The 48,232-nt window shown below is 56.4% G+C and carries 44 protein-coding genes, 1 tRNA gene and 2 pseudogenes (1 of these 47 running past the window's edge); 17 read left to right on the forward strand and 30 right to left on the reverse strand.

The features are described 5' to 3' along the window. The 26 genes from JCM12296_RS00880 to JCM12296_RS00995 all read right to left on the reverse strand — a co-directional run. Positions 1-497: the 5' portion of an MSMEG_0567/Sll0786 family nitrogen starvation N-acetyltransferase gene (locus JCM12296_RS00880; RefSeq protein ID WP_054688898.1), read on the reverse strand. Its footprint begins 64 nt before the window's first position; the window shows 497 of its 561 coding nt (coding positions 1-497); it begins with the start codon at positions 495-497; the stop codon falls past the left edge of the window. A gap of 160 nt (positions 498-657) precedes the next feature. Beyond that, positions 658-1,467: an MSMEG_0568 family radical SAM protein gene (locus JCM12296_RS00885; protein WP_172683709.1), complete on the reverse strand. Its 810-nt coding sequence runs from the start codon at positions 1,465-1,467 to the stop codon at positions 658-660. After that, complete coding sequence (locus JCM12296_RS39565) at positions 1,392-1,730, reverse strand: hypothetical protein (RefSeq protein WP_054688902.1); 339 nt, start codon at positions 1,728-1,730, stop codon at positions 1,392-1,394. The genes JCM12296_RS00885 and JCM12296_RS39565 overlap by 76 nt, the downstream gene beginning before the upstream one ends. Before the next feature lie 2 nt (positions 1,731-1,732). Further along, on the reverse strand, positions 1,733-2,242 hold the full coding sequence (locus JCM12296_RS00895; RefSeq protein ID WP_054688904.1) for a universal stress protein: 510 nt from the start codon (positions 2,240-2,242) through the stop codon (positions 1,733-1,735). A gap of 254 nt (positions 2,243-2,496) precedes the next feature. Continuing rightward, entirely contained in the window at positions 2,497-3,072 is a 576-nt protein-coding gene (locus JCM12296_RS00900; RefSeq protein WP_218187910.1) for an ABC transporter ATP-binding protein, read from the reverse strand. Next, complete coding sequence (locus JCM12296_RS41120; protein ID WP_218187911.1) at positions 3,044-3,436, reverse strand: ABC transporter permease; 393 nt, start codon at positions 3,434-3,436, stop codon at positions 3,044-3,046. Before JCM12296_RS41120 ends, JCM12296_RS00900 begins: the two co-directional genes overlap by 29 nt. Then, the gene (locus JCM12296_RS41125) at positions 3,405-3,839 is read right to left on the reverse strand and encodes an ABC transporter permease (protein WP_218187912.1); all 435 of its coding nucleotides are present in this window, start codon (positions 3,837-3,839) and stop codon (positions 3,405-3,407) included. The genes JCM12296_RS41120 and JCM12296_RS41125 overlap by 32 nt, the downstream gene beginning before the upstream one ends. Before the next feature lies 1 nt (position 3,840). Continuing rightward, on the reverse strand, positions 3,841-4,815 hold the full coding sequence (locus JCM12296_RS00910) for an ABC transporter substrate-binding protein (RefSeq protein ID WP_054688906.1): 975 nt from the start codon (positions 4,813-4,815) through the stop codon (positions 3,841-3,843). A 155-nt stretch (positions 4,816-4,970) separates the two neighbouring features. Next, positions 4,971-5,684, reverse strand: a complete 714-nt coding sequence (locus tag JCM12296_RS00915; RefSeq protein WP_054688908.1) for a hypothetical protein — start codon at positions 5,682-5,684, stop codon at positions 4,971-4,973. Continuing rightward, the gene (locus JCM12296_RS00920; RefSeq protein ID WP_172683710.1) at positions 5,681-6,517 is read right to left on the reverse strand and encodes a (Fe-S)-binding protein; all 837 of its coding nucleotides are present in this window, start codon (positions 6,515-6,517) and stop codon (positions 5,681-5,683) included. The genes JCM12296_RS00915 and JCM12296_RS00920 overlap by 4 nt, the downstream gene beginning before the upstream one ends. Positions 6,518-6,548: 31 nt before the next feature. Further along, a complete protein-coding gene (locus JCM12296_RS00925; RefSeq protein WP_054688913.1) occupies positions 6,549-7,091 on the reverse strand; it encodes a 4Fe-4S dicluster domain-containing protein in 543 nt (180 codons plus the stop codon). Between the two features lie 36 nt (positions 7,092-7,127). Further along, complete coding sequence (locus JCM12296_RS00930) at positions 7,128-7,877, reverse strand: respiratory nitrate reductase subunit gamma (RefSeq protein ID WP_054688915.1); 750 nt, start codon at positions 7,875-7,877, stop codon at positions 7,128-7,130. 1 nt (position 7,878) lies between these two features. Further along, positions 7,879-9,153, reverse strand: a complete 1,275-nt coding sequence (locus tag JCM12296_RS00935) for a BPL-N domain-containing protein (protein WP_054688917.1) — start codon at positions 9,151-9,153, stop codon at positions 7,879-7,881. Positions 9,154-9,155: 2 nt separating this feature from the next. Next, positions 9,156-10,226, reverse strand: coding sequence for a histone deacetylase family protein (locus JCM12296_RS00940; RefSeq protein WP_054688918.1), 1,071 nt, complete (start codon positions 10,224-10,226; stop codon positions 9,156-9,158). Positions 10,227-10,414: 188 nt separating this feature from the next. Beyond that, the gene (locus JCM12296_RS00945; RefSeq protein WP_054688919.1) at positions 10,415-11,338 is read right to left on the reverse strand and encodes a histone deacetylase family protein; all 924 of its coding nucleotides are present in this window, start codon (positions 11,336-11,338) and stop codon (positions 10,415-10,417) included. 13 nt (positions 11,339-11,351) lie between these two features. Beyond that, a complete protein-coding gene (locus tag JCM12296_RS00950) occupies positions 11,352-12,038 on the reverse strand; it encodes a formylglycine-generating enzyme family protein (protein WP_054688922.1) in 687 nt (228 codons plus the stop codon). Positions 12,039-12,169: 131 nt separating this feature from the next. Further along, a complete protein-coding gene (locus tag JCM12296_RS00955) occupies positions 12,170-13,048 on the reverse strand; it encodes a VWA domain-containing protein (RefSeq protein ID WP_054688924.1) in 879 nt (292 codons plus the stop codon). Beyond that, positions 12,981-13,970, reverse strand: coding sequence for a magnesium chelatase ATPase subunit I (locus tag JCM12296_RS00960; RefSeq protein ID WP_246803885.1), 990 nt, complete (start codon positions 13,968-13,970; stop codon positions 12,981-12,983). Before JCM12296_RS00960 ends, JCM12296_RS00955 begins: the two co-directional genes overlap by 68 nt. A 179-nt stretch (positions 13,971-14,149) precedes the next feature. After that, entirely contained in the window at positions 14,150-15,262 is a 1,113-nt protein-coding gene (locus JCM12296_RS00965) for a hypothetical protein (RefSeq protein ID WP_157067273.1), read from the reverse strand. Positions 15,263-15,303: 41 nt separating this feature from the next. After that, positions 15,304-16,422, reverse strand: a complete 1,119-nt coding sequence (locus JCM12296_RS00970; RefSeq protein WP_054688927.1) for a (Fe-S)-binding protein — start codon at positions 16,420-16,422, stop codon at positions 15,304-15,306. Positions 16,423-16,686: 264 nt separating this feature from the next. After that, the gene (locus JCM12296_RS00975; RefSeq protein ID WP_054688929.1) at positions 16,687-18,243 is read right to left on the reverse strand and encodes an FAD-binding oxidoreductase; all 1,557 of its coding nucleotides are present in this window, start codon (positions 18,241-18,243) and stop codon (positions 16,687-16,689) included. 119 nt (positions 18,244-18,362) lie between these two features. Next, on the reverse strand, positions 18,363-19,553 hold the full coding sequence (locus JCM12296_RS46875) for an acetoacetate--CoA ligase (protein ID WP_281491891.1): 1,191 nt from the start codon (positions 19,551-19,553) through the stop codon (positions 18,363-18,365). After that, a complete protein-coding gene (locus JCM12296_RS46880; RefSeq protein ID WP_281491889.1) occupies positions 19,448-20,320 on the reverse strand; it encodes an AMP-binding protein in 873 nt (290 codons plus the stop codon). Before JCM12296_RS46880 ends, JCM12296_RS46875 begins: the two co-directional genes overlap by 106 nt. Before the next feature lie 89 nt (positions 20,321-20,409). Continuing rightward, positions 20,410-21,729 (reverse strand): aldehyde ferredoxin oxidoreductase N-terminal domain-containing protein, encoded by a 1,320-nt coding sequence (locus tag JCM12296_RS00985; RefSeq protein ID WP_054688931.1) that lies wholly within the window; start codon positions 21,727-21,729, stop codon positions 20,410-20,412. Between the two features lie 53 nt (positions 21,730-21,782). Beyond that, positions 21,783-22,097, reverse strand: a complete 315-nt coding sequence (locus JCM12296_RS37700; protein WP_157067274.1) for a 4Fe-4S dicluster domain-containing protein — start codon at positions 22,095-22,097, stop codon at positions 21,783-21,785. A 516-nt stretch (positions 22,098-22,613) separates the two neighbouring features. Then, complete coding sequence (locus tag JCM12296_RS00995; protein WP_054688935.1) at positions 22,614-23,537, reverse strand: transporter; 924 nt, start codon at positions 23,535-23,537, stop codon at positions 22,614-22,616. A 427-nt stretch (positions 23,538-23,964) separates the two neighbouring features. Between JCM12296_RS00995 and rarD the strand changes: the two genes are divergently transcribed. From rarD to JCM12296_RS46890, 10 genes and pseudogenes are all read left to right on the forward strand, one after another. Beyond that, entirely contained in the window at positions 23,965-24,879 is a 915-nt protein-coding gene (gene rarD, locus JCM12296_RS01000; RefSeq protein WP_054688937.1) for an EamA family transporter RarD, read from the forward strand. 332 nt (positions 24,880-25,211) lie between these two features. Further along, complete coding sequence (locus tag JCM12296_RS01005; protein ID WP_054688938.1) at positions 25,212-25,817, forward strand: hypothetical protein; 606 nt, start codon at positions 25,212-25,214, stop codon at positions 25,815-25,817. A gap of 71 nt (positions 25,818-25,888) precedes the next feature. Further along, positions 25,889-26,803, forward strand: coding sequence for a class I tRNA ligase family protein (locus JCM12296_RS48780; RefSeq protein ID WP_340147729.1), 915 nt, complete (start codon positions 25,889-25,891; stop codon positions 26,801-26,803). Positions 26,804-26,884: 81 nt separating this feature from the next. Beyond that, positions 26,885-28,537, forward strand: a complete 1,653-nt coding sequence (locus tag JCM12296_RS48785) for a valine--tRNA ligase (RefSeq protein WP_306303929.1) — start codon at positions 26,885-26,887, stop codon at positions 28,535-28,537. Positions 28,538-28,548: 11 nt separating this feature from the next. Then, positions 28,549-29,279, forward strand: a pseudogene (gene nadC, locus JCM12296_RS01015) (carboxylating nicotinate-nucleotide diphosphorylase). Then, positions 29,243-29,386: a hypothetical protein gene (locus tag JCM12296_RS46885; protein ID WP_281491890.1), complete on the forward strand. Its 144-nt coding sequence runs from the start codon at positions 29,243-29,245 to the stop codon at positions 29,384-29,386. The pseudogene nadC and the gene JCM12296_RS46885 overlap by 37 nt, the downstream one beginning before the upstream one ends. A 73-nt stretch (positions 29,387-29,459) precedes the next feature. Continuing rightward, positions 29,460-30,356 carry a rhomboid family intramembrane serine protease gene (locus tag JCM12296_RS01020; RefSeq protein ID WP_306303930.1) on the forward strand — a complete coding sequence of 299 codons (897 nt, stop codon included), beginning with the start codon at positions 29,460-29,462 and terminating at the stop codon, positions 30,354-30,356. Between the two features lie 457 nt (positions 30,357-30,813). Further along, positions 30,814-33,912 (forward strand): FAD-dependent oxidoreductase, encoded by a 3,099-nt coding sequence (locus JCM12296_RS01025; RefSeq protein ID WP_054688940.1) that lies wholly within the window; start codon positions 30,814-30,816, stop codon positions 33,910-33,912. 96 nt (positions 33,913-34,008) lie between these two features. Continuing rightward, positions 34,009-34,374 carry a hydrogenase iron-sulfur subunit gene (locus tag JCM12296_RS51265; RefSeq protein ID WP_479690844.1) on the forward strand — a complete coding sequence of 122 codons (366 nt, stop codon included), beginning with the start codon at positions 34,009-34,011 and terminating at the stop codon, positions 34,372-34,374. Continuing rightward, positions 34,266-34,772: a hydrogenase iron-sulfur subunit gene (locus JCM12296_RS46890; RefSeq protein WP_479690845.1), complete on the forward strand. Its 507-nt coding sequence runs from the start codon at positions 34,266-34,268 to the stop codon at positions 34,770-34,772. Before JCM12296_RS51265 ends, JCM12296_RS46890 begins: the two co-directional genes overlap by 109 nt. 79 nt (positions 34,773-34,851) lie before the next feature. Here the strand turns inward: JCM12296_RS46890 and JCM12296_RS35625 are convergent, their stop codons facing one another. The 4 genes from JCM12296_RS35625 to JCM12296_RS01045 form a co-directional block, all read right to left on the reverse strand. Then, positions 34,852-34,998 carry a DJ-1/PfpI family protein gene (locus tag JCM12296_RS35625; protein ID WP_083455682.1) on the reverse strand — a complete coding sequence of 49 codons (147 nt, stop codon included), beginning with the start codon at positions 34,996-34,998 and terminating at the stop codon, positions 34,852-34,854. Next, a complete protein-coding gene (locus JCM12296_RS01035) occupies positions 34,995-35,708 on the reverse strand; it encodes a DUF2156 domain-containing protein (protein WP_157067275.1) in 714 nt (237 codons plus the stop codon). The genes JCM12296_RS35625 and JCM12296_RS01035 overlap by 4 nt, the downstream gene beginning before the upstream one ends. A 202-nt stretch (positions 35,709-35,910) precedes the next feature. Next, positions 35,911-36,324 carry a GNAT family N-acetyltransferase gene (locus tag JCM12296_RS01040; RefSeq protein WP_054688944.1) on the reverse strand — a complete coding sequence of 138 codons (414 nt, stop codon included), beginning with the start codon at positions 36,322-36,324 and terminating at the stop codon, positions 35,911-35,913. Further along, positions 36,321-37,238, reverse strand: coding sequence for a GGDEF domain-containing response regulator (locus tag JCM12296_RS01045; protein WP_054688946.1), 918 nt, complete (start codon positions 37,236-37,238; stop codon positions 36,321-36,323). The genes JCM12296_RS01040 and JCM12296_RS01045 overlap by 4 nt, the downstream gene beginning before the upstream one ends. A gap of 158 nt (positions 37,239-37,396) precedes the next feature. Between JCM12296_RS01045 and lepA the strand changes: the two are divergent. The 7 genes and pseudogenes from lepA to JCM12296_RS01080 all read left to right on the forward strand — a co-directional run. Then, positions 37,397-39,192 (forward strand): annotated as a pseudogene (gene lepA, locus JCM12296_RS01050) (translation elongation factor 4). A gap of 60 nt (positions 39,193-39,252) precedes the next feature. Then, entirely contained in the window at positions 39,253-40,539 is a 1,287-nt protein-coding gene (locus tag JCM12296_RS01055; protein ID WP_054688949.1) for a 3-isopropylmalate dehydratase large subunit, read from the forward strand. 14 nt (positions 40,540-40,553) lie between these two features. Beyond that, entirely contained in the window at positions 40,554-41,078 is a 525-nt protein-coding gene (locus JCM12296_RS01060; protein ID WP_054688951.1) for a 3-isopropylmalate dehydratase small subunit, read from the forward strand. A gap of 74 nt (positions 41,079-41,152) precedes the next feature. Further along, on the forward strand, positions 41,153-42,946 hold the full coding sequence (locus JCM12296_RS01065; protein WP_054688953.1) for an SLC13 family permease: 1,794 nt from the start codon (positions 41,153-41,155) through the stop codon (positions 42,944-42,946). A gap of 184 nt (positions 42,947-43,130) precedes the next feature. Further along, a tRNA-Phe gene (locus tag JCM12296_RS01070) sits at positions 43,131-43,203 on the forward strand. A gap of 539 nt (positions 43,204-43,742) precedes the next feature. Continuing rightward, a complete protein-coding gene (locus JCM12296_RS01075) occupies positions 43,743-46,631 on the forward strand; it encodes an SNF2-related protein (RefSeq protein ID WP_054688955.1) in 2,889 nt (962 codons plus the stop codon). Positions 46,632-46,961: 330 nt separating this feature from the next. Continuing rightward, on the forward strand, positions 46,962-48,232 hold a 1,271-nt coding region (locus JCM12296_RS01080), incomplete at its 3' end, for a hypothetical protein (protein ID WP_218187913.1).

Raw genomic sequence — 48,232 nt, forward strand, 5'->3', positions numbered from 1 at the left:
CCGGTCAGGGACGGATCGGGCCGCCGCACCCGTGCCTGGGTTTTGTTCGTGGCCTCACCGGTTGACAGGTCCGCCTCCATCCAGATGTGTCGTTTACCGTGATAGATCAATATCTCGCCAAACGGCCGCCACCCGATCCGCTTGAAGAAGTTGATGTTCTCCTCCTGAATCATGGCCGTGAAGCTGCTGCACTTTTTTTCCTTCACCAGGCGCATGGCGCCCTTGACCAAAAGGTAGCCAACCCGGGTTCCCCGATATTTTTTTCTCACCGCGAGCCTGCCGCCGACCCACGCATGATCGCTGGTGGGAAAGACGCGCACGACACCGGTGATTTCTCCGTTCATGAGTGCAATCAGGTACAGGGACCTGAAATCGTCGCCGTCCCGGTCCGTATCGGCGAATAGGTTTTGTTCCACGACAAAGACTTCCCTGCGAATTTCAAAAACCTTCCTGATTTCGTCATCCGAACCTGCCGGTCTGATGGTGATCTTGCTCATTTTTCGTATCCATTCATTGGGTTGAAGTGGCCAATGGTTTGTAAAGCATCGCACGGTAAGCGTTTACAGGGTGCCGTAGATGCGAGGCTTCGGGCACGCAGACGTATTTGTCATACTTCAAGTGCCCGGTAACAAAGCAGATGCGGTACCCTGTGAACGCTTACCATTTTTCAAACTCCGCCAGCGCCGAACAGGCGCCGCAACGCACGCATCCCGCCCGGCTTTGGCGGGAAGACATGCCATTTTGTTGATTGATGTCACTCACCTTTTCATAGAGGAAAAGCATCGCATCCGGATCGGGCGGCGTTTTGTCCGCCATTGCGGTTCCGGGGATCGGCCGGAAGGGAACCAGAAAAGGATACACCCCCGCCTGCCCCAGAAACCTTGCCGCATCAACGATGGATTCCATGCGCTCCCCCAGGCCCGCGATCAGAAAAGTGCTCACCTGGTTGGGGCCGAACAGTTGCACGGCCTTTCTCCATGCGCTTTCATACCGTTTCAGGCCAAAGGCCGCCTTGGCGGGCGCGATCCTGGCAAGAATATCCATGTCAAAGCTTTCAATGTGCAGCCCGATGGTATCAAGCCCCGCGTCTTTGAACTCTTCTAGTTCCGCAGCGTCCTCGGGCGGCTCTATCTGCACGTGAACGGGAATGTTCACCTGTTTCTTGATCTGCCTCACGCAATCGGCGATGTACGCAATGCCGCGCCGGGACGGATTCACCGCACCGTTGGTCAGCACAAGATGCTTGATCTTGTTGGTTTCCCGGGCTTTCTTTGCGGTTTCGGCAAGCTGGCGGGGCGTTTTGAGAGCCAGGGTGGCGCCCGCCTGCAAGGACAGCTCAATCCCGCAAAATTTGCATCGGTTCTTGCTGTTCCAATAGACGCATTTTTGAATCACCGTGCTTGCCAGGCAGTCCTTGCCGTGCAGCAGGGCGATTTTTTCATCCGGATGTCGTCGCTCGTGCGGCAATCGTAAAATCCCGCCGCCGGCACAGGGCTGACGGCCGTGACCGCCTTTCCGTTTTTGAAAAGGGTTGGCCGGCCGCCCCGCTCCCGGATGGCGTAGGGCGAACGGTTGACATAGGCGGCGCTGCAGGGCACGTTCACGGCAACCCCCCCGATCAAGATGCAAGTTCCTTCGGCCGGCCCGGCGCCGCCTTTGCGGTTGTCGTTGCCGGGGTTCAGGCGCGCGCCCAGGCATTGCAACGCGTTGATGATCTGTCCGTTGTGCATGGTCACATCGCAATCGATACGAGGATGATGGTTTTGCCGATGGCGTTGGTAATCACGTTTTCGGCCACTGCCCCCAGCTTTGTGATCGGGAGCTTGACCTGTCTGCGTTTTGCGATCACGATGGAACCGTACTGATGGTTGTAAGCCTCTCGCAAAATGCAGGCGGCCACGTCCAGATCCCGGACGACGATTTTCTCCTTGATGCTGCTGCCGGAAAAACCGTTTTCCTTCAATATCTCCCTGGCGGAGGTGAACACGTCCTGGCAGCTGAAAATATCTTCCTCCTTCATCCCCTTGGCCTTGAAATGGTCGTCAAGGATTTTATCGATATTGATCTTGTCTTCGCTTGACAGTTCGATCTCCTCGGCACCGATATCCAGGTCGCTTGACCGGATGCAATGGAACAGGGTCAACTGCATGCCCGCGTTGGGGTTCATGGCTTTGCCCACATAAGTCGCGAGTTTTTTCGAATGCTCCAGATCGTCCAGACATACAAGAATCTTGCTTGGCATACGCGGTTCCTCCGTTTGTTGCGCGTCCATCCTTGAAAGCCATCCGGATGGACATGGGTTGTGTTTTGCATGTGGCTATCCCGGCGCTTTGGCCAAAAAGCGAAGTACTTCTTTTCTGATCCGATTACACGCCGGACTCGTCCGATCCCTGGGTCTGGGACACGGCACGTCAAAGATCCGTGCAATGGACGACGGCCGTTTGGAAAGCGCGATAATTCTGTCGCTCAAAAACACGGCTTCATCCACGTTATGGGTCACGAAGACGATGATTTCCTTTCTTTCGAGCCATATCTTGAGCAAGAATTCCTGCAGGTGGTTTCGGGTTTGGCTGTCCAGGGAACCAAAGGTTCGTCCATCAGGACGACCGCCGGTTCGCCGATCAGGGTTCGCGCAATGGCGACCCGCTGGCGCATGCCGCCGGACAACGCGCCGGGGTACTTGTTTTCAGCCCCCTTTAAACCGAACTTCTCCAGATAGGCCATGGCGGTGCGTTTGCGTTCGGCCTTGTCGACGCCCCGGATTTCCAGCGGGAATTCGATATTTTTACGGGCCGTACGCCAGGAAAAGAGCGCGTACTCCTGAAACACCAGCCCGATTTTTCCCTTGCGGTCAATCAGGTTCTCCCCGTTCAACAACACCTGGCCGTCCGACGCCTTTTCAAGGCCCGCAATGATCCGCAAAAGGGTTGTCTTGCCACAACCGCTTTTGCCGATAATGGAAACGAATTGGCCGTCCTCGATGTGGCAATCGATATGTTGCAACACCTCGGTGCGGTCAGCACCGCTATCGCCTGTATAGGTTTTACTCAAGCCGACCAGAGAAAGACTCATTTCGCTTACCTGTCCACCGGTTGCCACTGCATGAGTTTTTTTCGATGCGGTGAAAACCGCTGTCGATGACCAGCCCCATGAAACCGATCACCAGCATTCCCGCGATAATCTCATCCGGCCGTTGAATGTCCCGGGCCGTCATGATCATGTATCCCAGGCCGTATCCGGACTTGATGCCCGCAAACTCCGCGGCCACCAGGGTCATCCAGCCGATGCCGATGCCGATGCGGATGCCGACCAAAATCAGGGGCAAGGCCCCGGGAATCAGCACCTTGAGAAAAATATCCTTTTCCCCGGCGTTTAGGGTTTGTGCCGCCTCGATATAGATCGGGTCAATGGCGCGAACTCCTGAAATCGTGTTCATGAGGCTGGGAAAAAAAAATCCCTAAAAAGATGATGAACGCCGCGGATTTGAGGCCGATGCCGAACCACAGGATCGAAATGGGAATCCAGGCCAGGGGGGGAATGGGCCTCAGGATTTCGAGCAAGGGCCAGACCATTTTTTGCAACCGCCGGGACCAGCCCAATACCAGGCCCAGGGGGACGGCCAGAACGACTGCGGCAACAAATCCCGTGAACACGCGACACAAGCTCCAGGCCACATGGTTGTGCAGCAGGCGGCCGGGCGGCATGCCGATCACCGCCAGATCCCGCAGCCCCTTTGCGATGTCAATGGGCGGCGGCAGCTTGTAGACCGGCAGCCCCCCCCAAACGGAGAGTCCCTGCCATACTACGAGAATGCCAATCAGGGGAATAAGGTAAACCATGTCAGTCGGTTTTCTCCTCTGTCAGCACATCCGCAAGGATTGTCGTATCGATGAAGTCCTTGACAAAGGCCTTGGCATCGGGCACCCGGATGTATCCGATCTTGTTTAAAAACGCGACATATTCGATTTCTCCGTCAATACTCGGAACAACCGTGTAGGTAATGTTTTTCATCGCCAGGGCCACGGTTTCCCGGTCCATCCCCGAGTACTTCACCCCAATATCGATGGCCTGCTCCGGGTGTTGCCCGATGAAATGGGTTGCCCTGACGTGCGCCCGGACGATTTTGACCGCATCCTCGGGGCATTTTTCCAAAAAGCGGCGATGGGCCGCCAGCACGCAACACGGATGATCCGGCCAGATATCGTGGGAGCTGGCCAGGATTTTACCGGCCTTGAGGGTGACCGCCTTGGAGACAAAGGACTCCCACACAATAAAGCCGTCGATCTGCCCGGTTCTGAGCGCGCCGATCATCTCCGGCGGTTTGACAACGATCGTTTTCAGGTCCGTTTCGGTGAGATTGTATTTTGTCCGCTCCTTTTGCAGCAGAAAGTCCTGCACCGTGGAATGGCCGGGTATCGCGATGGTCTTTCCCCGCATATCCGCGAGGTTATTGGCGTCAAGAAGGCGGTTAACGACAATCGCCGACCCTTCGGTGTTGACCTGGGCCAACACCCTGACGGCTGTCTTGTTGTTGGCGACCGCCGTGGTGGCCGGCGCCTCGCCCACGTACCCCACGTCCAGATCCCCGGCGGCAAAGGCGATCATCTCCTCCGGCCCGGCCTTGAAGATCCCGCCGACGCGAACGTCCAGCCCCTGGTCGTTGAAGTACCCCTTTTCCAATGCCGTCCAGCAGGCCAACTGGTGCAGATCGCCCTGCAAATAGCCGATGCGGATAGGTTGCGCCGCCAGCCCAGGAAAACAGAAGCCGGCCCAGACGAAAAACACGATGATTGCGATCAGACTCCTTTTCTTCATGACAGTGACTCCCTCCTGGTTTGCCGATTCGACGGATTCGTAAAGCGCCCGAGATCAAGCTTGCGAATCCGTAAGGAATGAGGCGTACTTGGCGTACGCCGCAGTGACGACGGATACGCTTAAACGCCGATATCGGGCGCTTTACGAATCCGTCATCAATGACAGGTGACGACTTCGTAATACCGGTTGACCGCCATTCCGGCGAACAGCACCGCGCCCGGGCAGGGAACCACGTATTTGCGACTGAACTCGGCCCCGATGATGTTGAAAAACTCCAGGCAAGCGGAACAGATGTAGTTGGTCTTGGCAATGGAGTAAGGCACAATGGCATCGTTTTCAGTGATAAAATACTCCGGCTCGATGAAGTTGGCGTGGTTCAGACAGTGCACGGTGAAAAGGTCCTTGTAGGTGGTACCCATAATGCCCATGATCTTGAGCCATCGGTCCTGCGCTTCATTTGGCTCGTCATCCACCGCCTCCCACGCCGCGGGCTTGCGTTGGTGGTAGCGCGGTTTGTGGTCCAGGCTGGATCGGTCGAGCCGTCGGGGTTTGGGCAGGGTTTTGGGCCGAAACGCGCTCTGGGTGATGATCGTGTTCGGCGTCAGGCCATACTCACCCAGGTGCCGCGCGCTGATGACCAGATACTTCCCGGCATGCTCGGAGGCGCCGTACCAGGAAAGCTGCCGTCGGCACAGGTCATAGCGCTGCCAGGCATCGGGCGCCACGTATCCGACCTCCACGTGTTTGGAAAGCGGGAGACAAACCGCCTTTTGCGCATTTGCCGTCTTGATGTTCTTTTCCTCGAGCGCCTTGATGAGGGTATTGACTTCTGCCTTTGTCGCCCAATAGGTGTATTTCTGGTAATTCATGGTGTCCCGCCTATATTTAGCCCCATGGACAGCGCAATCAGCTCGGTAATATCCGTCATTTTAACCGGCGATTGAATCGCGTTGATCCCGATCTGAAGCCCCTGGTAGCAAAAGGGACAGCAGGAGACCAGGCGCTCGGCCCCTTTTTCCTGGGCGTCTTCCACCCGTTTTTGGGCCATCAGGTTCTGGATGTCGGAGAAGCCGGCCTTCAACCCGCCGCCCGCACCGCAACAGCGGGAGAACTCCCGGATGCGGTCCATTTCACGAAATTCCAGGCCGGGGATGGCCTCCAGGACCTTTCGGGGTGCGTCGTAGACGTTGCTGTGGCGACCCAGATGACAGGGATCGTGATAGGTCGCCGTAGCCGGCACCGCGTTTTTCAGGATCAGCTTTTTCTCATCGATCAAACGGCTCATCAGTTCCACCGTATGCAACACCTCCATGTTGAGTTTTCCGACCCTCACGTAATCTTCCTTGATGGTCTTGAAACAACCGGCGCAGGAGGTGACGAGCATCTTCACGTTCAATGAATTGAACATCTTGATGTTGTCTGCGGCCAGGCGCTCGAATTCATGGTCGCCGATTCTCAAGAGAACGCTGCCGCAGCATTTTTCAATTTTTCCCAGGATGCCGAACTTCAGACCCAGGGCGTTGAAGATATTGATGGTATTGATGCCGACTTCCTTGACGTTGATGTCATAGGAGGCGGTGCAGCCCACAAAGTAGAGAATGTCGACCGCCCCGGGCGCTTCGAGCGTCTTGCTTTGCTTGTTGGATGTTAACGTTTTCTTTGCCGCCGGCGTGCCGCCGGTATTGTCTTGATGTTGAAGCATGGTCTTGACCCTCATTTATTCATTTGGGGTTTCAGCATGATCGGGATCTCGTCGATCCGCCCGGCTTTTTTGCAGTTCTGGTCCATTTGGCGCGGTGGCTGCGGGGTTGCTGCCAGGGGTTGTCATAGGACTTGGTGCTCGTGACCAGGCCCAACTGGGTATCCAGGGGACCGTAGCCGGCGTTGATGATGGATCTTCGGATCGCCTCGTAAAGCTCCACCGTATCGATGTTGGACGGACATACGAAATGGCATTGGCGACAGGTGCTGCATTCATACAGGTCCCTGGCAAAATTGCGAATGTACGCATCGGACACGGGTTGCGGACAAAAAAGCTTGGCCAGAAAGGAGCCGGGTTTGAAAATCTTCAACAAGAGGCTGTTTTGGGCGTTGATGATTTTTCTCAGCTTCCTGAGCTTGCCCCTGGGCGTGATATCCTCTTTTTTATCGAAAACGTACACGGGGCACCACTTGACGCATTCGCCGCACCGGGTGCAGGCGTCCGCCTCCATCAGTTGCAAACGGCTGAGGTTGCTGAAATCGATTTTTTGGGTTTCCTTTTTCTCTTCACTCATTGAAGCGTCCTCTCGAAAGCAATGCCAAGACAGGCGTTAATACCGGGTATAATGCTGCTCCGTGGAAACGGATGCAAAGGTGATGGGAGACGTGAAGACGTGCTTGAACTTGCTGAAGGGAATGTAGGCGATAAACCCCAGGCAGAGCAGCGCGTGGAGATAGAAGAAAAGGCCCAGGCTCGCCTCGGTCGGATTCAGACGGGTCACGTAAGGCACCAGCCACAATACGGCAAAGGAGTATGGCGCATCGGCCGCTGGATGGACCACCAGGCGAAAGGCCTCGCAAATGAATCCCGTGACCGTGGCGGCGAACAAAAACCAGATCGCCACCACGTCTTCCCACACCGTGTGAAAGATGGCAGGTTTCAGAACGTAGCGCCGGAAAAGGGCCGCCACCACGCCGAGCAGCAGCACCAGGCCCCAGAAATCCCCCCACAGGGCCAGAAAGAAACTGCCCGTCCCATCTTTAAAAAAGTGGAAAACCGGGGAATCGTGGGGGACTATCCAGGTGAGCACGCCGTCGATGCTGGTGAGGAGAAAAAGGCAGAAAAATCCATAAAACATGCATAGATGAATGATCCAGGCAAGCACGCCTGACTTATAAATCTGCGTTTGCAGGAAAACGGACGTGATCAGGCTGCCGATCCATTTTGCCGGCGCCTTCTCCTGGTGACTTTTGCTTTTTCCAAGATTCCAGATATGCACCAGGCACCCGACACCGAACATGAAGATAAGAATCGCGATGAAGGCCAGTGTGTAAAAAAACGGTCCGGTTTGATAATGCATCTTACCCCCTTATGCGTTTGCTTTGTGTTCCGAAGTACATGTTCATAAATATGCGTGACACCCGGTTGAGCGCGCCAAAAAGCCAGGCGGCATCCGTGCTCGTGTCGTTGTCGGCATTGACCCCGGCCTTGATCTGCCTTACGCGCGCGGTGATCTTCTCAAGTGTGGAAACCATGGCCCGCGCATCGTCTGCGGCAATGATGGCCATTTTATTTTTTTCAAAATAGTTCAGCCGCTTCCACATGCTTTGGATGAACTCCCGGATCTTGCCGGGCTCGTACACCTTATTGCCGATCCGCCAGGTCACCGACGTCATTTCGAGGCTGACGGCCACGATGCGGGCATTGCTCAATTCCCTTTTGATTTTCCGTATGAAGTCCGGGGTCTCTGCTGGCCGTAGTGTTTGTTCGGCCGAAGGGTCAGGGCGCTTGCTATGGACCGGTGCGCAATCCTGATAAATACAATCCGCCACGATCTTGTTGGCCTGGGGCACATGGGGATGTTCCAGGTGGGGCCCGAAAAGATAGAGGCAGCCGTCCCCCATTTTTCTGCGAATAACGGCGGCCTTGTTGTGCAGGGTCTGGTCCGCGATGCGCCGGTCCACCATGAACACCGTCTCTTGGGTGTAACCGTCATACCAGGCCAGGATGTCCTTGGCGTCGGGTGTGTTCATTCCCGGACCGCCGTACAAGGGCGCGTCGACCCTGCCGTCGTGATGGATCAGGCCGTTTTTGCGGGTTCTCAGGCGAACGTTTCCCCGGACCGGATGGAAGATGAAGGAGCAGCCATAGGCGGTGCAGAATTTTTGCTCAAACGCCCTGGCGGTGGGCAAGTGTTTGGCCAGGTTCGTGACGGTGACGTCGACAAAGTTGAACCCGTCGAGCGGCTTTTTGGAGGAGTTCATGGGCAGGTACGCCCCCGCGCAGGAGCCCATGTACAGCCCGCCGTTTTCGATGAACCGCCTCATCTTGAGCGCACCGGGAAGGCCCAGGGCCGCTGCCACGGCAAAGGTGTCCCCGCCGGACATGATCAGCACGTCCAGGGTATCGAGGGCCTCTTGCTGGATTTCTCTCTCCTCCAAGATCCACACGTCGAAAAAGCCCATGCGGTCCAACAGATCCACGAACCACAGCCAGGAGTGGGAGGCCCCGCCGCCTGCGTAAATACCGATCTTCGGGTAGCATATTCCCTGGAGGGAATTTTCCGCGCCACCGAGAAGAATGGCTTTATTGCGCTGCCGGACCTGCCGGTATATTTCTGTGCCGCGTGGTTGCATTCTTATAAATAGTTCCAGTAGGTTTTGTGGATGCGCGTCACGTTTCGAACCGCCTCCTCGACGTCTTGTGTGATCTCCGGAAGATTCTTGGGCATGGCGTAGGGCTCGGGCAGGGGCACCTTGACGTCAAGCGCGCCCGCGACCGTCGCCAGAAAGCCCAGGGGCATCAGTTTCCTGTCCAAACTGAATCCGCCGATGTGCAAAAGCCTTCCCCCGCACAGGCTGTCCGCCAGGCCGGCAAACAAATGGACCGTGTCCCACACCGCCTGGAGGGTCAGCATGAACTGGTTGATGTCGACCGTGAAGTGGCCGCCGTTCAGGCCCGCCAGGATGATCAGCTCCGGCTTGTATTCCGTGACGATGGGAACCACGACTTCGTTGATCGCGAACATAAAATGCCGGTCCGTGGTGTAGGGCGGAAGACAGATGTTGACCGTGTGGCCCCGCCCCGCGCCCCTTCCCACCTGTTCGGGGAAGCCGGTGCCGGGGTAGAGTACCAGGGGATCCTGATGGATATCGATGCAAAGCACTTCCGGGCTTTTGTAGAAGATATTGATCGTGCCGTGGCCGGCGTTGACCGCGTAATCGAAAATCAACACCCGCTTCAGATTGTATTTTTTGCGCATGGCTTCGACCATGATGGCGATATCGTTGACCAGGCAAAATCCGCCGCCAAAGTCGATGCCGGCGTGATGGCCCATCATGCCCAAGACAAAGGCCTTGTCCACGGTATTTTCCATGAGCATTTCCGCGCCCAGGATATCCGCGCCCGCAAAGCGCCGCGCCACGTCGACCATCCCCTTGAAGACGGGCGTGTCCAGGGTGATGGTGCCGCCCCGTTCATTCAAGCCGTTGATGAAATCGACATATGCCGGGGCGTGCACGTCCAAGAGCAGCTCCTTGTCCACCGCCTCGGGTTCGAAAAAGGCCAGATCCGTCTTCTCGCCGAGCGCGTTGTTCTCCTTCACCAGCTTGAAGGCGAGCTTTTCATCCATGCAGTATCCCCTTAAGGGATGGTTGGGGCCGAAATCGTAGTGTTTAAACTGCTCGTGGTGGATGATTCCCGTTTTCATCCGATTCTCCTTAGGTTGGCGGACCGCAAATCATCAGGCAGGCGCGCAAAGACATGGCCAATACGGTCTTTGAATCCGCTTTACTTCCTGGACCATCTCGCCGACCTGTCTGCCGATTGCCGGATCGAATGCCGGCGGGGCCGTTGATGCCGTGACGTTGGATTTCGGACCGCCCAGCATCGCCGATATCATCGCCGTCCAGGCGCGGGCACCACTTTCGGGTTGTACCCTCCCCCCAGGATCAGGATCAGCCGGCTGTCGCAGACCTTTTGCGAAAGATCCGCGATCGAGCGCATCATCTGCTGAAAGCCGTTGATGCTCAGACGCAACTGACTCAGGGGATCGTCGACATGGGCATCCAGCCCGCCGTTGGCGACGATGAGATCGGGCGCGAAGTCCATGGCCACCGGCAGGATCACCTCTTGGAAGGCGCGCATGAAATCCTCGTCCGAGGCCCCCGGAGGCATGGGCAGGTTAATGGTATGGCCCTGGCCCGCATCGACACCGATCTGGTAGGCAAACCCCTTGCCCGGAAACAGGGTCATGGGATCCTGGTGAAGATCGACGCACAGGACGTCCGGGCAGTCGTAATAGATGTCCTGGGTGCCGTCACCGCAGTGGGCGTCGTAATCGATGGCCATGATTTTTTGAACCGGGTAGTACTTCCGGAGATATTCGATCATCACGGCGATGTCGTTGATCATGCAGAAACCGCCGCCGAAATCATAGCCCGCGTGATGCGCCCCCAGGCCCGGCACCACCACCCGGCGCACCATGTTTTCGGCGATCAGCCGGCCGGCGAGAATATTGGCCCCGGCAAAAAGTCGGGCGATATCGTACAGTCCCGGCGGAATCGGTGTATCAAGGGTGATCATGCCGCCGGTCTCATTGATGCCGCGGATGAAGCCAAGATATTGTTCGCCATGCACGGCCTCGATACACGCCTCGTCGGCCGGTTTGGGCCGCATGAAGGTAATCTCTGATTTTCTTGCCGATAGATCCTTGTGTCCGAAAACCTCGGGTAGATGTTTGTACCGCTCGCCGGTAAAGGGATGGTCGCTGCCGAGCGCGTATTTGCGAAAGTCATCGTGAAAAACAATGGCGGTTTTCATGCGGTCTTTCCCATTAAACGGATTTGGCACATCTGAAACCGATGTAATTGTCGCAATAGTCGGGGGCTTTATGAAAACGCATGGCGCAGCGCACGGAAAATTCGCCATGGATCCATGCCCCGCCCTTCAACACCCGGTGCTGGCCGGCATCGGGACCTGGCGGATTTTGCGTTTCCGAGACCTTGTAATACTGGTCGTCGTACCAGTCGGCGGTCCACTCCCAGACGTTGCCGGCCATGTGGAGGCACCCAAAAGGGCTTTTCCCCATGTCGAAGCATTCCACGGTCGTGGTTGCCCCCATGCCGCCGCAGGCGCATTTTTCCCTGTCCCAGGTATTTCCCCAGGGCCAGGTCCGGCCGTCGGTTCCCCGGGCCGCCTTTTCCCATTCCGCTTCGGTCGGCAGCCGTTTGCCCGCCCACTGGCAAAAGGCCAGGGCGTCCTCGAAGGTAACCAGAACCACCGGGTGATTTGCTTTTCCCTCGGGATAGGTGTTGTCGATCCAATCGTATTTTTGCGACCAGAGCTTGCCCACGTAGGGCGCGGCGTGTCCGGTTTCATCGATGAATTGTTTATACTCGGCGTTGGTGACCGGATGTTCGTCCATGAGATAGGTTTCCAGATACACTTCCCGTTGCGGGCTTTCGTCGTAGTTTCCATCTTCACTTCCCCGTAAGAACGGTCCGGCGGGTATTTCGATCATATCATTCTCCTGAGCAAAAACAGTGCATTAAGTCTATTAGAGGGCGGACATCAGCATTTGCTTCTCCCGGGCAACGATTTCCCGGATCACATCGCTGCTGAGATGCGCGATATGATAATAGGACATCCGTTTCATGAGAATCTCCTTGTAAATCTGTTGTTTTTGTTGGTTTGCACCGTTTTTTCCACGTCGATAAAAATCATGTGAAGCTTGTTGATCCACGCCTGGTTCGTGAGGTTGACGAGTTCCTTCTCGATGGTGCCCTCGGCCGTGAGCGGCACATTCGCGCGGCCATCGGAAAGCAGCACCAGCACCGGCAAGGACTCCCGGTTTCTTCTCTTTTCGATCAACAGCAGCTCGATTCCCTTCTGCAACCCGGCCGAAAGCGGTGTCGGCCCGCCGGTGCCCAGCGCCTTGAGGCATTTGATACCCCAGTCCAGGCTGTTGCAAATGGGAAGAATCACTTCGGCTTTGTGTTCCCGGAAGGCCACCAGCCCGACTTTGTCCCGTTTCTGGTATGAATCGATAAGCATGGAAAAGATCGCACCCTTGGCGCTCTCCATCCGCTCGTAGGTGAACATGGAACCACTCGCGTCGACGACAAAAACCGTGGGCGTCGACACCTTGCCGATCCTGATCTTTTCTCTTACATCCTGTTTTCGTATCGTTAGTCTGCATGTCGGATTCGTTTTCGGTTCACAATGGATGCAGGCGGACCGGATGGTCGCGTCCAAGGCGACATCCCTGATTTTATCAACGGGCTTGCGGGAGCGGACATATGTTCCGCGGATGGCGGAAAGGGTTCGGATCCGGCGACCCGACACCTTTTTGCGCTCCATTTTATCTTTTTCGACATACTTGATTCTTTTCGCGTCAATCCGGCTGCCGACCGCGACGACCTGCTCCTCCTCTGAAACGCTCTCGGATCGAATGAGATGCCCTTCATCGCTCTCCTTCGCATGGCTCGCCGGTCTCCTCAGTTTGCGGGAATTTCGATTTTTTTTTTCCAATCCTCGATTTTTTATCCAGTTTGTCCCGGTTCAGCACGGGCGGTTCAAAAGGCAGTCTTCGCATCCGATGGGGAAGCGTCAGGGCCATCGCCGCCTTCACGTCGGCGACGTGAACCGCTGTTCTTCCTTCCAACGCCGCAATGGTGATGCTCGTTCTCAGGGTTGCGATTTCGGCACGGTGGGTTTTGATTTCCAGATCCTGGCAAACGGATATGATCATCTCGATCAGGTTCTCATGGATCTCCACCTGGTTGAGCAGCGCCATGGCGTTCGTGATTTTTTGCGCCGTCTCCTTTTGCTGGTCTTCAAAGGCTTGCATGACGGCCAGGGGGTCCTTGTCGAAGTCATTGATGCGGTGGACAATGGCGATTCTTTCCTTGGCGTCATTCAGTTCGCCGACGGTGACCTGCAGGCCGAAGCGGTCCAACAGCTGGGGCCGCAGCTCGCCTTCTTCCGGATTCATCGTGCCGATCAGGGAGAAGTTGGCGGGATGCCGCACGGTAATGCCCTCCCGTTCAATGGTGTTCACCCCCAGGGCCGCGGAATCCAGAAGAAGGTCAGCGATATGATCGTCCAGCAGATTGACTTCGTCGACGTAGAGAATACCCCGGTTCGTGGCGGCCAGAAGCCCGGGTTCAAGGGCCTTGATGCCTTCCCGGATGGCCTTTTCGATATCAAGGGTGCCGACAACCCGGTCCTCGGTGGCGCCCAGGGGAAGATTGATCACCCGGACCTTTCTTTTGAGGATGTCAAATGGCTCCCGTTGTTCATATTTGGACAGACACGCGAAACACATGGTTTCCGGATTGCAGGGATCGCAACTGAAGGCGCAGTCCTCGACCACGTCGATTTCCGGCAGCAGCTCCGCCAGCCCACGCACCGCCGTGGATTTTGCGGTCCCCTTTTCGCCCCTGATCAGCACGCCGCCGATTTTGGGATTGATGACGTTCAGGATGAGGGCCTTTTTTCATTTCCGCCTGACCGATGATCGCGGTAAAGGGAAGAACCCGGCAGCTGCATGAGATCATGATGAAGGCTTTCCTGCTTTGGTTGGTGAATAGGAGCGGTTAGCCGCTAAGGGCTAACCGCTCACGTTCCGGATCAGTTGCTAAGATAGTCGGGAAGATTCGCCTCTTTGGAGATGTTTTCGGGCATCTTCCCATGAAACAGGGCCTCCTCGTCGACCTCGGTGTAGCCCAGGAGCTTCAGCCGCTCCCTGAACTCCTCTTCCTCGAACTCACCGAACCCGATCAGAACGCCGTCGTCATCCAAGCGGCCCTTTTCCTTCCACCATTCATCTTCATCCAGGTGTTTCGTCTCCCGCCAGAAACCCAAACTTCGTCTGAGGGTCCGCTGGTAGGGAATGGCCGCGCTGAAATCGGTTTTGACCCCGGGCTTGAGCAGTTCATCGTCGTGTTTGCCGTCGACCAGTTCCTCGAAATAGGTGTCGATATCGAACCCCATTTCCTCGGCCGCGGACTTCTGCAAGTCGTCCCAACCGCGTTCCTTGAAAAAATTGATCTCCTTGGGGGTGAACAGGTAGCGGCAGGTATGTTCCTTTTCATAATAGTATTTATGCTTATCCATGCTCTGCTCGCCGGGAATGACGGTTCCCAGAGCCCCGATATAGCCGCCAAGCCTGGCGTTGTTCTTGCGGTTCTGCCACAGCCCGTTATTGGCGATCAACGGAATGAACCAACCCCTTTCATTGGCGATCTCAATGGCCTTGAGTACGATCTCGCCCCTTGAAATATGGGCAAAGCAAAAGGGATGGTTGATATCACCGGACCAATTCATGAAGTTGTCCGGCCGCATCAGTTCTCTGGGAAGCTTGTCCTTCTGGGATGCGACCTCGGGATCACGGGAAACGATGCCGTCACCCATGCGCCAGTTCAGCCCCTGGTTGATGTTGGTTTTGAAAAAGACGACCGGGTTTCCCTGAAGCTGGATGGAAGAGCACCCCGGCGCGATCATCTGTTGCGCCATGGAGAGACCTTCCCCATAAAACCAGTCCAGCATGGCGGCGGCCTGTTTCCTTCTGACCCCCTTGGTGATGTCGATTCTCTTTTCAACCCCCAGGGCCGCCCGGTCTTCCATTTTGCCGAGCTGTTCCTTGGCATCCTCTGCCAGCGGTTCCGGCATCACGGTCTGAAAGCGGGGCAGCTCCACTGCTTTGTAGCGTTGTCTTTCACCGCCCAAATCTACCATTTCCATCGCCATTGGTTTCCTCCTTTACAGGTCACGATTTTTCTCGGTTAGCATGCTCCCTTGGGTCCCTTTTGCGTGCTGACGGCATCGCCGATGGGGACCAGGTCGTCCTCGCGGGCGCCACTGCTCACGGCCATGAGCTGGACGAGATCGACCACCTTCAGCTCGGAGGACGATCCCTTGATGGCGTCCCGGATGTTCTGCTCGCAGAAGGGGCAGGTGGTGACGATGTATTCCGCACCGATGCCTTCGGCTTCGTGGATACGCTCGATGCCGATGCTTTGGGCCAGGTCCGGATACCCGCTTTTCACCCCGCCACCGCAACCGCAGCAAAGGGAGTACTTTCGGTTACGCTCCATATCCTCGAAGGTTACCCCGGGAATACTCTGGAGCATCTCCCTGGGCGTTTCGTAAACATGGCAATGCCGGCCCAGATGGCAGGGGTCGTGGTAGGTGGCTTTGAATTTAAACCCATTGCCGAAAGAGAGTTTGCCTTCTTCAAGGAGCCGTTTCGCGTAGATGCTGGTGTGGATGATTTCAGCCTTGATCTTGGGCACATCGTCTTCGTACTCGGACAACTCGTCGTAGTCCTGAAACATGGTCTTGAAGCATCCCGCACAGGAGGTGACGATGGTTTTGAGGCCATAATTGTCGTAAAGATCGTTCAGCAGTTCCACGTTGCGTTTGGCAATGGACTTGAACACGCCTTGCTCGCCGGTTCGCATGGCGATGGAGCCACAGCAGATCTCTTTCTCTCCCAGATACCCCCAGTTGACCCCGACCTTATCCAGAAGCTGGGCCGTGGCCAGGACCACGTCCTGAAGCGTCTGGTCCAAGGGCGCCGTGCAACCGTGGAAGAGAAGCACATCGATGTTCTCCATTTTCTTGCCCAGGTTCTTCCCGGAAAGATTCTTTTTTCTGGCCCAGTTAGCCTTGGCGCGCCGTGGTTGGCCCCAGGGGTTGTCGTAGTTGGAGAGGCTGCCCAGCAACATGCGGTGCCCCTCCAAATGCGCGAAACCCATCTCCATGAGGTCGGCCCGCAGGTTTTCAAAGGTGTTGGCCCGGTCATTGACCCGGGTAATCGGCCAGCTTTGGGTTTCCGTATGGGTGGAGTGGCAGACTTCCGTGCATGCGTTGCAGGTGGTACACATGAAGACGCTGTCCACCAGTTCCTGGGAGGCTCGAGCCGGCCCTCCAGCAGCGCCCGGATCGCCTGCATGCGGCCGCGGGGCAGAAACACCTCGAACTTATTGCCGTGGTTGAAAACCGGACACGCGCCGAAGATGCCCGCCAGCATTCTGTTGTCGTTCAGACAGGAGCCGCACTGCATGCACCATTCATAGGATCGGGGATCCATCTCCTCCAGGTTATGAAATTGGGTGCGGTAGAGTTTTCTTTTTCCTTTCTCATGTTTTCCCACTCCTTATCGCTTAATCATTGAAATGAAACTTGCCGGGGCTCAAGATGCCGTTGGGATCCAGCGTGTCTTTGATGGATTTTAAGAACTTGAGGTAATTTGCTTCGTAGTAGCCGTTTTCCACCATGTACTGGCTGTAGAGGGGGCCCGTCCAGATGGGCATCCCGCCGGCGTCCATGATGCACCGGGCGTCTTCCATGCGCAGGTCATAGCGCGTTTTTTCCGCGTCCGGCAGTTCCGGAATTTCATCCCGGGTGGGGCACCCGCTGACCAGTTTCACGCCACCACCGACCGGCGATAGGATGATGCCGGGAATGGGCATGTTGGAATCCTGGTAATCGACCAAGCGTTCATCGTAGTTTTTAAAATTCTCCTCCAGGCCTTGGATGAGCCCGTCCCAGTGCACATCGATGATGTTGAACGCGGCGCCCGGACCACCGGCCGCCCCCCAGAACCAATGGGCATAAGACCAGTTACCGGTCTTCCATAGAAGCCATTCCGCGTAATTCCCCTCCTCGATGGTATCGCCGAACACCTTGCAACCGTATTTTTCGCAAATGTCATCCAGTGTTTTCAGATTGGCGTCGAGCTCTTCCTGGGAATGACCGCACGCGATCAATCCCAATGCACCATTTTGATTGATCTTTCCCGGCTCCAGCGCGCGTGTCCACGGTTCGTAGAATTCCGCACCCGCCAGGAAGTTGAAGCAGACGTAATTGAAGTAGGCGATGGAGTGGATACCGGGGTTGCCAAGCTGCTCCCATTCCTTGCAGATGGCTACGGCGTTGCGGATATCCTTGATCAGGTCCACATCCTCCCCATTGGCACCGGTCCGGTCGTCGCCGGGGACCAGGTAGGTTTTGCACTTCCAGAATTTCGGCATGGGAAATATCTGCAGGGAAATCTTGGTTTTGATCCCGAGAATGCCGGGGTCTCCGATAAACATGCCCGTGAGGTCCGGCCCGCCGAGAAATCTTCCGCCGAACCACGGCCGGCCTTTCGGATTCGCGGCGGAACCCGTGTTGATGATCTCGCCGGTGGGCAACACCACCTCAACACTCGCCACCAGTCGGCCGGGCCCCATGAACATGGTCTCGCCGCCGCCGCCCACCGACGCGTTGGCCACGGCGCCGCCCACGGTGGCCGCACTGTTGGCCGGACCCAGTTGGCCGGGATAATAGCCTTGTTTCAGCAGTGCGGTCGTCAACTGCCCCATTTGGACGCCCGCCTGAACCGTGGCCACCGCGTGATCCAAGTCGATATCCAGGATCTTGTTCATCCGCTTGTTGAGGTCGATCAGGATCACGCCTTCTTTGGTGGGCTTTGCGCCCATGGAGAGATCCGCGCCGGTCCCCCTGGCCAGAATGGGTACCTTGAACGCGTTGGCAATTTTAACGATGCCGGAAACCTCTTCCGTGGTCGCGGGCAGGACCACCGCCGCCGGTGCCTGGCGACCCGAAACCGAATCCAGGCTTTTGCCGTAAGGTTGCACGATAAAATCCGCATCCGAGCAGTAGTCCTTGCCCACGACCTCGGACAACTTGTCCATGATCTTTTTGTCTAACGCCATTGAACATTCCTCCTTTTAATCCATTGGGTAACGAATGTTGTTGCCTGCGTCCCGTCGCTAATGCCAATCGTTTTTTGCGGTATCCATTCCAGCCGATGCCGACGCGCCGTCATTCTTGATCAGGATTGAAGTTCAGGAATGTCCTTGTAGTATTCCAGCGCTTCGGGGTTGGACAACGCGTCGCGATTCGTAATCTCTTCATTGTGAATGACCTTTCTCACGGCGACTTCCACTTTTTTCATGTTCAGGGTATAGGGAATGCCCTCGACCGCGATGATTTTTGAAGGAATATGGCGCGGAGACGCGTTCAGCTTGATGGCGGTCCGTATTTTGGCCTTAAGGTCGTCGGTCAGCGTGTAACCGTCCTTCATCAGGACAAACAAAATAACCCTGACGTCTCCCTTCCACTTTTGCCCGACCACCACGCTGTCCTGGATTTCATCAAAGGATTCGATCTGCCGGTAAATCTCGGCGGTGCCGATCCGGACGCCGCCGGGGTTGAGGGTGGCGTCGGAACGGCCGTGGATGACGACGCCGCCCGTATCGGTGATGTTGATATAGTCGCCGTGACACCAAATATTGGGATATTTATCGAAGTAAGCGCTCTGGTAGCGGCTTCCGTCCGGGTCGTTCCAAAAGTAAATCGGCATGCTGGGAAAGGGCGCCTCGCAAACCAGTTCCCCCTTTTCCCCGATCACCGGCTCCCCGTTTTCGTTGTAGGCCTTGACCTTCATGCCAAGGCACCTGGCCTGGAGCTCTCCCCGGAAAACCGGGCCGATGGGGTTGGCCCCGACAAAACACCCGTTCAAGTCCGACCCACCAGAGATAGAAGCGAGCTGCACGTCTTCTTTGATATCCCGATGCACGAAATCGAATTGCTCGGGGGACAGGGGCGAGCCGGTGGAGAGAATGGTTCGGATGGAACGCAAGTCAAACAGGGCGCCGGGCTTGATGCCGCTGGCCTCCAGGGCCTGGAGGTAACCGGCGCTGGTGCCGAAGACGGTGATTTTCTCTTCTTCGGCCATTTTCCACAAGGTGCTGGCATCCGGATAAAAGGGATTGCCGTCATAAAGGACGAGGGTCGCGCCAATGGAAAGGGCGCTGGTCAACCAGTTCCACATCATCCAGCCACAGGTGGTAAAGTAGAAGATGGTGTCTTCCCGCTTGAGATCCGTGTTCAGTCGCATTTCCTTCATCTGGTTGATCAGGATGCCCGCGGTGCTTTGCACCATGCATTTGGGCAGGCCGGTGGTTCCCGAGGAATACATGATGTACAGGGGCTGATCCGGCGGGAGCTGTTCGAATTCGATCTTCTCGCCGCTGAATCCGGCAACGAAGTTTCGTAGGCCACCGCGTTGGGGATGATGCCGATGTCGGGTTGCGCTTCGGTATAAGGAATGACGATGACCTTTTCAATGGAGGGGATCTTCTCGACAATTCCGGCCACCCGCTCCAGGGAGCTGAGTTTCTTGTTCTTGTAATAGTACCCGTCAGCGATGAAAAGGATCCGCGGCTGAATCTGTCCGAAGCGGTCAAACACCCCGTTGATCCCGAAGTCCGGCGAGCAGGAAGACCACGTGGCACCCACGCTCACGGCTGCGAGCATGGCGATGATGGCTTCCGGCATATTGGGGATGAACCCGGCGACGCGGTCGCCCGGCTTGATGCCGTATTCTCGCAATGCGTTGGAAAGCTTGGCCACCCGTTCAAAAAGGTCTGCGTAGGTCAATTTCCGAGTGACGACGGCTTCTCCCCGGAAGACGAGCGCGACCCGGTCATCCCGGAAACGCAGCAGGTTTTCGGCAAAGTTGAGCCTGGCACCCTCGAACCATTTGGCGCCCGGCATTATGGTTGCGTCATCCACGACCCGGTCGAATTTCCGGGAAGCCTTGATTTCGAGGAAATCCCATAAATCCCCCCAGAAGTCGGAAAGATGATCAACCGACCATTGGTAGAGATCACCATAGGAGCCGATGTTCAACCGATGGTTCGCGTTGACGGCATTGATAAACTTCATCATGTTCGACTTCTGGACCGTCTCCGGCGTGGGTTCCCACATGATTCTCGATTCACCCATTTCTTTCTCCTGATTCCCTTCTTGCTTAAAATTGATCGTCTCGTTAAAAGCCAAAATCCTTGAATTTCGTGGACTCGAGAAGCCCGACGTCAGGAAATCACGGACGCGATCACGTCTTCCAGGGTATCGGCGGATATCTCAAGCTCCGTCCCGGTGGTGACGGCTTCGATCAGCTTTGCTTCCGTGATCTCAGGCGCCATGATCGCAAATATCGGATCGATTCCAAAAATGTAGGCCACCGCTTGGCGCCGCTGCCACCAGGCGGCGTCCGTCGCGCCATCAAAGGCGGCGAACAGGGGCTGGGATGGACACCAGGGGCTGAAGGGCGTTGTTCCCGCGTCTTGCGTGTTTTCCTTTAATCCGGGAACCTGTTTTTGCATGCTTTCAAAATCGCCGGCTCCGCTTTTCTCCAGCATGGCTGCCGCCGCAGTCGGGTCGATCCCGTATTTGTTGCAGGCCTCGATCATCCTGCAGGCCTGCTCGGCCGAAAGATTCAACTTTTTGAAGCCGAGCAACGCGGCGATATCCGTGATCATGACGCCGGGCTCTTCCACATCGGACTCTTTCATGACCGTTGGTGCCTCGTTGTATTTTACAAAGGTATTGTAGGGAAAAGGGGTGTTGAAGGCCGCGCTGTGACGGTGAACCAGGGGGGCGATCCAATCGACGATGTTCTCCGCCCCCATTGCCGCCGGAAACGCGATGCATCCCTTTTTGGCCAACGCGGGATTTTGGGTCAAAAGGGAAACGAGGTCCGTGCATTTGTCGAGAAAATCTTCCGGATCCGCGACTTCCATAAGCCCCATCCCCCGCATGGCGATGGTTTTCAGCTTTTTTTCTCCGAAAAGTCTGCCGAACCCCCACCGGTCGCCGCTTGACCAACAGTTGACCAGCACCTGCGCCGCGTTGGTGTCGACCTCGGCAGCCTTTCCCACCGATAAAAACTGGATCAGCTCATCGCCGAGTTTTCCGCGAAGGCCTTTTTTGTTGTCCACGATTTCCCATGGGGTCATGTCGTAAATCTCGTCAGCAGGCTTGATGTCCGCGATTCCGTCGTGCAGCCAAAGATAGACAGGGGTTTCGGACACGCCCTTGATGACGATATAGTCGAACCCGGCGTACTTAAATTCCATACCGGCGTGCTGGCAGAACGGAGCGTGGCAGACGTTGTTTGTTCTGGGGCTTCTGGCCGTCAGGATACCCAAGGAAGATCCGGGGAACAGGCTTCCGGTGAGCAGCCCGGTTCCGATCACGATGGGATCTTCGTCGGCATATTTCTCATACAGATGCTTTGTAATGCCGATGCCGCCGATCCGTTCGGTTACGAGATCCTCATCCAGTTCATCTTCCATTACTTTACGGCTTGCCAGATCGATCACCGCGATTTTGTCAGCTGAGAGATATTCCATTCTTTTTCGACTCCTTCGTTATTCAACAGAGATGACGTTATGGGGGCAAACCCTTACGCAGAAAGGTCCCTTTTCTTCATTTTCACACAAATCGCAGGCCTCCCTGAGCAAGATGGGTTTGGCGGCCGGGTCGGCTTCCACGTTTTCATCCACGACACCGATGCGTTGGATTTCCACCCTTCGGGCCTGGAAAGGACCAGATTCTCCGGTTCCTTGAGCATGATACCGAAATAATTTTTTTTCTCTCTGTTGCGATAGGTCACGATACTCGACGCGAGCATGGCCAGGGCTTCATCTCGATGGTAGCCGCAGGCCAATTCACATGCCATGCACGACGTGCATTTCAGGGAATCAAATTTTAACCCCATTTTTTATCCTCCTTGGGCGTGTTAAAGATGTTTGGATCTTTTCTCGATCCGAAAATGATAATCCGATTAAGAACATGTATGTGATGCTGAATTTTAAATTGAATTCATTTTCATACTTGACTTCATTTTCTAAAAGCAATCAGGATGCCATCAAGCCAATCTTTATGTTAGCTATTGGATTTATTTATTTTTTGTAGCGATTTAAAGATTTCTGGGTGGGCGGGGACAAAGGGTGAGATGGCTGATTTCAGCCAGTTGGAAACCGGTGATCATTTCTATTTTTCGGCCAAACATATTTTTTGTTGCGTATTTTCAGCGCATTACACTTTCTCTAAAATCAGCCACCCTAAGCTTACCATTTTCAGAGCCCCCAACCCCCACCGGATGCCTGGCCAGCGTTCCGGGATCCCAAAAACATCACCGGCCACGCGCCTGGCGCGTGGCCGGTGATGAAGCCCCCGCGAAGGGGGCTTTGTTGTCGGGAAAGCCCTTGAAGGGGCTCATGTTGGCGTTTTCTTAAAAAACATATGCCCACTGAAAATGGAGTGCTTCCACCTCCGGGGCATATCCTCCGTTATTCAACTCCCTCCCATCCAATTCCTTGCTATACTTCAAATAGAAAATAGAATTGGGTTTAAATGCATAGACGACACCTAACGCGCCCCCGAAAGTATAAAAGTCGGAATCGCCCTGGCCGTCTCCATTTAACTTGGATTCATTGATAGCGAATTGATAGTCAGGCTGTAGGAAAAAACCCAGCTTCATTGTCTTTCTATCAAGCCAGTAGGTGGCAATGAGATTAATCTCCGCAACATCATGATCATCCCAATCGGTGTCTCTATTCTCGTATCTCCATTCACAATTCATACTCAAATCAAGCATCAACAATCCGTTGAAAGCAGGCTTTCTAAATTGCAACGTTACAAACGGAAAATAGAGTTTCCAACGGTTCTCTCCTATATTCAAGGTATCGTCGGTGTCATAGTCGCCAAGGGGGAACGATAAGCTAAACCCTCCGGAAAGATGCAGATTGTTAGCTAAATTATGCCAGCCAAGCAGATTAGTACTTATCGGATCGCCCATTCCGGAAGCACTTTCATTTATCTCGTCGACGTTAACATTTGCAATGGGGACTACTAAAACATTCAATAACTGCCATTGTTCGTTTAAACGCTCAGCATGCGCAATCTTATTGATCGACTGAAATCCTTCAACCTCCATTGAATTTACACGATCACCCGAAGCGTTGAAGACATGATCATAATTGAAATAACGCAGTTGCACATTGGTTAACCAAGTCGTGGGTAAGTCCTGAGCCCATATACCCGGAAATGCATATAGATGTAGATCGCCCAAAGCATATGCAGCCATGGGAACCAAGGTGACGACCCATACGATCAACATCATTTTCACGCTTCCATTTCTGCTGCCTTTCTTCATCGTTCAATCTCCTTTTTCTTTTGTATTTCTGCACGCAACATCTCCGGCGATCCAAAACGCGCAGGCTTGCCCATGAAGAAAACGCAATCTCAATGCCAACGACTGATTTCACGATAACATCTTAATATAATTATAATTTATACAAATTTTAAACATTTTCTCAAAAGCAAAACATAGTTAAAACTGGCTAATATCAACCGCAATAAAACATCCACGATCCATCAAGCGCGCTTTAAATTGTAAAAAACACTATCATTCATGATAGATACCCAATGATTAAAAACAGCCACTTCACGCTTTGCAGCCGATCAAGCGCAGGGTATATTTTAGGTGCGTCACGGTTGACCCATCAATGGTTCGGCTATATTTTGCGCACTCTAAAACCGCAACAATGTTGCCTGATGAAAAGAAAGATCGAATCCGAGCAATGCGCCCCAACCCATCCCCTGCCCCCCAAACGCCCGTCTTCGGCGTGTTCATGGCCTTCACGGCATTTCTCATCTGGGGACTCAGCCCGATCTACTGGCGAGCCCTCGACCAGGTGAGTGCCTTCGAGATTATCCTGCATCGGATGCTGTGGTCTTTTGTTATTCTCGTCCCCCTGGTGGTGGCCGGCCGCCAGTGGCATGCCTTTCGACATGCCCTTGCCACCCCCCGGATCCTGGGGACGCTTTTGTTGACGTCGGTACTCGTCGGCGCCAACTGGCTGCTCTACATTTGGGCGGTCAATAACGGCCGCGTGCTCCAGGCCAGCCTGGGATATTACATCAACCCCCTGGTCAACGTCCTGCTGGGCATGATCTTTCTGGGGGAACGCCTGCGCCGCGCCCAAACCCTAGCGGTCTGCCTGGCTGCCGCGGGCGTACTTTACCTCACCATGCGCCACGGCGTCTTTCCCTGGGTCTCCCTGGCCCTGGCGTTCAGTTTCGGGATTTACGGGCTGGTACGCAAGGTGGCGGCCGTCGGCGCGTTGGTGGGGCTGACCGTCGAGACCCTGCTGTTGACACTTCCGGCAGCCATCTGGATCGCTCACCTCCACCGCATGGGCAGCGGTGCTTTTCTGCACAGCGGGATGCGCACCGACCTGCTCCTCATGGGAACCGGCATACTCACGGCCACGCCGCTCCTGCTTTTCAACCTCGGTGCCAAACGGATCACCCTGGCAACCCTGGGCTTCGTCCAGTACACGGCGCCCACCGGTATGCTGCTGTTAGGCATTACCCTCTTCGGTGAACCGTTCACCACCGTCCAGGCAATGACCTTCGGCCTGATCTGGACGGCGCTGGCGATCTATTCATGGGATGCCCTGCGGATGCACCGCCAACGCCGGCGTCTCGAGTGAACCAACAGCCAATCCGACAAGGTTCAAAATTACGGTTTTTGTCAAGAATCCAAATACCTTGACAGGTTTATACGGGTATGGTAGCGTCGATTTGTTATTTTTCTCCTGCGTCCGCCCATCGTCGGATAGGACGCGGCATTTCACGCCGACGTCTCCGGGCAGGAAGCTTCAGCGGGTGTATCGGCACCAACCCGCGTTGGTGAAAACGAAACACGCAACCGTCGCACGGTGTTGGCATCGCATCGGCAACCGGCCTTACCGGCGATGGATGCCGCCGGATGTGACCAACACGCCTTACCGGGAATACCGGTTGCGGCAAACGGGGGAAACGTATGGATGGTGGCCAGAAACCCGATCCACAGACCGAAAACGATCTGGATGACGACATTATCAATCTGACCGAGGTTGTCCCGGAGAGTGGGGACGACGACGTCATTGAACTCACCCATGTCATGGAGCAACCCGATCAGGCGCCATCGGCCATCGACCAGGCCGATGAAGCGGCCATCCCGTTGACAAACACGATGGTCGTGGAGGAACCTGCAGCAAAGGCCCCGGAAGCACCCTCACCCGAGGAAAGCGAACCGATCATCGATCTGACCGAAGCGGTCGCCCCCGAGGCGGAGCTGCCGGCCGCCGATCTTGCCATTCCCCTTGAAGCGGCGGAGACCGGAACTGCGCCAATCCCCGTCGAGGAAGCCGGCGCCGCGCCACCGATCAGCGAGGCGCAGGTGGAAGCGGCCCTGGAGCGGGTGATCAAAAAATTTACGGTGAAAAGATCGAACGTCTGCTGGTCGAAACCATCCAGCGGACCATCGGGCAGGAAATCGAAAAGATCAAAGCCGACATCATTGGAGATGACAAGCTGCGTCAGGATTGATCGGGGCGGCCGGCAAGCGTTTGTTGTGTATGCATTTTTCACGGGGATTAGGTTTTAATCCCCTTTTCCATTTTTTTTAGCGGCCCGGTTGATCGCGACCGGGCCGTTGTCACAAGGAGTCGCACCCCCATGAGTCGTGAATTGCTGGACAAGAGCTATTCCCCCGAGGATGTTGAAAAGCGCTGGTATACCTACTGGGAACAGGAAAAGCTGTTCGCCGCCGACGAAACCACGGCCAAGACGCCCTATTCGATCGTCATTCCCCCACCCAACGTCACCGGCGTCCTGCACATGGGCCATGCCCTGAACAACACCATGCAGGACATCATGTGCCGTTACCGCCGCCTGAAGGGCGACAGTGTCCTGTGGATGCCCGGCACCGACCATGCCGGCATCGCCACCCAGAACGTGGTGGAGAAAAAACTGGCCGCCGAGGGCAGCGACCGTCATCAACTGGGCCGCGAGAAGTTTATCGAAGCCGTCTGGGAATGGCGCAAGCAGTACGGCAGCGCCATCATCAACCAGCTCAAGCGCCTGGGTGCCTCGTGCGACTGGGACCGCGAACGCTTCACCATGGACGAGGGGCTCTCCCGGGCCGTGCGCAAGGTGTTCGTCCAACTCTACGACGAAGGCTTGATCTATCAGGGCGACTACATCATCAACTGGTGCTGCCGCTGCCACACGGCCCTTTCCGATCTGGAAGTCGAGCACGAGGACCTCGACGGCAACTTCTACCATATCCGTTACCCCTTTGCCGACGGTTCCGGCGCGCTCACCGTGGCCACCACCCGGCCGGAAACCATGCTGGGCGATACGGCCGTGGCCCTGCACCCGGACGATGAACGCTATGCCAACCTGTCGGCCCAAACGGTGACCCTGCCGCTGATGGACCGTGAAATTCCCATTATCCGCGACACCTATGTGGATCTTTCCACCGGCACCGGCGCCTCAAGGTCACCCCGGCCCACGACCCCAACGATTTCGAGATCGGGCGCCGTCACGACCTGCCCAGTATCAAGGTCATCGGCGAGGACGGGCGCATGACCGACGCGGCCGGCCCGTTTGCCGGCATGGATCGCTTTGCCTGCCGCAAGGCCGTGGTCGAGGCCCTTGAGGCCCAGGCTGATGGCACGCATCGAGCCCCACCGCCATAGCGTGGGCCATTGCTACCGCTGCAAGACCGTGGTCGAGCCCAACCTATCGCGCCAGTGGTTCGTGAAGACCAAGCCCCTGGCCGAAAAGGCCATCGCGGCGGTGGAAACCGGCAAGACCCGCATCATCCCCGAATCATGGACCAAGACCTATTATGAATGGATGTACAATATCCGCGACTGGTGCATCTCACGCCAGATCTGGTGGGGGCACCAGATCCCGGCCTGGACCTGCCAGGCCTGCCGGCGGATGGTCGTGGCCCTGGACACCCCGGATGTCTGCCCGGACTGCGGTTCCACCGACCTGGTTCAGGAGACCGACGTGCTCGACACCTGGTTCAGCTCGGCCCTGTGGCCCTTCTCCACCATGGGCTGGCCGGATCAGACGCCGCTGCTCAAGACCTACTACCCCACCTCGGTGCTGGTCACCGGGTTCGACATTCTCTTCTTCTGGGTGGCCCGCATGATGATGATGGGCATCCACTTCATGGGCGAGATCCCCTTCAAGGATGTCTACGTGCATGCCCTGGTGCGCGACGAAGAAGGCAAGAAGATGAGCAAATCCAAGGGCAACGTCATCGATCCCTTGAATGTCATCGACCAGTACGGCACCGACGCCTTCCGCTTCACCCTGGCCGCCTTCGCCGCCCAGGGACGCGACGTGAAGATGAGCGAGAAACGCGTCGAGGGGTACCGCCACTTCATCAACAAGCTTTGGAACGCGGCGCGTTTTGCCCTCATGCACCTGGACAAAGGCTATGACGCCATCGACACGGCCAACATCTCTTTGCAGGACCGCTGGATCATCTCCCGCCTCAATCGCGTGGCCCGACAGACCGCGGAGGCGCTGGACGCCTACAAGTTCAACGAAGCCGCCGGCATGGTCTATCAGTTTGTCTGGCACGAGCTATGCGATTGGTACCTGGAGGCCATCAAACCGGTCCTCTACGATGAGAATGCCAGCCAAGCCAAGACGGCCACCCTGTCGGTGCTCTGGCATGTCTTCCGCGAGGCCCTGGTCCTCCTGCACCCCTTCACCCCCTTTGTCACCGAGGAGATCTGGCACTCGTTGCCCGGCACCGAGGGATCGATCATGAAAGCCTGCTGGCCGGAGATTCTCGCTCCCGGCGAGGATCCGGCCGTCGAAGCCCAGATGCAGACCGTGATGGACGCCATCACCGGCATCCGCAATGTACGCGGTGAGATGAACATCGCCCCGTCCACGGCCCTGACCGTCGTGGTGCAGCCCGATGCTCCGCTGGTCGGCGAGACCATCGAGAAGAACAGCCTCCTGATCACCAATCTGGCCCGCCTCACGGAAATCCGCATTGCCATGGACGCCCAGCGTCCCAAGGCGGCGGCCACGGTGCTGATCGAGGGTGCCACGCTGTTCGTCATGCTGGAGGGTATCATCGATTTCGCCCAGGAACAGGCCCGCCTGCAAAAGGAGATCGTCAAGCTCACCAAGGAACTCTCCGGCATGAACAAAAAGCTGGGCAACGAGGATTTTCTCAAGAAGGCACCGCCCGAGGTGGTGGCCGGCGTCCGTGAAAAGCACGCCGCCATGCTCGAGAAGCAGCACGCCCTGGAAGCGACCCTTGCGCGCATCCAGGCCATGATGGAATAAGGGGCCACGCCATGCACACCATCGACGAGTTTATCCAGCTGGCACTGAAAGAGGATATCGGCCCCGGCGATATCACCACGGACAACCTGGTCGCTCCGAACACCCCGGGCCGGGGGGTGATCGTGGCCAAACAGGACTTGGTCATCGCCGGCCTGGCCGTGGCCGAAAAAGTGTTCAAGGCCCTGGAACCGACCATCGTTTTTGAGGCCGGCTATGCCGACGGAGATCGGGTGGCCGCCGGCAGCACGGTGATCCGCCTCACGGGCAGCCTGGCCGGTTTGTTGAAAGGCGAACGCACGGCCCTTAACTTCCTGCAGCGTCTCTCCGGCATCGCCACCCAGGCACGCGCCTATGTGGCAACCGTTGCCGGCAGTCCGGTCAAGCTGGTGGATACCCGCAAGACCACGCCGGGCTGGCGCGTGCTGGAAAAATACGCCGTGCGCGTGGGTGGTGCCCATAACCACCGCATGGGCCTGTATGACGGCGTCTTGATCAAGGACAACCACATCGCCGTGGCCGGCGGCATCACCGCGGCGGTCGCCAAGCGCGCCAGGCCATCTCCCACCTGGTCAAAATCGAGGTGGAAGCCAGCAGCCTGGCCGAGGTCGATGAAGCCTTGGCCGCCGGCGCGGATATCATCATGCTCGACAACATGGACGTGGATCAGATCCGCCAGGCGGTAACCCATATCGCCGGCAGAGCCTGGTGGAGGTTTCCGGCGGGGTCACCCGCGACCGGCTGAAGGCCTTGGCCACCACCGGGGTCGATCTCATCTCCATCGGCGCCCTGACCCACTCGGCCGTGGCCGTCGACCTGAGCATGCGCATCGAACCGGACAAGGGCCCATGATCCCCATTCGCGACACCACACCGTCCAGGCGGGTGCCGGTGGTCAACAACACCATCATCGGCATCAATATCGTATGCTTCTGCTGCAGCTGACCCAGGGCAGCGGCAGTGACCATTACCTGTTGCTCTACGGGCTGGTGCCGGCCAAATTCACCGATCCGCAAATTTCCGCCTACTTTTCTACCGGCCAGAAACTGATCTCCCTTTTCACCTTCATGTTCCTGCATGGCGGGTTCATGCACCTGATCGGCAACATGTGGTTTCTCCACATCTTCGGCGACAATGTCGAAGATCGACTGGGACCGGCGCGCTATGCCATCTTTTACCTGCTCTGCGGCCTGGCTTCGGGCATGACCCAATTGATCTTCAATGCCAGCTCCCGTGTTCCCACCATCGGGGCCAGCGGGGCCATCGCCGGCGTCATGGGTGCCTATTTCATCCTCTATCCCAGCTCCCGTATCCTGACGCTGATTCCGATCATCATCATTCCCTGGTTCGTGGAAATCCCGGCCTTCTTTTTCATCGGCATCTGGTTCGTGTTGCAGGTCTTCAATGTGGCCGGCAGTTCGGGCGGCGCCGGCGGCATCGCCTGGTGGGCGCACATCGGGGGATTCCTATTTGGCATTCTCTTCCTCAAACTTTTTGACCGCATCCCCGCCACCGGCTTCTCCAACCGATTGCAGCAGGCCACCGAGAGAAAGCAGTCGCACCGTTTCCAAGTGATCAAGACCACGCGCGGAGAAGGCAACACCGATCTGTACGGCACCCTGACCATCACCCAGTACGAAGCCATGGTCGGCGCCCGCAAAACGGTAACCGTTCCCTGGGGGCTACAGAACCGACTTTACAACATCATCGTTCCCCAGGGCATCACCGACGGGCAGATCCTGCGCTTGAAAGGCGTGGGCCGGCCCCATGTAGACGGCACCCGGGGCGACATGCTGCTCAAGGTAAAGATCCAGCACATCTAAAGCCCGCGTCATCGATGATGGCGCTCGTCCACGGCCGCGACGCACCGGCGATGCCATGGACGTCTGGCCGACACTTGATTTTAGATTTGACATTTCATGCAATCACCGCTAATAAAGCTACAAAGGAGCTACATAAAAGCTAAAGTCAATTTATTCAAAAGCGATTTTCCCAATCAACATGCCATCACATCTCCATCATATCGGCTTCACATGAGGTGCCCGGTAAACGCGTGTCCGTTGATGCGCTCATGGTTGTCCGAAGGTGATGGAATCGTTTGCTTCATACCGTCTGATTCCCGCCTGATATAAACGAATCATCCGTAAAAGATCCGAATCTTTTAAGGAGCGGGTGGTTTTATTGCGCCAAGCGTATCCGCAGCATACCCTTTTTACAGTTGCTGGGCACCGTGAAAAGACACCATCGGTAAACCCACAACTATCGGAAGGGGAAAAAGCGGTGAAAAACCTACCCGTTGCAGAAGTATGTTTGACCCATTGTGCCGACAACCATTTCGGGGATGTGATGGTGGTGGGGGGCGGCATCAGCGGCATCCAGGCATCCCTCGATCTGGCCACGGCCGGCTACCGCGTCTATCTGATCGAAAAATCGCCAACCATCGGCGGCAAGATGGCGCAGTTGGACAAGACGTTTCCCACCAACGACTGCTCCATGTGCATCGAGTCGCCCAAGTTCCTCGAATGCAAGCGGCACCCCAACATCGAAATCCTTACCATGACCAAAGTGGTTCAGGTCCAGGGAGAGTCCGGCGACTTCACGGTCACCCTGACCACGCAGCCCCGTTTCATCGATGAAGACAAGTGCACCGGCTGCACCAGCTGCACGGAGTACTGCCCGGTCGAGGTCCTGGACCCCTTCAACCAGGATATATCCAACAACAAGGCCGTGCACATGTACTTCGCCCAGGCGATTCCACTGACGCCTTACATCGACGAAAACTGCATCTTCCTGGACGGGAAGAAGTGCACCATCTGCCAGGGCGTTTGCAAGAACGACGCGATTGATTTCAACCAGACGTCCAAGGCGATGCAGGTCAACGTGGGTGCGATCATCCTGGCCCCGGGCATTGAACCTTTTGACGCACGGCTGCACAACGACTACGGTTACGGTAAATTCGCCAACGTGGTCACGAGCCTCGACTACGAACGCCTGCTCTGCGCCACCGGTCCCTACGAGGGAGAAATTCTGCGCGCCTCCGACGGCAAACATCCCCACAAGGTGGCCTGGATTCACTGCGTCGGCTCCAGGCGGGTGGCGCCCGGCTACAACAGCTACTGCTCCGGCGTCTGCTGCACCTACATCCAGAAGCAGGTCATCCTCACCAAGGACCATGACGCCGATGCCGAGTGCACCATCTTTCACAATGACATTCGCTCCTACAGCAAGGGCTTCGAGCGCTTCTACCAGCGCGCCGAGGCCCTGCCCGGCATCCGGTTTGTCCGCAGCTATGTCTCCGTCGGCCGGGAAATTCCGGAGACCCAAAATGTCACCCTGCGCTATGCCACCACCGATGATGGGGTCAAGGAAGAAGAATTCGACATGGTCGTGCTAGCCGTCGGATTGACGCCTCCGGCCGAGTTCAAGCAGATGGCGGCAACCTTCGGCATCGACCTCAACCACCACGGCTTCTGCCAAACCAACCCGGCCAACCCCCTGGAGACCTCCCGGCCGGGCATCTTTCTAAGCGGTGCGTTTCAGGGGCCCATGGATATCCCCGAGGCGGTGTTCAGTGCCAGCGGGGCCGGTGCCCAATGCGGCGAGATTCTCACCCGGCGGCGCGGCAAGCTTTCCACGGCCCGCGTCTACCCCCCCGAACGGGATGTCTCGGGCGAGGAACCCAAGATCGGCGTCTTTGTCTGCCACTGCGGGGCCAACATCGGCCGCGTGGTCAATGTGCCATCCACCGTGGAATACGCCCTGAGCTTGCCCGGCGTCGTGCACGCCCAGGAACAGCTTTTCTCCTGTGCCACCAACTCCGCCAAGGAGATCACCGACACCATCCGCGAAAAGGGACTCAACCGGGTCATCGTGGCGGCCTGCACCCCCCGTACCCATGAACCGGTATTCCGCGACACCCTGCGCGAGGGCGGCATCAACCAGTACTTCTACGACATGGCCAATATCCGCGAGCACTGCTCCTGGGTCCATTCCAAGGAGCAGGAGGCGGCCACGGAAAAGGCCAAGGATCTGATTCGCATGTCCGTGGCCCGCTCCCACCTGCTCGAACCCCTGAACGAGTTCGACCTGCCGGTGGACAAGACCGCCGTGGTCGTCGGCGGCGGCCTTTCCGGCATGACCAGTGCGCTGAGCCTGGCCAAACAGGGATTCGAGGTCTACCTGATCGAGAAGGAAAAGGAACTGGGCGGCATGGCCCGCCGGATCCACACCACCCTGGATGGCATGGATGTCCAGGCCTTTCTCCAGGAAACGATCCGCAAGGTCTATCAGCATCCCCGGGTGCATGTGGCCCACGAGGCCACGATCCTGGAAGTGGCCGGCTATGTGGGCAACTTCACCACCACCATCAAGGCCGACACGGGCCGGCGCACGATCAAGCATGGCGCCGCCGTGCTCGCCACCGGGGCGGCCGAACACAAACCCACCGAATACCGTTACGGCGAGGACGACCGTGTGATGACCCAGCTGGAACTGGAGGAACAGATTCATGCGGAAGATGAGCGCCTGGCCACGGCCGAGCGGCTGGTGATGATCCAGTGCGTCGGCTGCCGCAACACGGAGCGCAACTACTGTGCGCGCATCTGCTGCACCCATGCCATCAAAAACGCCATCAGCCTGAAGACGCGCTACCCCCAACTGGATGTCCAGATCCTCTTCAGGGACATGCGCACCTACGGGTTCAGTGAGGATTACTACCGGGAAGCGGCGGAAAAAGAGGTGCGCTTCGTGCGTTTTGAACCGGAACAGGCCCCCCAGGTGGAAGCCGTGGTCGCGGAGGGTCGGGAGGTACTGCGCGTCACCGTTGCCGATCCGATCCTGGGAGAAACGCTCGAGCTGGACGCCGATCTTCTCGCCCTTTCCGCTGCCATCGTTCCTGCGGACAACATCCAGGAGATCGCCAAACAGTTCAAGGTCGCCCTGAGTCCGGAAGGGTTCTTCCAGGAGGCGCATGTCAAGCTGCGCCCGGTGGATTTCGCCGCCGAGGGCGTCTTCCTGTGCGGCACGGCCCATTACCCCAAACATATCAACGAATCGGTTACCCAGGCCTATGGCGCCGCCGGCCGGGCCGGGGTTTTGCTTTCCCAGGATACGGTCACTGCTTCCGGATCGGTCTGCACGGTGGACGAGGACCGCTGCATCTCCTGCGGGGCCTGCATCACGGCCTGCTCCTATGGCGCCATCGAATTCCAGGACACCCCCAAGGGCCGCAAGGCCAGGGTCATTCCGGTCCTCTGCAAGGGTGACGGACTGTGCAATGCCAAGTGCCCGACCGAGGCCATTCAACTTCGGCATTACACGGACGAAGAGATCTTGTTCCAGCTGGATGCGGCGTTTCCGGAACTTGAGCAGGCCGGCTGACCGCCGGTCCGCATTCCGGCCACCCAAGGTTTGAACCATGGCGGCGGGCACCCCCCGACCGCCACCGACTAAGACGAATCAAAGGAGAAAAGCAAAATGGCAGGTGGCACGTTTAAACCCAGAATCATCGGTTTCTTGTGTAATTGGTGCTGCTACGGCGGGGCGGATCTGTGCGGCGTGTCCCGTTTCCAATACCCCCCCTACCTGCGGGTCATCCGGGTCATGTGCTCGGGTAGAATCGACCTGAAATTCATCCTGCGGGCATTCTTGAACGGCGCGGATGCCGTCTTTGTGGGCGGCTGTCATCTCAACGACTGCCACTATAACCCCGAGGCAACTACGATGCCCTGGTCATGTCCAAAATCGCCAAGAAGCTTTTGGGCCACATCGGCATCAACCCCGACCGTTTCCGGCTGGAATGGGTGTCCGCCGGCGAAGGTATCCGCTTCGCCGAGATCATGAATGCCTTCAGCCAGACCACCCGCGAACTGGGACCGCTGGGCAGCAGTGAAGGGATCGACAAAGCGCAGTTGACCTTCAATCTCGAAGCGGCCCTCAAACTGGTTCCGTTCATCAAGCTGGTGGAGCGGGAACGTTTGCGGGTGCCGATCCGCACGGAAGTCGAATACGAAAAATTCTTTGCCAGCGGTGACCTGGACCGACTTTTCGATGAAATCATCCTGGAGAAGTATGCCATCAGCCAGATCGTCGCCCTGCTGCAGAAAAAGCCGTTATCGACCAGCGAAATCGCCGAGAGCCTCAACCTGAACCCGTCCGAGGTTTCCCGGCACATCAACAACTCTTCCCGCTATGGCTTCGTCCGTTACGACGTGGAGCAACAGTGCTACGCCCCGGCCTGATACCATGATCGACGGTTCATGGTGGTCGACACGCGTTCCCGCAAAATCCTCCCCGGGAACGCGTGTCGATGGGGCCCATTCATCCGCCCAGCACACCGATAATCGCACGCATGAATGCCGGTAGATCATCGGGCGTGCGGCTGGTCACCAGGAAGTCGTCCACCACCACCGCTTGGTCGACCCAATTTCCTCCGGCATTGACCAGGTCATCCTTATGAGGTGTCAAGCATCTTTAAGGATCAACTTAAGGGCGCGCACCATTTTGTGGGGATGGTAGGATTTCTTGGCCTGGGTCAGGCCGGGAATACCCATGTCGCTCTCCTTGTTCAGGTAGGTATACCCGTTGAAGAGCATGCGGGCGCAGGCATTGTCGAAATACTGGTAAAGCCCCTTGATCTGTCCCAAGGCCTTCTCGTATTGCAAGGTCGCCATATCCGACGTCAGGGGGGCGGAAATGCCAAAGGCGCTGACCTTGCCGTCGATGCGTAGCAGAATCCCCTTCAAGTCGAAGGCGTCATAGCTGAGCAAGGTATTGATGGCCGCCTGCTTTTCACAGGCGAGATCCACCTGTTCGTCGGCGTCGCAGTCCCGCTCCCGGCACCATTCTTCCAGGAAAATCAAACAATCGTCGGTATTGTCCGCACCGATCGGATCAATGCGCACCCGCTCCCGCGCCACATATTCCCGCGTGAACTGCTTGATCAGGTTGCGCTTCTTTGAGTAGCGGTTCCCCTTGAGTTCGGCCAAGTCGTCAACCAAATAGACGTAGTCGTCGTAGGCCCCATGGCTCTGGATGGTAAAGTGGCGTTCCACCGCCTCCCGGCCGAAATGCGTCACATAGGCTTCGGGCACGAACCAGAAATCCGTATACCCGGCCAAACGGGCGGTCGTGACCAATTCGTCCGGTGGCACCATGCGCCGGGGAGTGATCGGCAACAAAAGGTGCCGGTTCTTTTGTGGGTCGTGAATTCGGCGGCGATAATCAAGGCATCCTCGTATTCGGCGCCCAAAGGCCGGTACTCCTCATTTCTCCAGCTGATGGCCGAAGAGAGCGAGTAGGCACAGATCTCGTAGCGTTGGTTCTCGAAATAGTGGCGATAGGCAGCGTAATGCGCGGGTGTCAATTCGGAAAAATGTATCATAACGTCTTCAGCATGGGCACAGAATCGGCCATGGGTGCAAATCCCAAAGGTCGATAGAATGGATGCGTCTTCCTTTCTGCAATCAGTCCGATCCAGCCGATGCCGTCGGCTTCGAGGCGGGCCACCAATTGGGCCACCATCCGTGAGCCGATCCCCTGGTGACGAAAGGCCGGGTCCACGGTGACATCCTGGATATAGGCGTCGCTGATACGGTCGCTGATGGCGCGCCCCATGCCAACGATGGTCCCACCCTGCCGGGCCGCCAGAAAACAATGACTGCCCCGCACGATGCCGGCAACCGTGGACGGATGGTCGGCCGCGTCCTTCCACCAGCCCGCCAACCGGTAGAGTTCGGTCAGCCGGGCAATCTCGGTCTGGGTCGGGTTTTCAAGAAATGTGTATTCAATCATGATTCGGCAGGCGTTTCGAATATACAGGAAACCTGGTTGCGGCCGGACTGCTTGGAATGGTACATGGCCTGATCGGCCCGTTGGACAAAGCTGGCGACCGACTCATCGCGGCAGTACTGGGTCACGCCGATACTGATGGTAATCTGAACACCGGCCGTGCCGGTGTTGGCAAACGACTCGGCCGCCACGGCGGTACGCAGGCGTTCGGCAACCGTCCGCGCCTCCTCCCCGGGCGTCCCCGGCAAAATGATGGTGAACTCCTCCCCGCCATACCGATAGGCGGTGTCCATTTTACGCAGGCAGGCCCGGATCACCTGGCCGATGCGCACCAGGATCTTATCTCCCTCCAGATGACCGTATGTATCGTTGTACGCCTTGAAATGGTCGATATCCAGCAACAAGAGGCTCAGTTTATGGCCGTAACGTTTGAAGCGCTCGATTTCGCCCTTGAGCTGGGAATAGAAATAGCGCGAGTTGTAGAGCTGGGTGAGTCCATCGGTGATGGACAACTTTTTCAGCTCGTCGAGCATTTGCAGGCGCTCCTGGTTGAGCATCCGTTCCCGGAGCACCCGTTTGAGCCGCAGGTTGAGTTCCTCCAGGCGCACCGGCTTGAAAACGAAATCACTGGCGCCCTTGTTAATCGCCTCCTCATAGGAGTAATCCTGGCTGTAGCCGGTCATGACGATGACATCAACATCCCAGGCCGACTTGATCCGGTCGGTCAACTCCAGGCCGTTCATACCCGGCAGGGTGATGTCGGTGATGACCACATCCATGGGACAGGCCATGATGGCGGCCAACGCCTCTTCGGCGCTCGCGGCCAGCGATATCTCGTAGCCGGAAAGCTTGAGATAATCACACATGGCATCACGAATGGCGGGTTCGTCATCGACGACAAGGATGTGTGGGAGCATAGGCTTTTAAATTATCCGGCCGATCGCGCTTACCGGTTGACAGGTCTAAAAACGATCTGATATTAATATAAATTTTTAGCAAATGAAGTGATTATAACCACGCTGAAAAGCAGTGTCAACCGAATGATGGGAGCCTTTTTGGCGCGACATCGAATAAAATGAAAAACATACGAAACTTCAGCATTATCGCCCATATCGATCACGGCAAGTCGACCCTGTCTGACCGGCTGATCCAGTCGAGTAAAATTATTAGCGACCGCGATTTCAAGGATCAGATTCTGGACAGCATGGATATCGAACGGGAGCGCGGCATCACGATCAAGAGCCAGACCGTTTGTCTGCCATACAAGGCCAAGGATGGCAAGACCTACCACCTCAACCTGATCGACACGCCGGGTCACGTGGATTTCACCTACGAGGTCTCCCGTGCGCTGGCGTCCTGCGAAGGCGCCTGCTGTTGATCGATGCCAGCCAGGGCGTCGAGGCCCAGACCCTGGCCAACCTCTACCTGGCCATGGAACATAACCTGGAAATCATCCCGGTCATCAACAAGATCGACCTGCCCTCGGCCGATATCGAGCGGGTCAAGGCCCAAATCGAGGAGGATCTGGGACTGGATCCGGAATCGGCCATCCTGGCCTCGGCCAAGGAGGGGCTGGGCATCGAGGATATTATGGAAGCGGTGGTCAACACCCTGCCGCCGCCGGAAGGCGATTCCGAGGCTCCCTTGCAGGCGCTGATTTTCGATTCCCATTACGATCCCTTCCGCGGCACCGTGGTGCACTTCCGCATCAAGCAAGGCACCATCCGCGCCGGGGACCGGATCCGCTTCATGTCCAACGACGCTACCTACAAGGTAGAAGAGGTCGGCGTGTTCCAGATCGTGCGCGTCCCCCAAAAGACGCTGAGTGCCGGCGAGGTGGGCTACATGATCGCCGGCATCAAGACGGTCAGCGACACCCGCTGCGGCGATACGGTCACCCTGCATCAGCGCCCCTGTGCCCAGCCGCTGCCGGGTTTCAAGGAAGCCAAGCCGGTGGTTTTTTCCTCGATCTACCCGGTGGCCTCCGACGACTATGAGGATCTGGTCGTGGCCATGGAAAAGCTCAAGCTCAACGACGCCGCCCTGATCTATGAAAAGGACAGCAGCGCCGCCCTGGGATTCGGGTTCCGCTGCGGTTTTCTGGGCCTGCTGCACCTGGAAGTGGTCCAGGAACGCCTGGAACGCGAATACGATCTCTCGTTGATCCTGACGGCGCCGTCGGTGCGCTACCATCTGATCATGAACGACGGCAGTGAGCTGGTGATCGACAACCCGGCCCTCTACCCCGACCCCACCTTGATCGACCAGGCCCTGGAGCCCTTCATCAAGGCGTCGATCATCATCCCGGACCGCTACATGGGCGCGGTGATGAAGCTGTGCATGGAGCGCCGGGGCATCAACAAGAATTACCAGTATCTCACCAACAACCGCCTGGAGATGATCTTCGAATTGCCCCTGGCGGAGGTGATCTACGATTTTTACGACAAACTCAAATCCATCACCCAGGGGTACGGTTCCTTCGATTACGAATTGATCGATTACCGCGAGACCGACCTGGTAAAGCTGGATTTTCTGATCAACAGCGAACGGGTGGATGCCCTTTCCATGCTGACCCACCGGGACAATTCGGTAAACCGGGCCCGCATTGCCTGTGACAAGCTCAAGGAGGAGATTCCCCGCCAGATGTTCAAGATCGCCATTCAGGGCGCCATCGGCGGCAAGATCATCTCCCGTTCGACCGTATCGGCATTTCGAAAGGATGTAACGGCCAAGTGTTACGGCGGGGACATCAGCCGTAAACGCAAGCTGCTGGAGAAACAGAAAAAAGGGAAAAAGCGAATGAAGATGGTCGGCCAGGTGATGCTGCCCCAGTCCGCCTTTCTCGCCGTGCTGAAGACCGACTCGGATTAAGGCCACGGCATACCGGCTGAAATGCGCCACCATCAGTCATTTTGCATCGACGGAGGAACCATGGGTAGAACCATTGCACAAAAAATCTTCGATGACCATCGTGTCGGCACGCCGGATGCGGACATGCACGTGATCCGCCTGGACGCGGTCTTCTGCCACGAAATCACCACCCCACCGGCCATCCTGGATCTGGAACGGCGCGACAAGGACCGCGTCTTCGATCCCGACCGAATCAAGGTGGTCATCGACCATGTCTCGCCGGCCAAGGACTCCAAGACCGCCTTGCAGGGCAAGATTCTGCGGGCCTGGGCCCACCGCCACGCCATCAAGGATTTCTTCGACATTGGCGCCAACGGTGTCTGCCACGCCATCTTTCCCGAAAAAGGCTTCGTGCGCCCGGGATACACGGTGATCATGGGCGATTCCCACACCTGCACCCACGGCGCCTTTGGCGCCTTTGCCGCCGGCGTGGGCACCACCGACCTGGAAGTGGGCATCCTCAAGGGGGTCTGCGCCTTCAAATCCCCCGAGACCATGCGCATCAACATCACCGGCCACCTGCCCGAGGGCGTCTATGCCAAGGACGTGATTCTCTCGGTAATCGGCCGCATCGGGGTGAACGGCGCCACCAACAAGGTGATCGAATTCGCCGGCCCGGTGGTGGCGGCCATGGACATGGAATCGCGCATGACCCTTTGCAACATGGCCATCGAAGCCGGCGGGACCTGCGGCATCTGCGAACCGGACCGTACCACGGTGGATTACCTGTGGCCCTTCATCAAGGATCAATACGACACCCCCGAGGCGGCCCTGGCTGATTTCGCACGCTACCTGCCCGACGCGGACGCGGTCTACAGCACCACCATCGACCATGACGTTTCCGCCCTTTCGCCCATGGTCACCTTCGGCTACAAGCCGGACAACGTCAAGCCGGTGGCTGAAATGGCCGGCACACCGGTGGACCAAATCTATATCGGCTCGTGCACCAACGGTCGCATCAGCGACCTGCGCATTGCCGCCAAGGTGTTGAGCGGTCAGCGCATCAGCGACAACGTGCGCGCCATCGTCTCGCCGGCCACGCCGAAGATCTATGCCCAGGCCCTGGAAGAAGGCTTGATCAAGATCTTCATGGATGCCGGCTTTTGCGTGACCAACCCCACCTGCGGGGCCTGCCTGGGCATGAGCAACGGCGTGCTGGCCGAGGGTGAAGTCTGCGCGTCGACCACCAACCGCAATTTCAACGGCCGCATGGGCAAGGGCGGCATGGTCCACCTGATGAGCCCGGCCACCGCTGCCGCCAGCGCCATCGCCGGCAGCATCGCCAACTCGACGCTGTTCAACGGGTAGGAAAGGAGCGATCGATGAAATCATTCAACGGCAAGGTCCTGTTCCTGGACCGCTCGGACATCAATACCGACGAGATCATCCCCGCCAAATATCTCACCGAGATTTCTCGCGAGGCGTTGGCGCCCAATCTTCTGGAGGATCTCAAAATGGACGGCTTCGATCCGGCAAATGACATCGCCGGAAAGGCCGTCGTCGTCACGCGGGCCAACTTCGGCTGCGGGTCATCGCGGGAACACGCGCCCTGGGCGCTGGAAGTCAACGGCATCAACCTGGTGGTGGGGGAGAGCTTCGCCCGTATCTTTCGCCAAAACATGTTCAACTGCGGCATGATGGCCGTGGAGCTGCCCGCCGACACCATCGACGCGCTGTTCGCCACCTTCGCCGGCCGGGAGACCACCGCCACGACCGATTTCGAGGGCGGTACGATCACCTTCTCGGCGGGTGACGTCTCCCGGACCGTGCCTTTTAAAATCTCCGGCTTCGATGCCGACCTGGTCACCGCTGGTGGTTGGGTCGAGTACGCGGACGCCAATTACTGACGGGACTTTTCATAACGGCTTTTCGCCCTTCCGGGCGGGAAGCCGTCGCCCCGCCGCGCCAATGGAGGTTTGCCATGACCATTGCCGCCTACCTGACCCTGGCCCTTTTGATCGTCCTTTTCATTCTGCTGATCAAGACCCGCATTCCGGCACCCGCTATTTTTCTGGGGGCCCTGGCCGTGGCCATGACCCTCAACCTGGCCCCGCCAGCGCAGTTGCTCAAAGGATTCAGCAATCCCGGCATGCTCACCGTGGGCGTTCTCTTCATGGTGGCCGCCGGCATGTACGCCACCGGTGCCATCACCATGATCATGGACCGGCTCATGGGCGTTCCCCAGAGCGTTGTCGGCGCCCAGATACGCATTCTGCCGCCCGTCGCCTTCGGCAGCGCCTTTCTCAACAACACGCCACTCGTGGCCATGATGATTCCGGTGATCCGTGACATCGCCCGCGTGGCCCGGCTCCCCGCCCAACAGCTGTACCTGCCCTTGAGCTTCGCCTCCATCCTGGGCGGCATGTGCACCGTCATCGGCACCTCCACGAACCTGGTCATCGCCGGCATGGTGCTTGACACCATGGAACGAAACACCGCCGGCCTGCCGGTCATCCGAGCCATCCGCATGTTCGATCCGGCTTTCATCGGCGTGCCCATCGCCGTGGTGGCCATCGGCTTGATGATCCTGGTAGGACGCTTTTTCCTGCCAACCCGGACCAACGGGCGAGCGGGAGATGCGACCACACGGCGCTACACGGCCGAGTTCGAAGTACGGGAAGGCTCGCGAATCGTCGGCCGCACCCTCGACGAAACCGGTATCGCGGCCGATGATGGGGTTCAGGTGCTGTATATCCGCCGGGGGGCGGGAATTCTCACCACCGATCTGATCCACGAGAAATTGGCCGCCGGCGACCTGATCGCCTTTTCCACCGAGACAGAAGCCATGGTGGCCCTCTGGCGCACCAATGCCCTGGTCCCCCACCTGACCCTCAACCCCATGCAGACCGAGCGTCACACCCACCATCTGGTCAAGGCCGTGGTCTCCCGCCAAAGCAAAACCGTCGGCCGGAAAATTGCCGACCTGATCCGGGATGAGAACACGTGTCAGTATAAATTTGTTGCGATTTCAAGGGATGGACAGCCCGTGGACAGTCCGTTGGAGGAGACCACCATCGAAGCCGGCGACAACGCCGTCCTGGAGGTCAACGACAATTTTTTCTACGAGTGTCAGATCGATCAGGATTTTGCCTTGACCAAGGCCCTCAAAGGCTTCCACCTGCAGCGCACGGACCGGGCGGTAGAAGCCAGCCTGATCACCCTGGCCATGATCACCGTTGTCGCCCTGGGCTGGATGAGCATGCTCAACGCCAGCCTGCTGGCCAGCGGGGCCATGCTCCTGACCGGATGCCTTTCGTTATCCACGGCGGCACGCAGCATCGACTGGAGCACCCTGGTGGTCATCGCCTGTGCCATCGGCCTTGAATCGGCGGTTACCGAAAGCGGCCTGGCCGAACAGGTGGCGCGCCTCTTGGCCGCCTTGGGCGGCAAAAACCCCCATCTGGCATTGGCCGTGATCTTTCTGGGCTGCACGCTGATGACCAATGTGATCACCAACAATGCCGCCGCCGCCTTCATGTTTCCCATCGCCCTGTCCACCGCCGGCTACCTGGGCGTCAGCTTCATGCCCTTCGCCATCACCTTGATGATCGCCGCTTCGTGCGCCTTCATCACCCCGACCGGGTATCAGACCAACCTCATGGTGTGGGGTGTTGGTGAATACCGATTCATGGACTATGTGAAAATCGGGTCGGTCATGACCCTTGTCGTCGCGGTGATGACGATTTTTCTGGCACCCGTCATCTATGGATTTTAGCGCCGCCGTGCAGACATTGCGGCCCGCTGAAAGACACCATGACGCTTCTGATCGGACAGGACGGCGACGACCGTTGCCATCCTGGAAATATTCATCAAGCGGCAAAAAAGCCCTTGACTAAATTATGATAAAGAGTTTATATGCGGTCTTTCTTGAAACGGCCATGTGCCCTTTCGGGAATCCCGCCGAGGTAGCTCAGTCGGTAGAGCAGGGGACTGAAAATCCCCGTGTCGGCAGTTCGATTCTGTCCCTCGGCACTTAAGAAATCAAGGGTTTACGGAAATTCCGTAAACCCTTTTTTCGTACAAGGGAAAATTTGTACAAGGATAGTACAAGGATCGGGAGCAACGGACCTAAAAGAAGTATCAAAAACAAAAATCCCCTCTACCCCATTCTCAAATCTGGGTATGGTTGCAACCGGGGATTAGACATCTGTCCTATCAATGCAATTCGCTCTCGTTTATCTTGGATCCACCAAGGCCAAAAGTCGAAAAATCATCAAATCGGTCCTACGCCGAGGTCCCCCCGCCGCCTCTTGTTTCTATTCGGCAACCAACGGTCCCCTACCCCTGCCATGCGGAATAAACGTCCAAGCTATCCCAGGCGACACCTCAACAATCTGATGGATGCCTCTTTAACTTGATCTCCTCTCGTAAGCATAGAGACAAACAATAATTGACTCCACAGACCTCTTGGACTAATTGTCATTTTGTCCATTCGCTCATTTTCCTGTTTCGCTTGAATCAAAATCTCGGCCCGAATCAGAGGACTTCCAAAAAAGGTTGCAGGTAGACGCATGAGCACACCCTACCACGCAAAATACTTTGCACATGAATTATCCCGGAATGGCGGTCAAGGCGTTGAACGACTTTCCCGATCCTTGTTTGATGCCTGTGTCGATCTAAACCCACATCAGATCGAAGCGGCACTATTTGCCTTACGGTCCCCCATTTCCAAAGGGGTTGTGCTGGCCGATGAAGTCGGGCTTGGGAAAACCATTGAAGCCGGCTTGGTGCTTTGTCAATATTGGGCGGAAAGGCGCCGAAAACTACTGGTCATCTGCCCGGCCTCATTGCGCAAACAATGGGAATTGGAAATCAGAGAAAAATTCAACCTGGCGTCCGTGGTGCTGGATGCAAAAAGCTACCGCAATGCCCGAACCAATGGCAATCCCACCCCCTTTGATACCGATACCTTGGTGATTTGTTCATTCCATTACGCCAGCCGACGTGCCAGTGAACTTCAATGCATCCCCTGGGATCTCGTGGTAATCGATGAAGCCCACAAGCTTCGCAATGCATACCGTGAAAACAACAGGATGGGACAAAACTTGCGCCGCGCACTTCACGACCGCCGCAAGGCCCTCCTGACCGCTACACCACTTCAAAATTCACTGTTAGAGCTTTACGGCTTGTCCACCATTATCGATGAGAACCTATTCGGTGATTTGCCGTCCTTCAGATCCCAATACGTGAATGTGGGTGGGGATCTCGAAGGGTTAAGATATCGTTTACAGACCTTCTGCTCCCGGACTCTTCGCAGCCAGGTGCTTGAATATGTCAAATATACGGAAAGGCTGCTGATTACTCGACGGTTCAAACCGTCCGACCACGAGCATGACTTATACTTGGCAATTTCATCCTTTCTTCAGCGCGAAGAGAGCTATGCTTTGCCGAAAAGGCAGCGGCACCTCATCACGCTCCTTGTTAGAAAAGTCCTTGCCTCATCGCCCAGGGCGGTTGCGGGAACGCTCGAAATCATGCGTGACCGCCTCAAGCGACTCAAAGCCGATTTCCTGGAAAATTCAGGAATCGTCGACCGGCTTATTCGCGGTGAAGAGCTTGACGACGATCTGTTGGATGAATTGCTGGAGGATGAGGAAGATCTCAATGACGCCATCGACACCAATGGGGCTGTCGATGAAGCCGAGCCCCCAGAAATCGACCCTGAAAAGCTTAATGAAGAAATCGAAACGTTGGATCGATTTATTCTGTGGGCCAACAGTATTGGCGTGGATACCAAAGCCAAGGCGCTGCTTTCGGCATTGGAAATTGGTTTCTCTAAGATGTCGGAGACCGGTGCCCAGCGCAAAGCCGTGGTATTTACCGAATCCAGGCGAACGCAGATTTATATCAAGGATTTTTTGGAATCCAACGGCTATGCCGGAAGAGTGCTTACTTTCAACGGCACCAACCGTGAACCCGATACCACCGAGATCTACAACCAGTGGTTGGAGAAAAACCGTGATTCGGGCCGAGTTTCCGGGTCAAGACCGGTGGACGTTCGTACCGCCATCATCGAAACCTTTCGCGATTCTCATCAGGTGCTTTTGGCAACTGAAGCAGCGTCCGAAGGCATCAACCTGCAATTCTGTTCGTTGGTCGTCAATTTCGATCTGCCCTGGAACCCGCAGCGTATCGAACAGCGTATTGGCCGTTGCCACCGTTATGGTCAAGAACATGATGTGGTGGTGATCAATTTCCTCAATGACCGCAATGCCGCCGATTGCCGTGTGCATGAGCTGTTGGAAGAGAAGTTCAATCTGTTTTCCGGAATCTTCGGGGCCTCGGATGAAGTTCTGGGAAGCATCGAGTCCGGTGTTGATTTCGAAAGACGCGTTCTATCGATTTACCAGCAATGCCGTACACCGGAAACGATCAATGCCGCGTTTACAGAACTCCAGGCGGAATTGGACGATATGATTCAGTCCCGGCTCAGCGATACCCGCCGCCTTTTGCTGGAACACTTTGATGAGGATGTTCACGCCCGGTTGAAAGTCAATTTGAATGGCACACAGCAGCAGTTGGATCGTGTCGGCCGCATGTTTTGGTCACTGACGCGTTATATGCTGGCTGACGATGCAACCTTTAATGACCAGGAATTGTGGTTTGATTTGCACCAGTCACCCCTTACGACGGCCAGTACGGGTCGCTATCATCTGATTTCGAAATCCAAAAACAATATCCCCGGTGTATTCTTGTACCGTCTTAGCCACCCGCTGGGGGAGCATGTCATCAACACCGCTGCCCAGCGACCAACGCCCGTAGCGGAAGTCATATTCGATATTTCCAACCATCCCACCCGCATCGCCATGGTAGAGGCACTCAACGGAAAAAGAGGCTGGCTTACCCTACAACGCCTGTGTATTGATTCCTTCGATCGCGAAGAGTATCTATTGTTTTCCGGCTTTGGAGATGACGGTCAGTCTCTTGATCAGGAACTCTGCGAGCGTCTCTTTACCTGTACGGCGCTGCAACGGCCGACCCATATTCCGGACGACGCAATTCAGGAACGGCTGGCTGCCGATGCTCAGCGTCATGCGCAAGCCACTATTTCCCGGTCGTTGGAAACCAATAACCGCCATTTTAATGAAGCACGTGAACAGCTTGAAAAATGGGCGGATGATATGGTGGTTGCCGTTGAAAAAGAACTTGATGATATCAAAGCTCAGATTCGGGCGATCAGTCGTCAGGCCAGGATGGCGGAGACCATGCAGGAACAACATGCATATCAGGATCAGATTAGAAAACTGGAAACCAAAAAACGCTCCCTACGCCGACGGATTTTTGATGTGGAAGACGAGATTGCCGAAAAGCGTGATCGTCTGATTGATGCCCTGGAGCGACGAATGCAGCAGAAAACCAAAATTGAATCCCTGTTCACCATCCGCTGGTGTGTGCAATAAGGGAAAGAAAACAGATACGATTATGCCCACTGTCGATCAACACCGCCAGAAGCTGTTGGCCCTGCTTAAGGAACTGTTTCAAATCAACCAGCCGGATCTGGATTTCGGTTTTTACCGGATCATGCATGCCAAGCCGACGAAGTCAGCCGGTTTCTGGATGAGGATCTTTTGCAGATTATTGCCGATTCCTTTGGTGAGACGTCCTCGGCAAAGCAGACAGATCTTAAGAAGGCCTATCTGGATGAGATCGAAACAGCCCGTCAGTACGGCGTGGAAAACCCTGAAGCGTCTCCCAAGGTCAAGGAAGCCAAGGCACGCTGGGAATCGGCCATGGATACGGCCGAGGGCGAGATATATGATCACCTCTACCGTTTCTTTGAACGCTATTATGACAACGGAGATTTCCTTTCCAAACGGTATTATGCCCGCGAAAGCGGCAGCAAGGCAGCACCCTATGCCGTACCCTATGACGGCAGCGAGGTGTACCTGCATTGGGCCAACAAGGACCAATACTACATCAAAACCAGTGAATATTTCACTGACTTCACCTTTGATCTGAGCAAGGCCAAGGACGTCGAAGGAAAAATCGAGTCGATTTCGGTCCATCAGGCGGATTCGCCAATGCGGGTCCATTTTCGAATTGTCGATGCCACGGAGGGCGAACACGGCAACATCAAGGCCGCCAATGGCCAAAAACGGTATTTCATTCTCCATGCAACCGATCCGGTCAGCCTGGAAAATGAGGAATTGATCATCCGTTTCGAATACCGGCCCGACCCACTGAAAAGCGGACAAGATGCGGTGTGGCAGCGTAAGCTAATGGATGAGGCGGTGGACAAAATTTTGATCCACCTCGATGGATTGAAAGGTGCCGCTGAATTCGACCGGTTATTGAGAACGCCGGTCCCCACCGATAAGCAAAAAGACCGTACTCTGCTGGCTAAATACCTGGCCCGATATATGGCTCGGAACACCATGGATTATTTTATCCACAAGGACCTGGGCGGCTTTTTGCAGCGGGAGTTGGATTTCTACATCAAGAACGAAATCATGCACCTGGACAATATCGAGAACAACGACGCGCCCCGGGTCGAGCAATATCTGTCCAAGATCAAGGTGCTACGCAAGATTGCCCGTAAGATCATCGCCTTTCTTGCCCAACTTGAGGAGTTCCAGAAAAAACTCTGGCTCAAGAAAAAATTTGTCACTGAGACGAATTACTGCATCACCTTGGACCGTGTGACCGAGGAATTATATCCGGAGATTGCCGCCAATGAGGCCCAGTATGATGAGTGGGTGCGGTTGTTTGCCATCGATGAAATCAAAGGGGATTTGCTCAGTCCAGCATATTCGAAACCGCTTTCAGCAGATTTTTTAAAAAACTATAAATATCTAACGGTTGATACAAAATTCTTTAATGAAGATTTTAAAACAAGATTGATTGCATCTGTCTCAGATTTTAATGAACAGTGTAACGGTCTACTTCTCCACTCTGAAAATTTTCAAGCTCTGGGTGTGTTACAAAAACGCTATAAGGGTGAAATTAATAGTGTCTATATAGATCCGCCATACAATACTGACGCATCTCCAATATTATACGG

This window comes from Desulfosarcina cetonica JCM 12296 (assembly GCF_001311845.1).
GTDB lineage: Bacteria > Desulfobacterota > Desulfobacteria > Desulfobacterales > Desulfosarcinaceae > Desulfosarcina > Desulfosarcina cetonica.

Coding starts and splice junctions, on each gene's coding strand:
- JCM12296_RS39565 (WP_054688902.1), bottom strand. CDS start 1,730: ATGCACAACGGACAGATCATCAACGCGTTGCAATGCCTGGGCGCGCGC.
- JCM12296_RS00895 (WP_054688904.1), bottom strand. CDS start 2,242: ATGCCAAGCAAGATTCTTGTATGTCTGGACGATCTGGAGCATTCGAAA.
- JCM12296_RS00900 (WP_218187910.1), bottom strand. CDS start 3,072: ATGAGTCTTTCTCTGGTCGGCTTGAGTAAAACCTATACAGGCGATAGC.
- JCM12296_RS41120 (WP_218187911.1), bottom strand. CDS start 3,436: ATGAACACGATTTCAGGAGTTCGCGCCATTGACCCGATCTATATCGAG.
- JCM12296_RS41125 (WP_218187912.1), bottom strand. CDS start 3,839: ATGGTTTACCTTATTCCCCTGATTGGCATTCTCGTAGTATGGCAGGGA.
- JCM12296_RS00910 (WP_054688906.1), bottom strand. CDS start 4,815: ATGAAGAAAAGGAGTCTGATCGCAATCATCGTGTTTTTCGTCTGGGCC.
- JCM12296_RS00915 (WP_054688908.1), bottom strand. CDS start 5,684: ATGAATTACCAGAAATACACCTATTGGGCGACAAAGGCAGAAGTCAAT.
- JCM12296_RS00920 (WP_172683710.1), bottom strand. CDS start 6,517: ATGCTTCAACATCAAGACAATACCGGCGGCACGCCGGCGGCAAAGAAA.
- JCM12296_RS00925 (WP_054688913.1), bottom strand. CDS start 7,091: ATGAGTGAAGAGAAAAAGGAAACCCAAAAAATCGATTTCAGCAACCTC.
- JCM12296_RS00930 (WP_054688915.1), bottom strand. CDS start 7,877: ATGCATTATCAAACCGGACCGTTTTTTTACACACTGGCCTTCATCGCG.
- JCM12296_RS00935 (WP_054688917.1), bottom strand. CDS start 9,153: ATGCAACCACGCGGCACAGAAATATACCGGCAGGTCCGGCAGCGCAAT.
- JCM12296_RS00940 (WP_054688918.1), bottom strand. CDS start 10,226: ATGAAAACGGGAATCATCCACCACGAGCAGTTTAAACACTACGATTTC.
- JCM12296_RS00945 (WP_054688919.1), bottom strand. CDS start 11,338: ATGAAAACCGCCATTGTTTTTCACGATGACTTTCGCAAATACGCGCTC.
- JCM12296_RS00950 (WP_054688922.1), bottom strand. CDS start 12,038: ATGATCGAAATACCCGCCGGACCGTTCTTACGGGGAAGTGAAGATGGA.
- JCM12296_RS00965 (WP_157067273.1), bottom strand. CDS start 15,262: ATGGAAATGGTAGATTTGGGCGGTGAAAGACAACGCTACAAAGCAGTG.
- JCM12296_RS00975 (WP_054688929.1), bottom strand. CDS start 18,243: ATGGCGTTAGACAAAAAGATCATGGACAAGTTGTCCGAGGTCGTGGGC.
- JCM12296_RS46880 (WP_281491889.1), bottom strand. CDS start 20,320: ATGGGTGAATCGAGAATCATGTGGGAACCCACGCCGGAGACGGTCCAG.
- JCM12296_RS00985 (WP_054688931.1), bottom strand. CDS start 21,729: ATGGAATATCTCTCAGCTGACAAAATCGCGGTGATCGATCTGGCAAGC.
- JCM12296_RS37700 (WP_157067274.1), bottom strand. CDS start 22,097: ATGGGGTTAAAATTTGATTCCCTGAAATGCACGTCGTGCATGGCATGT.
- JCM12296_RS00995 (WP_054688935.1), bottom strand. CDS start 23,537: ATGAAGAAAGGCAGCAGAAATGGAAGCGTGAAAATGATGTTGATCGTA.
- rarD (WP_054688937.1), top strand. CDS start 23,965: ATGCGCCCCAACCCATCCCCTGCCCCCCAAACGCCCGTCTTCGGCGTG.
- JCM12296_RS01005 (WP_054688938.1), top strand. CDS start 25,212: ATGGATGGTGGCCAGAAACCCGATCCACAGACCGAAAACGATCTGGAT.
- JCM12296_RS48780 (WP_340147729.1), top strand. CDS start 25,889: ATGAGTCGTGAATTGCTGGACAAGAGCTATTCCCCCGAGGATGTTGAA.
- JCM12296_RS48785 (WP_306303929.1), top strand. CDS start 26,885: ATGGCACGCATCGAGCCCCACCGCCATAGCGTGGGCCATTGCTACCGC.
- JCM12296_RS01020 (WP_306303930.1), top strand. CDS start 29,460: ATGCTTCTGCTGCAGCTGACCCAGGGCAGCGGCAGTGACCATTACCTG.
- JCM12296_RS51265 (WP_479690844.1), top strand. CDS start 34,009: ATGGCAGGTGGCACGTTTAAACCCAGAATCATCGGTTTCTTGTGTAAT.
- JCM12296_RS46890 (WP_479690845.1), top strand. CDS start 34,266: ATGTCCAAAATCGCCAAGAAGCTTTTGGGCCACATCGGCATCAACCCC.
- JCM12296_RS01040 (WP_054688944.1), bottom strand. CDS start 36,324: ATGATTGAATACACATTTCTTGAAAACCCGACCCAGACCGAGATTGCC.
- JCM12296_RS01045 (WP_054688946.1), bottom strand. CDS start 37,238: ATGCTCCCACACATCCTTGTCGTCGATGACGAACCCGCCATTCGTGAT.
- JCM12296_RS01055 (WP_054688949.1), top strand. CDS start 39,253: ATGGGTAGAACCATTGCACAAAAAATCTTCGATGACCATCGTGTCGGC.
- JCM12296_RS01060 (WP_054688951.1), top strand. CDS start 40,554: ATGAAATCATTCAACGGCAAGGTCCTGTTCCTGGACCGCTCGGACATC.
- JCM12296_RS01065 (WP_054688953.1), top strand. CDS start 41,153: ATGACCATTGCCGCCTACCTGACCCTGGCCCTTTTGATCGTCCTTTTC.
- JCM12296_RS01075 (WP_054688955.1), top strand. CDS start 43,743: ATGAGCACACCCTACCACGCAAAATACTTTGCACATGAATTATCCCGG.